The following is a 55956-nucleotide window of genomic DNA, read 5'->3' on the forward strand; positions in this document are numbered from 1 at the left end:
CCATGATGACCGCCGTACCCATCGAGGCGGTCAGCGAGGAGAGCTCGTCGAGGATCTTCTTCTGCACGGTCACGTCGAGGGCCGAGGTGGGCTCGTCGGCGATCAGGAGTTTCGGCCGGCAGGCCAGCCCGATCGCGATCAGCACCCGCTGGCGCATGCCGCCGGAGAGCTCGTGCGGGTACTGGCCGTAGCGGCGTGCGGCGTCGGGAATGCCGACCATGTCGAGCAGTTCGATCGCCCGCCGCTTGGCCTCCTTGCGCCCGGCCACCTGGTGGATCGTGAAGACCTCGCTGATCTGGCGCCCGACGCTCAGCAGCGGGTTCAGGTTCGACATCGGGTCCTGCGGCACCAGGCCGATCTGCCGGCCGCGGATCCCGCTCATCTGCCGCTCCGACAGGGCCAGCAGGTCGGTGCCGTCGAAGGTGACCGACCCCTGGGTGACCCGGCCGTTCCCGGCCAGCAGCCGGTTCAGCGCCGAGGTGAGCGTGGACTTGCCGGAGCCGGACTGACCGACCAGGGCGACGGTGGCCCCGGCGGCGACGCTGAGACTGGCCGAGCGCACCGCCTCCACGTCGCCCCGGGAGGTGCGGAAGACGACGCTCAGGTCGCGGATCTCGAGGAGATGCGTGCTCACGGGGGTCACCGGGTCCTTGTCTTCACGTCGAGCACATCACGCAGGCCGTCGCCGAGGAAGTTCACGGCCAGGACGATCGAGACCATCGCGACGCCCGGGCCGGTGGCGATCCACCACTGGTAGAAGTTCGAGGCGCCCTCGGTGATCATGGCGCCCCACTCCGGGGAGGGCGGCAGGGCGCCCAGGCCGAGGAAACTCAGCGAGGCGATCATGATGATGATCGTGCCCAGGTCGATCGTGGCGCTGACGATGACGGGGGTCAGCGAGTGCGGGACGATGTGCTTGAACAGGGTCTTCCACGGCCCCAGCCCGATGGCCTTCGCCGCGGTGACGTGTTCGCGTTCCTTGAGGGAGAGCACCTGCCCGCGCATCAGGCGGGCGTAGATCGGCCACCAGACGATCACGATGGCGATGAAGGCGTGCCACAGGCCGGGACCGAGCGCGGCGGTGACGGCCATGGCCAGCAGGATCGAGGGGAAGGCCATCACGATGTCGGCCAGGCGCATGACCAGGGCGTCGAGAATGCCGCCGAAGTAGCCGGCGATCGCTCCGACCAGCGAGCCCACGACCACCGAGATGACGAGGGTCAGCACGGCCAGCGGGATCGACTGCCGGGCCCCGTAGAGCACGCGGGAGAACACGTCCCGGCCCAGGGTGTCGGTGCCGAGCCAGTGGGCGCCCGAGGGGGCCTGCAGACGGGGGCCGGAGGCGGCCATCGGGTCGTGCGGTGCCAGGACGCCCGCGAAGACGATGATCAGGAGCCACAGCAGCACGACGACGGAGCCGCCGATGATCTGCGGACGCAGGAACGGCTTGAGTCGGGAGGCCACGGGAGTGCCCGGCGGGGAGGGGTTCACGGGCTGCGCCGGGGCAGTTCCGTCAGCGCCGGCGGCAATGGTGAAGTCGGTGGACATGCGCTCAGAGCCTCACTCGGGGGTCGATGATCGCGTAGGCGATGTCGGTCACCAGGTTCGAGACCAGGAAGATCACTCCGCCGACCAGGCAGACGCCGGTGATGGCGGGGAAGTCCAGCGACCGGGACGCCTCGACCGCGTAGGTGCCGATGCCGTTCCAGGTGAAGATCGTCTCGACCATGACGGCGCCCATGATGAGCATGCCCACCGAGATGCCGACGACGGTGATGACGGGGGTGATCGCGTTCTTCACCACGTGCCGGTTCATCACCTGTGAGGGGGTCATGCCCTTGGCCCGGGCGGTGCGCACGAAGTCGGAGCTCTGTTCCTCCAGCACCTGGGCCCGCACCATCCGGATGATCGTGCCCAGCAACGGCAGGGCCATCACGATGGAGGGCAGGATCAGGTGGCTGAGAGCGTCGGTGAACAGCGGAAGGTTGCCCGCCAGCAGGGAGTCGAGGGTGTACATGCCGGTGACGTACGGCGGCGGGTCGACCCGCGAGGACAGCCGTCCCGGGCCCGCCGCGATGCCGAGCCGGGCGTAGAACACGAACAGCAGGAGCAGGGCCACCCAGAAGACCGGGGTCGAGGAGCCGACCAGGGCCAGGGTCCGCAGGCCGCCGTCCAGCACCCGCCCGTTGTTGCGGGCGGCGACGACGCCGAGCACGATGCCCAGGACGACGGCGATGATCAGGGCGAACAGCGCGAGTTCGAGCGTGGCGGGCAGCCGGCTCGACAGGTCGGAGGCCACCGGCTCCTTGGTGCGGAACGAGGTGCCCAGGTCACCGTGCAGCAGGTTCCCGATGTAGATGAGGTACTGCTGGAGCAGGCTCTTGTCCAGGCCCCAGCGCTGGGTCGCGGCCGCCACCACGTCGGCGTTGCCGAGGTTGCGGGTGCCCACGATCGAGGCGAGCGGGTTGCTGGAGATCGAGTGCGACAGGAAGAACGCGATCGTGACGATTCCCCAGAGCAGGAGCGGCATGATCGCCAGTCGCTTGAGTGTGTATCGGAGCATCGGTACCTGCTGTTCGGGGCGCTGTTCGAATGGGGCGATCAGGGGGGCCGATGAGGGACGCCGGCCACGGCGTCCCTCATCGGTTCAGTTCTGTTCGGGTCGGGTCGGGTCGGGTCGGGTCAGTCGGTGAACTTCAGCTGGCGCAGGTCGATGTTGCGGGTGACGTGGTAGTTGTTCCCGCTCACGTTGCTGCCGCTGGCCAGGATCACCTGCGGGTTGACGACCGGCAGGATGATCGCGTCGTCGATCATGTCCTGGCCGAGTTCGGAGTAGGTGGCCGTGCGGGCGTCACCGGTCTGGGTGAGCGCTTTCGCCACGCCCTTGGTCTCCTTGGTGTTCTCGGTCATCCCCGAGTAACCCAGCCAGGAGGCGTCCTTGGCCAGTGAGAAGTACTGGAAGTACTGCACCGCGTCGGGGTGGTCGGGCGCGAAGTAGACCGCGGTGAGCGGCAGTTCGCCCGCACCGAACTTGGTGCCCCAGGCGGTGTAGTCGAGCGGGTTGAGCGTCAGCTCGATCCCGGCCTTCTTCATGCTCTGCTGGATCGACTGGAACATGGTGCTGAAGTTGACGCCGTAGATGGTGAACGTCGGGTAGGTGGCCTCGAGCTTGAGGTTCGACACCCCGGCCTCGGCCAGCAGCGCCTTGGCGCCCTCGGGGTCGTAGTCGGGCACCTCCAGACCGTCCGAGCCCTCGAAACCGTTGGGGATGGCCGAAGCCTGCTTGGAACCCTTGCCGGCCACGGTCGCGTCGATGACGGTGTCGTAGTCGATGGCCTTGCGCAGGGCCTCACGCACGCGCTGGTCGTCCAGGGCCTTGGGCGCGTCGGCCGCGCCCGGGCTGATCCCCAGGTAGACGTAGTTGTAGGTGGGAACGACCTCGGAGGTGAGACTCTCGTCGCCCTCGACCTGGTCGAGGGTGTCGAAGCTCAGCTGCATGGCCACGTCGATGTCGCCCTGCTGGAGCTGCTGCAGCTGGGTCGAGGCGTCCGGGACATCCTTGATGACGACCTTCTTGAAGTTGGGTTTGTCGTCACCCCAGTAGTTCTCGTTCTCACTGAGGACGAGCTGGGAGCCCTCTTCGTAGGAGGTCAGCACGTACTGGCCGGCCCCGGCGGAGTTCTTCAGGAACCACTGCTCGGCCTTGTCGGTCTTGGCGGCGTCCTTATCGGCCGTGGCACCGTTCTCGATCGCCACGTCCGAGTTGATGATGCCCGTGTAGCCGGCCGTCACGACGTTGAAGAACGCCGAGTTCGGGGCCTGCGTCGTCACCACCACGGTCGCCGCGTCGGGGGCCGCGACCGTCTTCACACCGGCCATGAAGTAGCTCGGGTCACCCTTGAGGTTGGCCAGGCGCTCGAACGACCACTTCACGTCTTTGGCCTCCACCGGCGAGCCGTCGGAGAACACGGCGGCGGGGTCGAGGTGGAAGGTGAACTCGGTGTTGTCGTCGTTCGCCTCCCACGTCTGGGCCAGCAGGGGCTGCAGGTCACCGTCGGCCGTGGTCGCTGCGAGCAGGGTGTCGTACACCGCGGCGTTGTAGATCTGGCAGGAGTCGCACAGCGAGCGCTCCGGGTCGAGTGTCGAGACGTCCATGGAGCGTCCGAGGATGATCTCCCCGGAGTCGCCGCCCGAGGAGGAGGCTGCCGGGGCCGAGCAGGCCGCGAGGGCCGCCAGCGCCAGGGCCGCCGCGGCCGCGCCCAGCGTGCGGCGCCCGCGTCGAGCGAGCGGGCGGGCTAACAGGGTCTTGTGTTGCATGGGCTTCTCCTGGTGGGGGTGGAGTGCTGCGGGACCGGCGGGCAGACCGGCCGCACGACCATGCGCGCCGCACGAGACACCGCTGTCTGCCCCCTCACCAGGGGCGGAACGCAGGGACGCAGACATGGGTGGAGCTCCTCGATCAACCGGGGTGGACGGGCGCTAGTTTTTATTGCGGATGTACGAAATAATTTCCGGGTACGTAACGCCCGTGTAAATCCCTTCTCGGCGAAAGCTGTGAGTTGGGCCTGCGTAGTACGGTTCGACTGCCGGCGCTGTGAGGAGCTCCCTGATGCCCAAGATCGTCGATCATGAAGAGCGCCGCACCGAGGTCCTGAACGCGACCTGGCGGGTCATCGGCCGTTACGGCCTCGAGGGCGCCACCGTGCGCCGGATCGCGGACGAGGCCGGATACTCCAACGGAATCCTGCAGCACTACTTCCAGAACAAGGAAGACATCCTGATCTCCGCCCACCAGCTGGCGTTCTCGCGGGCGGGTGAGCGCATCGCCCGGGTAACGGCCGACTGCACCGGCCTGGAGGCGTTGCGGCGGGCGCTGTTCGAGGCCCTCCCCCTCGACGCCGAGGGCATTCTCGAGGCGCAGGTCGACGTCAGCTTCCTGGGGTACACGGTCGGCAACGCCCGGCTGCGCGAGATCCGGCGGGTCTCGAACGAGGGTTCACGCCGGCAGTGGGCCGGTTTCGTCGAGGCGGCGCAGGCGATCGGTGACATCGACGCGGACGACGACGGGGCCCTGATCGTCGATGATCTGATGGTCATGATCGATTCGCTGTCGGTCGCGGCGATCATCGAGCCCGACCGGATGACCGCCGAGCGCCAGATGCTGCTGGTCGACCGCTACCTGCTCCGGATCGCCACCGGGCCGGAGGTACTGACCCGGCTGATCGCTGACCGTAAACCCTTGGGCCGTAAGATTTCAGGCCCGAAGGCCCTGGCCGGCCGCAGCAGCTGAGAGGCGGTTCACCCGTCAGTTGCAGAGCACTAGTTTTTGGTTGCAGAGATGATCTGGTCTCCAGATCTTGTCTCTGGCAACGAATTGATGCTTCGTCGGCAGTTCGATGAAGCATCAGCGGCGGATGGGTGGAGGTCACGTGTTCGATCCTCGTCGTCCGCTCCGGCGTCCGAGAGCCCGAAGCGCAAGCTTCGGGCTCTCAGCCTTTCCAAGGGCCCCGGAAGTACCCGAGCAGAGCTGCTTGATCAGCGGGAATGTTCTTCGTCCGGGCTGTCTTCCAGCCGGATCAGAGCCAGGTCCCACTGGCCGTTCAGGTCTTCCCACACGGCCACGACCTCACCCAGCGCGTCCTGGCCCAGCCTGACGGGATTGTCCTGTGGCGCCCGGTCGACGTAGTAGTAGTCGTCCGCCTCCTCGATCGCCTTGGTGATCCGCAGCGCGTCCTCCTGCGTGCCGTCAGTGGCGACCCGGATGTACCGCACCCTCCAGGACCCTGGGGCGAGGACGCGGTCGATCAGTGTGCTGCCCAGCACCAGTTCGTCGTCCACCGCGAAGATCGTGTTCGGCCCGTCGACCAGCAGGGGCCCACTCCCGTCGTCCACGATCAGCAGACTGTCACTCACCACATCGCTTTCACCACGCAGAAACTCGGGTGTGACCCATTGCGGATCGATGTTGAGATGGACCTCGGCGAAGAAATTTCCCCAGGCATACATGGCGGCGGACTCTAGCCCTGCCGACGCCGTCGATGTCGGCCGTCGATGTCGGCACCCGCGACCTGCAGGAGAACGCCCACCGATCCGCGGTGGCGGCAAAGGCAGCGCAGACACCCTCATCGCCGGTGCATCGGGCGGGCCGAGCCGACCGGCTGCAACCTTTCGGAATGCCCTATGCAGAGCAGGGTGCCGGGCTACCCGGCGTCGAGTGCTGCCGCCAGGGCGGTCTTCTGCGCGAAACCCTCCGCGCCAACCGGATGGCCGGACGCGAGAAGCTCTGTCACCAGAAGGATATCGCCACCTGCGGCGGCGTCCACGAGGGCCTCGACCGGCGAGGCGGCCCCGGGGGTCATCGAGTGAGGTGCATGCCGATCACCTGTGGTTGATCCAGGGGGGTTATGTCCGAAGAAGAAGGTCAGCACAGGCTACGCCGACCAGTCCCACGTGGTGACCTGGTCGACGATCTTCCGGTCGCCGTCGATCGCCAGGGACTCGATCGGGATCCGGCCGAACAGGAACAGCACCAGGTCACTCGCCGTGCCCCGGATCCGGACCCCGGCCGTGCTCTCGGTGCCGTCGTTCCGCGTGATCCTGGACCCCTCGGCGGACAGGTGCTGGCGCCAGGAACCGCCCTCGGTGGCTTCGTAGTCGATGGTGGCCGGCTCGTGCGGCCAGGCGATCATCGTCGTCGAGCAGCAGGTGAGCAGGAACTCCTCGACCCCGTCGAGCGCGATCGGTGTCGGCAGCGGCTGCGTGCTACCGACCGCGACCTGCGCGTCGTAGGTGTGCATCGAGATCTCGTGGAGCTGGTGCCGGGCCACGGCCCCGGTGGTCAGCGGTGACTGCGAATCGCCCCACCACGTCCAGCATCCGCGGTCCGGGCCGGCCTGCGCCAGCGCGCCCAGCAGTTCCTGGCAGGAGTCGGCCAGCCAGTCCACCAGGGCCTCGCGTTCGCGCGGGGCGGCCGGGACACCGCTGAAGGGAATCCGGCCCGTGCCCGAGGGCCCGGCGGCGACAGTGGCAGCCCAGGAACGACGCCCCTGCCCGATGTGCACGGCCAGATCGAACACCGTCCACCCCGGACAAGTCGGCACCGGCGCATCGAGGTCGGGCGCCGACGCGACGACCGACCGGAAGGCCACGTATCGCTCGTCGAGCAGCCGCAGCAGGTCGGTGAAGTTCAAGGGGGTGGGCACCCCGGAGGTCTACCACCAGGTACCGGCCACCCGACACTCATTTTCCGGGCACCTCCCGGCCTAAGGCTGGAGGATTGCCTGATCACGAAGGAGGAGGTGTTCCTGGAATGCCGTGCAGGGCATCCCGGTTAGGGGTGGCGTGCGCGTCCACGAACGCTCACCTCAGAAGATGGGCGAAGGGGACAAAGTGAGCCTGATCCACTGGCTGTTCGACGCGCAGCTGGTCATCGGCAGTCAGAGCATTCTCTGGCGGGAGATCCTCGGCAACGTCTTCGGGCTGCTGAGCGCCCTGGGCGGGATGCGCCGCAAGGTCTGGGCCTGGCCGGTCGGCATCGTGGGCAACGCCCTCCTGCTCACCGTCTTCCTCGGCGTCGCGTTCGGTACGCCCAACCCGGTCAACCTGCTCGGCCAGGCCGGGCGCCAGATCATGTTCATCCTGGTCTCCGCCTACGGCTGGTGGGCCTGGACCCGCCGCCCCGACGAGGCCGGCACCGTGATCGAGCCGACCTGGGCCTCCTGGCGCACCCGGGCCCTGCTGGTGGCCGGAATGGCCGGCGGCACCCTGGCACTCACCCCGGTCTTCCGGGCCCTGGGTTCCTACGAGCCGGTCTGGAGCGACGCCTGGATCTTCGTCGGCTCCGTCCTCGCGACCTACGGCATGGCCAAGGGCTGGGTGGAGTTCTGGCTCATCTGGGTCGCCGTCGACATCGTCGGTGTGCCCCTGCTCTTCTCCGCCGGCTACTACGCCTCGGGCCTGATGTACGCGTTCTACGGCGTGTTCACGCTGACCGGCTTCTTCATCTGGAAGCGCCGCAACGCGGTGCTGCGGCCGAATGTCGAAACCGTCGGGGCCTGAGCCCTTCACGAGCAACGGGGCGGGGATGGTCCCGGTTTGAAGCCGGCGCAGTGAGGGATCTTCGGGGCGAAGCACCAGATTGGTCAAGCCACCCCTGAACACCTGCTTGCCCTCACGTTACTGGGTGTCAACTGCGTAGCCCATTCGGGTTTTGCCGGGACTGACAATTTCACCTATCCACCGGCGGTGTGTCAGCGTTCGGCGGCATGTGGGGTCGGAGACAAGCGCTGCCGCGGACGATCCCGGGCACCGGCACGAGCTCAGTAGGGAGATTCGCAGCGCTTGCGGCCGCGAGCGCTGCGATTGCCTTGACGGGTGCCTGCAGTGAGGATGCGCCCGGGGGCGCCCCGGCACGGTCCGGAACAGGCGGTGGGGGCGTCGAGTTGGATCGCCCGTACGTCGACGCGGTGTATGCGGACAGCCCGGGCCTGCGTCTGCCCTTACCCGTGACGTTGCCGGACGGCTACCGATTCCTGGGATTTCACGGAGCAACGAGCCGGGATTCCGCCGGTGGGACCGAGATCATTGCTCGCGACGCCTCGTTCGCCGGTCCTTCGGACACGGTCACGATCTGCGCGGAGATCCTCGGTACCGGCAACCAGTCATGTCCTGAGACGAATGTTCATGTCATGAGCGAGCAGCAAGGTGTGCGCCGCACCGTCTTCATTGAACCGGCAGAGGTCGACGCGCGGAATTTTTGGGCAGACGTCCAGTATTCGGATACCCCGGACGACTGGACCTGGCTTCCGTGACGTGGCTGTCCGCCTGGGTCAGCCGTCGCTGCTGATCCGGTTACGGCCCTGCGACTTGGCCGTGTAGAGCTGCTGGTCGGCGCGGGACAGCAGGGTGTTGTACAGGTCGCCGGGCACCCGGGTCGTGACGCCGGCGCTGAAGGTGATCCCCCGCCCGGGCGTGATGCCGCTCCAGTCGTGGTTCTGCACCGCCAGGCGGGCCTGCTCGACGATCCGTACCGCCTGCGCGCGGTCGGCGGTGACCAGGACGAGCAGCAGTTCCTCACCGCCCAGCCGGGCGACGAACGATCCGCTGTCCCCGCCGGGCACGGTCTCCTCCAGCAGCAGGCCGATGGTTTGCAGCACGCGGTCACCGGCCTCGTGCGAGAACTCGTCGTTGACCGACTTGAAGTGGTCCAGGTCTACCAGCGCGACGCTCAGCTCACCCCGAAGACCGGGCTCCTCCAGCAGTTCGCCCAGCCGCTCGTGCACGTAGAGCCGGTTGCGCAGGCCGGTCAGCGGGTCGCGCCGGGCCTCCTCGCGGTAGCGGGCGGCCTCCTCCCGCGCGGTCAGGGTCTCGAAGATCGCCTGCCGGATCCGGGCCTGGGCCTCGCGCCGCCGGGACAGCAGGTCCGCGTCGGCGACCACGAAGTCCCTGAGCATCTCGTAGGCCGCTCGGTGATCGCCGAGTTCGGCCCGGACGTCGGCCTGTTCCCGCAGGATCTGGTTCTTGCACCGGTCGTAACCCTCTTCCGAGCAGGCCTGCCGGGCCCGCGCCAGCGTGGTCCAGGCGGCCGGCAGATCGCCGAGGGCTCGCTGCACCACGGCCAGGGTGAGCAGGTAGTACGGCCCGGCGTCCGCGGTCTGGAAGTCGACCTGGCCGGAGGCGTCCACCGCCTGCTGCGCGATCACGGCGGCCAGCACCGGGTCACCGGCCAACAGGTGGATCCGGGCGATGGTGTCCAGACCGGCGGCCCCCAGGGGATGCCCGTACCGCTCGCTGAGCGACCACAACTGCCGGGCCCCGGCCAGGGCGTCCTCGATCCGTCCGTCTTCCAGGGCGGAGTAGGCCCGGTTGTTGGCGACCAGCAGATGCATCTTCGGGTCGCCGTTGGCCAGTTCCTCGGCCCGACCGTAGTACCGCACCGAGTCTTCCTGGTCGCCCAGGTCGTGCAGGAGGTCGGCGGTCTTGGTCAGCACCCGCACCCGCAGCGGGACGGACACCTCCGGGGTGAAGGCCGCATTCGCGTCCATCGTGCGTTGCAGGGCGGTCGGCTCGTCGCCGAGATCGTTGTAGACGAACGACTTGAGCAGGTAGGCGCGCACCTGGTTGTCGGCGGACAGCGGGGCCCACAGGTCACAGGCCTGGTTGATGAGGGTCACCGCGGCGGCCAGCTCACCGCTGCGCTGGTGCCCCTCGGCCTGGCACAACAGCGCCCCCGCCACGGCCTCCCGCAGGCCCAGGGCCTCGGCGCGCTGTTGCAGGTCCTGGGCCCGACCGATCGCCACGTCCGGCTCGGAAGTAACGAGTCGCTGCAGGTCAGACAGTTCGGCCAGGATCGCGGACGACACATCTTCGACCTGCGCCCGGCGCATCCGGATCATGAAGGTGGCCGGGTCGTGATCGGTGCGCGAGCGCTGCACCTGACCCATGACCTCGTGCCTCCGACGACCGACATCTCTGCATACGAATCTTCTGCAACGTTTGCATAGTGTTGCAGCCTCGCGCCTGCCCTGGAACCCGTCCGGGCTAGCTGGTTAGCCGCCCTCCCCCGGGAGCTGGGCGAGCAGCATGAAGGTGTTCGGCAGACGTCCCTGCCAGGCCGCCGCCGGGGTCTCTTCCGGGCGCCAGAACGGTTCCGGGTGCTCGGACAGATGCACGAGGCGGAGACCGGCGGAGACGACGGCGGTGACGATCTCGCCGAGCGTCCACTGCCATTCCACCGCCCCGTCGGCCGGGAAGCTGTCGTTGACGAAGGAGCGGGCGAAGTAGCTGCGGTCGGCGCGGACACGGGGCTCGTCGGGGTCCCAGCTCCACAACGGCACCGCGGGATGCGACTCGTAGACGAACAGATGGCCACCCGGGCGCAGCAGACGGGCGGCATCGCGGGCCCAGACTTCGATGTCCCGCATCCAGATCAGGGCGCCCTTGCCGGTGTAGACGAGGTCTGCGCACCCGTCGGCCAGGGGAACGCCGGGCACCTCGGCCACCAGATACCGGCAGGCCAAGCGTAACTCGTCGGCCCGGCGCTGCGCGGCTCCGGTCGCCACCCGGCTGAAGTCGACCCCCACCACCGAGCCGGCCCCGGCCCGGAGCAGACCCACGTCTTCCAGGCCGTGGCCGCTCTGCAGGTGCACCACGGCCGGGCCCGGCCGCAGCACCTCCGTCAGCAGGTCCCGCTCCCGGCCGAACAGCGAACCGCCCTGCCGGGCCTGCCGCAGCAGATCGTCGTACTCACGAACGTGCTTGTGCGAGGCCCGTTCCCACACCGCCCGGTTGCGCTGCACCTGAAGGTCCATCACCGGATTGTGCAGTGGGTCAGATCAGGTCGGCCAGTGATTCGGGATAAATGGTCTCCGCGGTGCTGCGCAGCTCCGCCGCCGACCACCAGCGCGCATCGGTCAGGGTGTCGCGCTCCACGGCGGTCCAGCCGGAACGGTCGAGGTCGGCCGGAGCCTGCTCCAGCCGCACCCGGTAGAACACCTCGTGCTGCCGGTACGGCTTGCCCATGAACCGGAAGTCCGCCGTGCGCTCGTGCACGATCGGCCCCAGCTCACCGACGACGAACCCGGTCTCCTCCCGCAGTTCCCGCGCGGCCGCCGCCTGCGTACTCTCCCCCGGATCCACCCCGCCGCCGGGCGTCATCCACCACAGCCCGGCCTCCGGATCGCCGGGGTCACCGCCCTGGAACAACAGCACCCGCCCGTCCGGCCCGACGAGAATGACCCGGGCCCCTTCTCGGTTGATCACGTCGTCCATCGGGCCATGGTCGCACCGCTCAGGCGGTCACCGCGTAGAGGAAACACTGGGGTTTGAGCGTGCGCACGTGCACGGTGGCCACGTCGGGTTCCGCGAGCAGCCGCCCGATCACCGGTTCCAGGTCGGCCTGGTCGAGGATCACGGTGTTGTGCTCGTAGTTCATCGTGTCGTCGGCCCGGTAGGTGCGCAGCACCCCCGGGCCCGTCGACAACTGCACGGGCAACCGGTCGTCCACCGGATATCCCCCGCACCGCTCGGCATGGACGTAGATCGGCCCGACCTCGGTCCACACCGATGCATGGTCGAAGGGCGCATAGGACATCAAGATGATCGGCTCACCCGCCTCGGCGTACCGCAGGCAGCAGCGCAGCGGTTTGCCCTCCCCCTCGGCGGCGAAGACCTCGAGCCGGTTTCCGTGCCCGTCCGTCCCGGCGGCGCGCACGGCGTCCAGACGCGAGGGGTCGACGGCAGCTACGCGCAGGGTTTCTGTGGTGTTCATTCCGGCATCGTCACACTGCGCCGGCACCCCGCGCTGGCAGCAATCCGACGTCGCGTTCGAGCACGGGAGAATGCCCGCAACCCGAGGGAAAGGTCACCCGATCACATGACGACACAGGTCATCGTCCTCAACGGAGGATCCAGCTCGGGGAAGACGGGGATCACCCGCTGCCTCCAGGCCGTTCTCCCGCAGCCCTGGATCCGTCTGGGGGTGGACGACCTCATCAAGGCCCTGCCCGCGCGGCTCCTGCAGTCGGACGCGGGCATCGAGATGGGCCAGGACGGTCAGGTCGAGAAGGTCCACGAGGGCGTTGTTTACGATGTCGAGGTGGACACCGGCCGCACCGAGTCCCTGATCTGCGCACGGATTATCGCCGATCACGTGGGGTGACACGAAACCTCACGGCAATCCCGGCGGGTTAGCCTCGACGGCGCCCGAGTTCAACGGACAGCAAGACCCCCACGGGTCGGGAAAGCGGACACCTCCGGGCACCGATGTCACCGCGCCCGAAGGAGATTTCCGTGAGCACGTTCCAGGTCCCCACCGTCGACATCACCCCCTACGTCGCCGGCGGCACCCCGCACGACCGGGCGGCCGTCGCCCAGCAGATCGATACCGCTTGCCGAGAGATCGGTTTCATCCAGATCACCGGTCACGGCGTCTCCCCCACCGTCGCCGACGGCCTGGCGGGCGCGATCGACGACCTGTTCGGGTTGCCGCTGGAGACCAAGAGGCAGTGGGTGCGCCCGCCGGCCGAGAACCGGGGCTACACGCCGCCGAAGTCCGAGTCGCTCGCCCTGAGCGCGGGGGTGCAGTCCTCGACCCGGATGAAGGATTTCTTCGAGGCCTACAACGTCGGGTCGAGCGTGTCCGACCACCCCGGTGACCACCTGCTCGAGGGCCACTACGCCGAGAACACGTGGCCCGACGTCCACCATTTCCAGCAGCGGGTGGACGCGTGGCGCGCCGAGGCGGGCCGGGTGGCCCGCACGATGACCACGATCTTTGAGGACGCGCTCGGGCTCGCCCCGGGTTTCTTCGAAGGGCTGACCCGGCATCCGATCGAGGTGCTGCGGATGAACAACTACGCGCTGCCCGACGGGATGACGGTGCAGGTCGACGACGACCTGATCGGGATGGGTGAACACACCGACTACGGCATCGTGACGATCCTGTGGGCCGATCGTTCCCCGGGCCTACAGGTTCTGCACGGCGGCCAGTGGCACGACGTCAGCCCGGCCGAGGGTGCGCTCCTGATCAACCTCGGTGACCTGACCACCCGCCTGACCAACGAGCAGTGGCTCTCGACGCTGCACCGGGTCAAGCCCCCGATCGTCGAGGGCACGATCCGCCGGCGCCGCTCGGCCGCCTACTTCTTCGACGGTGACGCCGAGACCGCGATCGGCCCCCTGCCCGCCTTCGTCGACGACCAGCACCCGGCGCTGTACACGCAGGTCACGGTGGACGAGCACATCCAGGCCAAGCTGGCCGGCTCCCGGGCCGGGATCCTCAACCCGGGCGCGGTGCGCGAGGCCGGCCGGGTGCTGCAGTCACAGGAGTAGCCCTCTCTCACGCGATGGCCCGGAACGTTCGCCTCCTTCATGCGTGTTCAGGTAATCCCTCAGGCTTCGGCTACAACAACTGGCCGATCTGCGCCGCCACGCGCCATCGGTCCCGGTGAGCGACTTCGTAGAGGTCGCGCCTGACGCCCTTGACCTGAACGCAAGTTGAGGTACGAGGATGTCACGAGATCAACGGAGGGAGACGGGGATGAGCAAGGTGAGGGGCGGCACCCTCATGAACACCCTCGCGGTCGGCGTGGTTCTGCCCTCGTTGACGACCCAGCGGGATCAGGGCCTCAACCTGTACTCCGCCGCGCGGCACGCGGAATCGGTCGGGTTGGCGAGTGTGTGGCACGGCGACCACCTCGCCATCGGCTCGCCTGTCCTCGACATCACCGTCGGGTTGGCCACTGCCGCAGCAGCCACCCAGACCATCGCTATCGGCGCCGGCGTGTTCATTCCCGCGCTGCGCCCCCTCGCCCGGGCCGCCCAGCAGATCGCCAGCCTGCAACTCGTCAGCGACGGGCGCCTCATCCTCGGGGTCGGGTCTGGTGGCGGCCCGGCGCAGTGGGCAGCAGCCGGCATCCCGTACGCCGAACGCGGGCCGCGCACCGACCGGGCCGTTGATCTGCTGCCCGGTCTGCTGGCCGGGGAGCACATGTGGCTCGACGGGCATCGCATTGCCCTGTCACCCGCGGTGCCGAAGCCCCCGATCTGGATCGGCAACGCCTCGGACGTCGCACTTCGCCGTGCCGCCCGCGCTGGCGACGGGTGGTTCCCGTCGCTGGTCACACCCGCCGCGGTGGCCGCCGGGGTAACACGGCTCCGTGAACTGGCCGATGGACCACGGGTAGTCGCCATCGGTGCCACCGGGGCCATCGGGAAAGGGGTTCGCTCGCAGCAGGAGATCGAGAGGTCCATCAACGCGACCTACGGCTTTTCCGCAGCCGGCGTGCCCATCTCCGGCAGCCCAGCCGAGGTCGCCACCAGACTCGCCGAGTTCCACCAGGCAGGCGCCCACCACCTGGTCCTGGGCTTCAGTGACGGCGACTGGCGCCAGCAATGCGATCTCCTAGCCGCATCACACGCTTTGCTGACCTGACCTAACGTGAACGGCCATTCGTGAAGATTTGCAACCGCGTCGAGAGTCCGGCCGCGGTGACACGGATCGCCATCGGTCGCCCAGCAACATCAGACCCGGTCCGCCCGCCGCACCAGGGTCTCGGCGTGGCGCAGCAGGGGCGCGTCGATCATGCGGCCCTCGAAGGTGAACACCCCGCCCTCGTCCCGCGCGGCCTCCAGTAGGCGGCGGGCCCGGTCCAGGTCGGCCGCCGGCGGCTGATAGCCCTTACGCACGACCGGGATCTGACTGGGGTGGATGCAGACAGTGCCGTCGAACCCGACCGCGGCGGCCTCGACCACCTCGGTGCGTAGCCCGGCCAGGTCTTTGATGTCCAGGTGCACCGCGTCGAGCTTGAACCGCCCGAAGGCCGCGGCGGCGATCAGCACGGCCGAGCGGGCGGCGATCGCGACGTCGCGGTAGCTGCCGTCGGTGCGCCGGCTGCTGGTTCCGCCCAGGGCCGCCACCAGGTCTTCCGCGCCCCACATCAGGCCCACGGTGTTCCCCGCCGCCGCGATGGCCGCCACCTCCACGACTCCACGAGGGGTCTCGATCAGGGCCACCACGTCCAGCAGGGCCAGGGCGGTGACCTCGTCGGCGGACGAGGTCTTGGCCAGCATCACCGTGGTGTAGCGGGTGTGCCCCAGGGCCGCCAGGTCGAGGGCGTGCTCCGGGGAGGACGCCGGGTTCAGCCGCACCACCGTGGTCGCCGGGTCGAGCGGATGGTCGATGAGCGCCTGCCGGGCGAAGACCTTCTCGGCCGGCGCCACCGCGTCTTCCAGGTCCAGCACCACCACGTCGGCCGCCGCGGCCGCCTTCTCGTACCGCTCCGGCCGGTCGGCCGGACAGAACAACCACGCCGGACCGTAACTCACAGCTGCCTCCGCACCAGGGTCGCCCGGGTGGCCTTCGCGACCACCACGTCGTGCTGATTGCGCCCCACGTGCTGCAGGCTCACGATACCGTCCCCCGGCCGGGAGACCGAAGCCCGTTTGGAGAGCACGATGGTGGACGCGTAGAGCGTGTCACCGATGAACATCGGCTCGGGAAAAGAAATCTCGCTGAACCCCAGGTTGGCCACGAGCGTGCCCTCGGTCAGCTGGGCCACCGACAGACCCACGATCGTCGACAGCGTGAACATCGAGTTGACCAGCCGCTGCCGGTACGGCTCCTGCGTCGCGGCGAAAGCGGCGTCCAGGTGCAGCGACTGGGTATTCATGGTCAGGGTTGTGAACAGCACATTGTCGGCCTCGGTGATGGTGCGGCCGGGCCGGTGCCGGTATCGGGTGCCGACCTCGAACTCCTCGAAGTACAGCCCCCGCTGCTCGATCTCACGCGTCACGGCGCATTCCCAGGGCTCGTTGGCGCCCTCGGCGCCAGGTGCGGAGGTGGTCGGGTGGGTCATGGGGGACGTTGTTGAGCCTAGGCACAAGAGCCGTCACCAGGGCGGCGATCTCGGTGGGCGAGGCCGTTCCCCGCACTTCGAGCGTCATACCGGCCTCACCCCGTGGTGCTTCTCCACCCGGCGCCGTACCTTGCCCGCGAGCATGCCCAGGCGCCGGGCCAGCTCCGAACGCAGGACGCCCGGCTCGACGACGGCGTCGATGACCAGCTCCGAGGCCAGGCGCAGCAGGTCGACGTCGGCCTCGTACTCCTGTTTGCGGGCGGCGACGAACGCGGCCCGCTCGTCCTCGTCGTCGATCTCGGCGATCCGGTGGGCGTAGACCGCCTGCACCGCCGGGTCGGGGCCCATCACGGCGATCCGCGCCGTGGGCAGGGCCAGGCAGGCATCGGGCTCGAAGCCCGGCCCGTTCATCGCGTAGAGCCCGGCGCCGTAAGCCTTGCGCACGATCACCGAGATCTGCGGCACGGTCGCCTCGGCCACCGCCGTGATCATCTTCGCGCCGTGCCGGATGATGCCCTGCCGCTCGACCTCCTTGCCGATCATGAACCCGGGCACGTCGGCCAGGTACACCAGCGGCAGGTTGAACGCGTCGCACAGCTCGATGAAACGCGCGCTCTTGTCAGCCGAGTCCACGAACAGCACCCCGCCGCGCACGGCCGAGTTGCTGGCCACCACCCCGATCGGCATGCCCTCGATCCGGCCGAACCCGGTGACGATCTCGGCCGCGAACGACGGCTTGATCTCGAAGAAGCTCCCGTCGTCGACGATGCCGTCGATCACGGTGTGGATATCGAAGGGCACCTGCTCGGCCGCGGGCACCGTCGTGTCGTCGAGCTCCCGGGCCGGGGCCACGGGCTCGGTCTCCGGTGCGGGCTCGCGCCAGCAGGTGGGCAGGTAGGAGAAGAAGTCCCGGGCCTGCTCGATGGCGTCCGCGTCGTCACCGGCCAGAAGATCACCGCAGCCGGAGATCTCGGTGTGCATGCGGGCACCGCCCATCTCCTCCAGCGTGACGCTCTCGCCGACGGTCACCTCGGCCATCCGGGGCGAGCCCAGGTACATGCTGGCGTTGCCGTCGACCATGACAACCACGTCGCAGAACGCGGGGATATAGGCCCCGCCCGCAGCCGACGGGCCGAACAGGCAGCAGATCTGCGGCACCTTGCCCGAGAGCTTCACCTGATTGTGGAAGATCCGCCCGGCCCCCCGGCGTCCGGGGAAAAGCGCCACCTGGTCGGTGATCCGGGCACCGGCCGAGTCGACCAGCCAGAAGATCGGCAGCTCCTCGACCAGAGCCCGCTCGGTGATCCGCACGATCTTCTCCACCGTGCGCGCACCCCACGACCCCGCCTTCACCCCGGTGTCGTTGGCCACCACCAAGGCCGGGCGTCCGTCCACCAGACAGGCGCCGGTGACCACCCCGTCCGCCGGCAGACCCGACGCCAGCGCGTTCGCGAGCTGACCGTCCTCGACGAACGTATCCGCATCCGCCAGCAGGGCAATGCGTTCGCGGACATAGAGTTTCCCCGACCGGGCGAGCTTGGCCGCCCCCGCCGGGGTGGGTGCGAGGGTGGCGGAGCGGGCATCCTTCAACGAGGTGTGTGCTTGCCCGGTGAAGTCATCAGCCATCGGTGCCCCTCTTCTGTGCCTCTTCTGGGCCGGTGTCACCTGGTGCGATGGACGCGAAGTCCGGCCGGCTCCCGGAGGGACCGGCGCCCGGAGCGGAAGGCCGCTGTTGTGTACACCTGGTACATCCGGTACCGGATGTACCAGGTGTACACAACGCTCGAGGGTCTCTGCCGCAAAAGCTCTCTGGGAAGGGGCGCAAACCGGCAGTGAACGTCACCGCATCGCTGAACCCGGGCGGCCTTGGCACTACTCGACGTTCAGTCCGAGCCCACGGCTGATCACCAGCCGCTGCACCTCCGACGTGCCCTCCCCGATCTCGAGAATCTTCGCGTCGCGGTAGAAGCGCGCGACCGGGTACTCCTCCATGAAGCCGTACCCGCCGAAAACCTGGGTGGCCGCGCGGGTCGCGTCGACAGCGGCCTCACTGCTGAACAGCTTTGCCATCGCCGCGGCCTGTTTCACCACCTTGGCCGGGGCTTCCTCGTCCTTCAGCGACGCGGCCCGGTAGGTCAGCAGCCGGGCGGCCTCGATCGAGGTGGCCAGATCGGCCAGGCTGAACGCGACCGCCTGACGGCTGCCGATGGGCCGACCGAAGGTCTCGCGTTCACCGGCGTACTTCAGCGCGGCCTCCAGACAGGCCCGGGCCAGCCCGAGGGCCAGGGCCGCGATGGCGATGCGGCCGTCGTCGAGAATGGCCAGGAACTGGTGAAAGCCACGCCCCTGCACACCGAGCAGGTTATCCGCGGGCACGCGCACCCCGTCGAGAGTGAGGGGGTGGGTGTCCGAGATCCGCCAGCCGAGCTTGTCATAGGCCGGGCCGGCCTCGAAACCCGCTGTGCCGGAGGGCACCAGAAAGGTCGAGATGGAGCCGTCCTCGTGCCGCGCGGTCACCGAGACCACCGACGTGATCGAACTGCCCGAGTTGGTGATGAACTGTTTGGACCCGTTGATCACCCACTCGTCCCCGTCGCGGCGCACCCGGGTGCGGGTGCCGCCGGCGTCGGAACCCGCCCCCGGTTCGGTCAGCCCGAATGCCGCCAGCGACCGGCCGGCCACCAGATCAGGTAGCCAGCGTTCCTTCTGGGCATCGTCACCGAAGGTCAGCAGGGGGTTGATACCCAATCCGACGCCCGCCGAAAGAGTGATTCCCACCGACTGATCGACGCGTCCCAACTCTTCGATGGCGACGCACAGACTGGTGAAGTCACCCCCCGCGCCGCCGTACTTCTCCGGGGCGACCAGCCCGAAGAGCCCCAGATCGCCCATCTTGTGCACCAGGTCGACCGGGAAGTGATGGGTGCGATCCCATTCGGCGACGTGAGGGGCGACCTCCCGTTCGGCGAACGCCCGCACACTACGACGGAAGTTCTCGTGATCGGCCGAGAGCTCGAAGCGGCCAGCTCGTTCTGGGTCCACGAAGTCAAGGTACCCAGATCACGTTGCCGCGGGCTACATTGTCCGTGATCCACCTCACCCACGGTGGATCACGGACTCATCCGCGGGTCTCGAGGCGGCCACCCATCGTCCCGGGAACCAGCACCTGACCTGGTGGAGGATGCAATGGAGCATCACGAGCACATCGGCGACCCGTCGGGAACCGGGGAGCCCATCAGTCTTCTGGCGCCGGACGGCACCCTGCAGACGTCCCCCGAGGCGTCCTGGGATGCGTCCGGTGAGGTCACGGCCGAACTGGTCCGCGACCTGTACCGCTGGATGCGCCTGACCCGCCGCCTCGACTCCGAGGCCTTCTCCCTGCAGCGCCACGGCGAGCTCGGCCTCTGGGCCCCGAGCCTGGGCCAGGAGGCCGCGCAGGTCGGGTCGATCATGGCGCTGAGAGCCACCGACTACGTCTTCCCAAGCTACCGCGAGCACGCCACCGCCCTGGTCCGCGGGGTCACACCGGCGCAGATGCTCGAGCAGTGGCGCGGCATTTCCGGCTGCGGCTGGGACCCGGCCGCCCTTCACCTGCACGCCTACACCGTGGTGCTGGCCGCCCATCTGCCGCACGCCACCGGGTACGCCATGGGCGTGCAGCGCGACGGGACCGACGAGGTCGTCACCGCCTATCTCGGCGACGGCGCCACCAGCCAGGGCGACGCGAACGAGGCGTTCAACTGGGCAGCCGCCTGCCACGCGCCGGTGTTGTTCTTCGTGCAGAACAACCAGTACGCGATCTCCACCCCCACCCGGCTACAGATGCGTACCCCGATTCACCAGCGGGCCCGGGGTTTCGGCCTGGATGCGTATTTCGTCGACGGCAACGACGTGCTGGCCGTGCACGCCGCCACGCGCCGGGCGGTCGCGCAGATCCGGGCCGGCGGCGGGCCCGCGCTGATCGAGGCGGTGACCTACCGGGCCGGCCCGCACACCAGTTCCGACGACCCCACGCGCTACCGGGATCAGGCCGAGGCCGACGTGTGGGCCTCGCGCGATCCGCTGGCCCGGGTGGAGAAGCTTCTGGACGCGCGGGACTGGTGGACGCCGCAGTGGCGCCTCGGCCTGGATGCCGAGTGCGATCGGCTGGGTGCCGATCTGCGCTCGGCGGTGCAGAGTTTCGGCCCGGTCGAGCTGGACGGGTTGTTCGACACGGTGCTCGGTGCGCGCTCCGCGCTGCTGTCAGAGCAGAAAGCCGGCTACGCCGACTACGTCGCGGCGTACGAGGAGGTGCCGTCATGACGCGCCTGAGTCTGTCCGCGGCGCTGAACTCCGGGCTGCGACACGTGCTGGAAGAAGATCCGAAGGCGATCGTGATGGGCGAGGACGTCGGCCCGCTGGGTGGCGTCTTCCGGGTGACCGACGGCCTGAGCAAGGATTTCGGTTCCGAGCGGGTCATCGACACGCCCCTGGCCGAGTCGTCGATCGTCGGCACGGCCATCGGTCTGGCCATGCGCGGCTACCACCCGATCTGTGAGATCCAGTTCGACGGGTTCGTCTACCCGGCGTTCAACCAGATCGTGTCGCAGCTGGCCAAGATGCGCGCCCGCACGGCCGGTCACGTGCCGATGCCGGTCGTGGTGCGGATCCCGTGCGGTGGTGGCATCGGCGCGGTCGAGCACCACAGCGAGAGCAACGAGGCGTACTTCGCCCACACCTCCGGGCTGCGCGTGATGATCTGCTCCGACCCGCAGAGCGGGCACTTCATGCTGCGGCAGGCGATGGCCTGCGGTGACCCGGTGATCTTCTACGAACCCAAGCGCCGGTACTGGGAGAAGGGCGAGGTGTCCGACGACCTCACCCTGGCCCCCGCCTTCGACCGGGCCGTGATCGCGCGGGAGGGTTCCGACGCCACGGTGGTCTGTTACGGCGGCATGGTCGCGACCTGTCTCGAGGCGGCCGGCTACGCGCAGGAAGAGGGCCGCTCGCTCGAGGTGATCGACCTGAGGTCGCTGTCGCCGCTGGACCTGGACACGGTGTGCGCCTCGGTGCGCAAGACCGGGCGCTGCCTGGTGGTGCACGAGGCCCCGGGCTTCGCCGGGCTCGGCGCGGAGGTGGTCAGCGGGGTCACCGAACGCTGTTTCTACCACCTGGAGGCGCCGGTGCTGCGGGTCACCGGTTTCGACCTGCCCTACCCGCCGGCGAAGTACGAGAACCAGTACCTGCCCGATGCCGACCGGGTGCTGGCCGCGATCGACAAACTCCTGGAGTTCTGATGGGATCGGTTGCTGCCCAGCGGTTCCGGTTGCCCGACGTGGGCGAGGGCCTGACCGAGGCCGAGATCGTCACCTGGCGGGTGGCCGTGGGTGACCAGGTGGCCGTCAACGATCCCCTGGTCGAGATCGAGACCGCCAAGTCCCTGGTCGAGCTGCCGTCCCCGTACGCCGGGGTGGTCGGTGAGCTGCTCGTGGCGGCCGGTGAGCTGGTCCCCGTCGGAACGCCGATCATCACGATCACCGAGGATGGGCCGATGGACGAACCCATCGGCGTGCCCGACGACGAGAAACCCCCGTCCACGCTGGTCGGGTACGGCCCCAGCCACAGCCGGGGGCGAGCCCGCCGGCGTCCACCCTTGAACGGACGCAACCCGGCGCGACCGACCGAGGACACCACCCCGACACCCGCACCGACAGAAGCGGCCGACCCGACCGCCGGCGTCCCCCCGCGTCCTCTGGCGAAGCCACCCGTGCGCAAACTGGCCAAGGACCTCGGCATCGATCTCGCGTCGGTCGCGGGCACCGGTCGCGACGGTGTAGTGACGCGTGAGGACGTGGTGGCAGCGTCGGTGCCCCCGGCACCCACCATCGCGGCGGCTCAGACAACAGTGGTGGACGGGGACGAGCACATCCCGGTGCGCGGGGTGCGCGCGGCCACGGCCGCCGCGATGACCGCCAGTGCGTTCACCGCTCCGCACGTGACGGTGTTCCACACGGTGGACGTCACGAAGTCGGTGAAACTGGTCGGGAAACTCCGGGCGGACAAGGCTTTCGAGGGTGTGCGGGTCACCGTGATGCTGCTCGCGGCGCGGGCCCTGTGCCTGACCGCGCGCGAGTTCCCGGATCTGAACGCGACGTTCGGCGATCAGGAGATCCTGCGGCACCCGCGCATTCATCTGGGGGTGGCGACGGCCGCCGCCCGGGGCCTGCTGGTGCCGACCATCGAGGACGCGGGTGGTCTCGGGCTGCCCGCCCTGGCCCGGGAGGTCACCCGGATGACGGAGCTGGCCCGTTCCGGCGCGGCGAGTCCGGCCCAGTTGTCGGGCAGCACGATCACGCTGACGAACATCGGTGTGTTCGGCGTCGATTCGGGCACCCCGATCCTGAATCCGGGCCAGAGCGCGATCCTGTGCCTGGGCTCGGTGCGGCAGACACCGGCCGAGCACCGGGGCCGGATCGCGTTGCGGTGGACGACGCAGCTGGCGATGTCGTTCGATCACCGGATCATCGACGGTCAGCAGGGTGCGCAGGCACTGGCCCGGATCGGGGCGATCCTGCGGAACCCGAAGCGGGAGTTGCTGCTGGTGTAGCAGGTAGGCCCGGGCCGCAGCGGTGTCGGGGCCTTCCCTGCTCACGACGATGTTGTTCAGGTAGTGCCGGCGCCGGTCGGTCTGCGTGGTCCACGACTCACGCACGAAGCCGAGGACCGCCTCACGCCCGCTGACCGGGCCGAGGTCGCCCTGGCCGGCCAGGGTGAAGGTCCAGGTGACGTCGTCGGTGAGAACACTTTCCAGCGCTGCCAGGTCGTGATCGTCCAGCGCGAGGGCGTAGCGGGCTAGCGTCTCCTGAACGTCCAGGCGCTGGGACGCTTCCAGGGCACTCATGCGACCGTCAGCACGATCTTGCCCCGAATGTGTCCCTGGGCCGCCCGTTCATGGGCCGCGGCCGCATCTTCCAGGGCGTAGGTGCTGTCGATACCGACGCGCAGCACGCCCTTCTCGAGCAGGTCGGCGAGCTGTGCCATCTGCTCGCCGCTCGAGCGCACCTGGGTGCTCGAGACCGAGACGCCCAGCCGGGCGGTCTCTTCGGGATCGACCTGGGCGAAGAACACCGGGAACAGCGCTCCGCCCCGGCGGAGAAGAGGCAGGAACCGGCTGCTCGCCGGGCCACCGACCGTGTCGAGCACGAGATCGACGTCGTGGACGACGTCCTCCATCTGGGTCTTGGTGTAGTCGACGAACTCGTCGGCACCCAGGTCGCGCAGGAACTGCTCGTGCGCGCCCGAGGCGACCGCGATGGCGCGGGCGCCCTTCCACTTGGCCAGCTGCAGACCGAAGTGCCCCACTCCCCCGGCAGCACCGTTGACCAGCACGGTCGAGCCCGGGCCGAAGGGCACCGGGCGGTGCGGCTGCGGCTGGAACGGTGAGGGGGCATCGTGCCCGAGCTCGATCAGGAACTGCCAGGCGGTGAGCGCCGCCATCGGGGCACCCGCGGCGTGCACGTGATCGATACCGGCCGGCTTGATCGCCAGGTCGGAGGCCGGGGCGGCAACGTACTCGGCGTAGGCGCGGCCGTCGATGCCGGGGAAGCGCAGCATGCCGAAGACCTCGTCGCCGACGGAGAAGCCCTCCACGTCCGGGCCGACCGCCTCGATCACGCCCGAGACGTCGGTTCCCGGGATCACCGGCAGGTCGAACTTCGGCATGATCTCCGGGGGTAGTTCGGCGGCCATGCCCGTGCGCAGGTACCAGTCCGGCGGATTGACGCCGACGGCGTGGACGCGTACGAGCACCTCACCCGATTGCGGGGTGGGCACCGGGACCTCCTCGTACCGCAAGACCTCGGGGCCACCGTACTCGTGCAGGCGAATCGCCTTCATTGCCTTCTTCTTTCCTCGTCGCAACCGGTGCCACGAGTGAAACCCCCGGGCCACCGGCCCGTCCAAGACCTGTCCGGCACCCCGCCATACCGAAAGCGCATGGGCGTACCGTGGGCCGGGTGAACGATCTGGGCGAGGACCTCGAGCTGCGGCTGGTGCGCTACTTCACGGTGGTGGCCGAGCACCTGAACTTCGGCCGGGCGGCCGCGCAGCTGCACCTGGCCCAGCCGTCCCTGAGCCGCCAGATCCAGCGCCTGGAAGATCGCCTCGGGGTGCGGCTGCTGGAACGCACGCCGCAGGGCAATCTACTCACCGAAGCGGGCAAAGCCTTCCTGCCCGAGGCCCAGGCCCTGCTGCAGGCGTCCCGGCAGGCGATCCGCACCGCCCGCGCCTACGCCCCGGGCGAGCGGATCACCATCGGCTACGCCGAAGACCTGGTGATCACCCCGGCCGTGCGGGAGTTGCGCCGTCTGCACCCGCAGGCCGAGATCGTCACCCGTCACCTGGACTGCCAGAAGCTGCAGGCCTTCCCCGAGGGCACGGTCGACGTCCTGGTCGCCCGCATCCCCCTGCCGTTCCCAGCCGACGACCTGCGCACCACCCCGCTCTACGAAGAACCCCGGATGCTCGTCGTGCCCGAGGGCCACCGGCTGGCCGGGCGCACGTCGGTGACGCCCGACGACCTGGCCGGCGAGCGCCCGTTCCCCTGCCCCGTCACCACCTCGATGTGGAGCGCGTACCGACTGCTGGGCGATCCGCCCCCTGGCCCTCCGGTCGAAAGTTACGAGGACAAGCTGGAACTGGTGGCCAGCGGGCAGGCGATCGGGGTGCTGCCGGTCGGCGACCGGCGCAGCACGCTGCGCCCCGGCCTGGTCACGGTGCCGCTCGAGGGCGCCCCCACCAGCAAGGTCGTGCTGGTCAGCCGAGTCGGCGAGCCGAACGCCCTGGTCCGGGAGTTCCAGTCGGTGGCCCGGTCCCATCTGGTCGGAAGTTCCTAGAGCAGTTCCAGGATGGTGGCGTTCGCGGTGCCACCGCCTTCGCACATGGTCTGCAGGCCGTAGCGGATGCCGCCCTCGCGCATATGGTGGACGAGCGTGGTCAGCAGGCGGGCACCGGAGGCACCCAGCGGGTGGCCCAGGGCGATGGCGCCGCCGTTGGGGTTGAGAAGTTTCGGGTCGGCGCCGAACTCGGCCAGCCAGGCCAGGGGCACCGGGGCGAAGGCTTCGTTGACCTCGTAGGCGCCGATCTCGTCCAGGCGCAGGCCTGAGCGCTGCAGGACCTTCTGGGTGGCGGGGATGGGGGCCGTCAGCATGATCACCGGGTCGGCCCCGGCGAGTGCGGTGGTGTGGACGCGGGCCACGGGGGTCAGTCCCAGCTCGCGGGCCTTGTCGGTGGTGGTCATGAGCAGTGCGGCCGCGCCGTCGGAGATCTGCGAGGCGTTGCCGGCGGAGATCACTCCGTCGGGGCGGAACGGGGTCTTGAGCCCGGCCAGGGACTCCAGGGTGCCGCCGCGGCGGATGCCCTCGTCGGCGCTGACGTCGCCGACCGGGGTGATCTGGGCCTCGAACAGGCCGGCGTCGTGCGCGGCCGCAGCGCGCTCGTGCGAGGTCAGCGCGAACTCGTCGAGCTGGGTGCGGCCCAGGTGCCAGCGTTCGGCAATCATCTCGGCGCCGATGCCCTGGTTCGGGCCGCCCTCGCCGTAGCGCTGGTGGTAGCGCGGGCCCAGGGGGTCGTGGCCGGCGGCGGAGGAGAACATCGGCACGCGGCTCATCGATTCCACGCCGCCGGCCACGACCACGTCGTAGTGGCCGGCGATCAGCCCGGCAGCCGCGAAATGCAGGCTCTGCTGGGATGATCCGCACTGCCGGTCGACGGTGGTGGCGGGTACCGTCTCGGGCCAGCCGGCGGCCAGGACGCCGGTGCGGGCGATGTTGCCGGTCTGCTCCCCGGACTGGGAGACACAGCCCCAGATGACGTCGTCGACGACGGCCGGGTCGAGCCCGGTGCGGTCGGCGAGCGCGGTGAGGACGTGGGCGGTCAGGTCGGCGGGGTGCACACCGGCCAGTCCCCCGCCGCGCTTGCCGACCGGTGTGCGCACGGCCTCGACGATGACGGCGTCTCGCGACACGGTTGCCTCCCGTTTCCCCGGTGAATCAGATGGCGTTTCGTCCTGCTCGCACCGGCATCCCGGGCGCGCTGCCCATCCAGGATATGTTCTCCTCCTCATGTCCAGGCCGTTCACGCTCTTGCAGCTGCGCTACTTCGTGACTACCGCGCGCCTGGGCAACATGACGGTCGCGGCCCGCGAGCTGCACATGACCCAGTCGGCGCTGTCGTCGGCGATGAGCCAGCTCGAGAGTTCCATGGGTTCTGCCCTGTTCCGGCGCATCCCGCGGCGCGGCCTGGAGCTGACCGACGCCGGGCTGCGTCTGCTGGACCAGTGTCTGCCGCTGATCGAGGAGGTCGACCAGCTGCCCGCGGCGGTGCGTGGCGACGAGGCCAGCATGACCGGCAGCCTGGTGGTCGGGGTGTATGAACCGCTTGCCTCGCAAGACCTTCCGCGACTGTTGCGGGATTTCTCGCAACGTCATCCGGCGGTCGACGTGCACCTGCTGGAGGGCGATCAGGAGTCGACCCGGCTGGCCCTGGTGGAGGGTCTGTGCGAGCTGGCCCTGATGTACGACATGTCGATCGGCGGTGATCTCACCTACGAGACGCTGGAGACCCTGCCCGCGCACGTCATCGTGGCCTCGGACCATCCGCTGGCCACGCGCGGCGTGCGGCGTGTCAGTCTGCACGAGGTGGCCGACGAGCCGCTGATCCTGCTCGATCTGCCGTCCACCCGCGACTACATCCAGGACGTGTTCGCCGCGGCCGGTGTCAGCCCGAAGGTTCGCCATCGGTTCCGCGGCTACGAGACCGTCCGGGCCTTCGTCGGTGACGGTCACGGCTACGCCGTGCTGAACCGGAGGCTGGCCCACGGCTACACGCACAACGGCAGCTCGGTGACCACGCTGGACATCGTCGAGACCGTACCCGCCGTGCAGGTGGTGCTGGCCTCCCGTACCGGCTCCCGCCTCACCCAGCGGGCACGGGAGTTCCGGGCCCTGTGTTACGAATACTTCGCCGAGCACCCGGCCGGAACGACTGCCGGAACAGCTGAATAGGCCCCAGCTGAAGAGGCCTCAGCTGAAGAGGCCTCAGCCGCGGCTTCTGAGCCCCAGCAACCGGCGGGCCGCGACCAGCATCTGCTGCCGCAGCTCCTCGTCCTCCACCGCCGCGAGCTTGGGGTTCTTGCCCGTCATCATCAGGGCCGACCCGAGCATGGCCACGCTGATCAGCCGGCCCGGCTCCGGGTCGGGGCCGAGCAGCAGCTGCCCGATGCGTTCCGACAGCACGCCGCTGTCCGACTGCGAGGCGTGCAGGGCCTGCACCGCCGGATCGGCCTGCATCAGCGCACTGACCTCGCGGTGCCGCACCGCCAGGTCGATGACCCCGGTGAGCACCGACTCGACCTGGGCGGTGCGGGTGCGCTCGCGCTCGGCCCGCTCGACCACGTCCCGCATGTCGTTCACGAGCGGCTCGAGCAGGGCCAGGAGAATCGCGTCCTTGCTGCGGAACTGGTGGTAGACGGCGGCCTTCGTCACCCCGAGCCGGTCGGCGATCATCTGTAGCGACGTGCCGTTGACCCCGTGCCGGGAGTACAGCGCCAGAGCGGCCGCCAGCAGTCTCGACCGTGGGGTGTCACCGGGTGAGGTAGCCCGCACTGTGGCATCCACGCGCCCACCACTCCCCGGCCTCAACGGCCTCAACTCGGTCCCCATGATGTCCAGGCGAGTATTCTACCCAGACGAAACCTAGCCGATCGGCTAGCCTGCAGATAGCCGATCGGATAGGTTGCTCGAGCCGACACGCTTCCCCGGACCCGTCCGCCCGCACCGCATCGGGCAGCGCCGGACCGGGCCTCAGAAAGGGCATCATGACCGTCACCGCCATCCGCGAGCACGCCGCCCTGATCGTCGTGGACCTGCAGCAGGGCACCCTGGCGCAGAACCTCACCACGCCCGCCGAGCAGATCCTCACCCACGCCGCCACGCTCGTCGACGCCTTCCGTGCCGGGGGCCGGCCCGTCGTCCTGGTGACCGCGCACTCGATGCCCGCAGGCCTCAACGAGTACGGCGGAGGCCCGCGCCAGATGCCCGAGGGCTGGGACACCCCGGCTCCGCAGATCGCGCAGCAGCCGGGCGACATCGTCATCAGCAAGAGCGCGTGGAGCGCCTTCACCGGCACCGATCTACACCGCCGGCTGACCGATCTCGGCGTCACCCAGACCGTGATCATCGGCCTGGCCACCAGTTTCGGCGTCGAGTCGACGGCCCGCACGGCCTACGACCTGGGCTACGACGTGGTCATCGCATCCGACGCGGTAGCCGACCTCTCCCAGGAGGCACACCACTCCAGCCTCACCCGCGTCTTCCCCGTCCTGGCCCAGATCGGCACCACCCGTGAGATCACCGGCCTGATCCAGGCCTGAATCAGGCCTGCATCAGGCCGATCCGACCCTCGACCCGTGGGTAGGCGCCGTCAGTTCTGACTCGAGCGCCTCGGCACGACGAAGACCACGTACACCGCAGCACCGACCGCCAGCACACCCAGCACCACCAGCAGGATCACCAGCGGAGCGGACGAGCCACCGGAGTCCTCGGCGGTCGCGGCACCGGCCTGGGTGACAGCGGTGGCGGAGGCCGTGGGAGACGGCGCAGCAGCCGAGGACGTCACCGGCGCCGTCGTCGTCTCCACCGCCGCAGGCTCATTGCCCTGCTGGGCGGTGAAGGCGAACTTCCCCGAGATCGGATGCCCGTCGGACGACGTCACCCGCCAGGTCACCGTGTAGTCACCCGCCGGCGAGCCGGGTGCGACAGCCTGGGACAGCGTGTTGCCCTTCAACGTGGCCTTGCCCTCGGTGACATCACCCTCCGGGCTGTCCACCCGCACCCGCGCACCCAGTTCCAGGATGTCGGCCGAGAACTCGAGCTTCACGACGTCGGGCAGCGTCTTCACGCTCGACCCGTCGGCCGGATTGCTGCTGCCCAGTTCGTCATGCGCCAGGGCGGGACCGGCCCCCAGAACCACAACGGCGCCGGCCAGCGCCAGAACAGCCCCGAGTCGGCGAGACAGCCGGTACGACAACGACATGATGTGCTCTCGTCTTTCAGTTCAGATGACGGACGAAGGGGTGGCCCGCCCGGCGGGCGGCGCCTCCGGAGCGTGCACCACCACCGCGACGACCCCGTGGGCCGGTTTCACGTCGGCAACCCTAGCGGCATTCCAATATTCCAATGAGTGTTAGTTTATTGAGGTGAGCCACGACGCCTGCGATCTTCTCTGTCTCGACCTCCCCCACGCCGAGACCGTGCGCAGGTCCCTGCCTCCCCTGGACGCCGCCCAGCTCGCCGCCGACCGGGCCAAGGCCCTGGCCGACCCCAACCGGCTGCGTGTCGCGGCGGCCCTGGCCACCGGCGACGAACTCTGTGTCTGTGACCTGGCCTGGGTCTGCGGGCTGGCCCAGAACCTCGTCTCCCACCACGTCCGCAACCTGCGTCAGGCCGGCGTCGCCGCCTCCCGGCGCGACGGGCGCATGGTGATGTACCGCCTCACCCCGGCCGGCCGCTCACTGCTGGAGGCCCTCCTGCCCGGCACGCCGCTCGCTGTCATCCCCGCTGCCACGGGCAACAGCGCTTCCTGACCGAGAAGGAACACGATCATGGACGCATGCTGCGGTCCGGCCGCGCCGAAACCGTCCGGGCGCCGGCGTGCCGTCGCGCCGGTGCCCGCGCCGGGTCGTTCGTGCGGTGACGCCGGCGACGGCTGTGCCCCCTCCGAGCGCCCCACCGCTACCGACACCACCGGCCCCGGTGCGGCTGCCGCCCACCGGGCCGCCTCGTCCATCATCGGTCGTGGGCCCCTGACCCTCACCTCGCGCCCACCCGGCGCCCAGCTCCTGATCACCCCCACCCAGACCGGGCCAACCGGGCCAACCGGGCAGTCCAGGCAGTGCGGTTGTGGTGGGGCCGCTGGCTGCACCTGCCCGCCCGGGCCCGGCGACCTCGCCGCGCACCCGATCGGCCGTTCGGGGAAAGTGCCGCAGCCGGCACTGGACGACTGCTGCAGCTTCGACGGCGAGTTCGACACCGATGCCGAACCCGAACGCCTGCGCGACATCCCGGCCGTCCGGTTCGCCCTGGCATCGGGTCTGCTGCTGGCCTGCGGGCTGGTCGTGAGCCGCTGGGTGCACGGGCCCACGGGTACCGCTCTGGAGGTCGGTGCGCTGCTGGCCGGTGGCTGGACGTTCGTCCCCGACACCCTGCACGGCCTGATCCGCAAGCGCCTGGGGGTCGGCACCCTCATGACCATCGCCGCGGTCGGGGCGGTGGCCCTGGGCGAGATCGGCGAGGCCGCGGCCCTGGCGTTCCTGTTCTCGATCGCCGAGGGTCTCGAGGGCTACGCGATCACCCGAACCCGCCGCGGCCTGCGGGCGCTGCTCGACCTGGTACCCGAGGAGGCCCTGGTGCTGCGGGGCGGGGAAACCGTTTCCGTCGCACCCGAGACCCTGCGCACCGGAGACCGCCTGGTGGTCCGCCCCGGCGCCCGCATCGCCACGGACGGTGTGGTGAGCTCGGGCCGGTCGGCCGTCGACACCTCGGCCGTCACCGGCGAGTCGATCCCGGTGGAGACCGGGCCCGGCGACGACGTCTTCGCCGGCACCATCAACGGCACCGGGGTCCTCGAGGTGCAGGTCACGGCCACCACGGCCGACAACTCCCTGGCCCGGGTCGTGCACATCGTCGAACAGGCCCAGGAACGCAAGGGCACCGCCCAGCGTCTGGCCGACCGCACGGCCCGGCCGCTGGTACCCGGAGTGATTGTCCTGGCCACCGGCATTGCCTTTCTGGGAAGTCTTTTCGGGGATCCATCGACCTGGCTGGAACGCGCACTGGTGGTGCTGGTCGCGGCCGCTCCGTGCGCCCTGGCCATCTCCGTGCCGGTGGCCGTCGTCACCGCGATCGGCTCGGCCGCCCGCTTCGGGGTGCTGATCAAGGGCGGCGCCGCACTCGAGGCCATGGGCCGCGTCCGCGTCGTCGCCCTGGACAAGACCGGCACCCTCACCCGGGGCCGGCCGGTCGTGATCGACGTCGTCACGGCCGGCGGCAGCTCCCGCGAGCAGGTGCTCGGGGTAGCCGCCACACTGGAGAAACACAGCGAACACCCTCTGGCCCGAGCCATTCTCGAATCCGTCGGGCCTGCCGGGCCTGCCGAACAGGCCGTGGACGTCCGGGCGATCGCCGGGTCCGGCCTGGAGGGAACCATCGACGGACGACCCGCGCGCCTCGGGCGTCCCGGTGACGTCGAGGCCGGCCTCCTGGAGGACGACGTCCGTCGCCTCCAGGAGGCCGGCGCCACGGCGGTGGTGGTGGAGCACGACGAACAGGTCCTGGGCATCATCGGGGTGCGCGACGAACTGCGCCCCGAGGCCCGCGAGACCGTGTCCGAGCTGCGACGCCTCGGCCTGCGGGTGATCATGCTGACCGGCGACAATGAGCGTACGGCCAAAGCGCTCGCGGCCCAGGCCGGTATCGACGAGGTGCACGCCGGCCTCCGTCCGCAGGACAAGGCCCGGATCGTCGCCGAACTGCCCGGCAGCGTGGCCATGGCCGGCGACGGCATCAACGACGCCCCGGCCCTGGCCACCGCCGACGTCGGTATCGCGATGGGCGCCATGGGTGCCGACGTGGCCATCGAGACGGCCGACGTGGCCCTCATGGGCGAAGATCTGCGTCATCTGCCGCAGGCCCTGGCCCACGCCCGCCGGGCCCGGCGGGTCATGCTGCAGAGCCTCGTGCTGTCCATGCTCATTCTCCTCGTGCTGGTGCCGCTCTCGGCCCTCGGCGTACTCGGGCTCGCGGTCGTGGTGGCCACCCACGAACTGGCCGAGGTGCTGGTGATCGGCAACGGCGTGCGGGCAGCACGCCGCCGCCCGACCGCAGTGACTCGTCGGTGAGTGTCAGCATCACCGTGGGTCGCTGTGCGGCACCCCGCCCTCGCCATGGACAAGCCATCTCGCTGATGCCCCCGATCACAGAAGCGGGACACTGGACGGTGAAGTACTGTCGGCTCCCTACAGGTGTCCACGACGCAGATGCCGATTCCCGGACAGGACGACGTCTCCCGGGAACGAACGGGTGCGGCGCCGGGCGACGAGGCCGGGTTCACCGGGGAGGGGACACCCCGGTCTGACCAACTACCGGGACGATCTCACGGACTGACTATTTCTGGAGCCGGATGACGTCAAGGTCGTTCCCGACCACGACCTCTCCGGAAAATCCCTTCTGAGCCTTGGACTTCCAAGCGCTGTCGGGTAGGGCCTTGCTTCCGGGGGCGAGATGGGACAGCACGAGCGTCTTGACGTTCGCCGGCTGAGCCACCTCACCGCCGATACGGGTCACATCGGAGTGACTGTTCTCGTGGTGCTGGATCTGCTCGGGCGTCAGATTGCCCGCATCCTCGACGGCCTGCATGTCGATGGCCTCGTGCACCAGGATGTCCGCGTCCTGGGCAATCGTCACGGTGTTATCGGTGATCGTCGTGTCCCCACTGAAGGCGACCGACCCATAAGCGGTGTCGAACCGGAACGCGAAGGACGGGAAAACCGGCGGATGCTGGACGAGAATCGCGGTCACCGTGACCCGATCGTCCGAGAAGACCGTGAACGGCTTCATGGCCGGCGCCATTTCGCCGGTGGGACTGGCCCCGACCTCAGGAACGGTGATTTCCTCGACCTGGACCAGGGCGCGCGGATCGGGCCAGCCCTCGTCCCGCATCCGGATGTTGATGTCGTAGGCCGTGGCGGTGATCGAGGACGTGATGAAGTCGTTCAGCCCCGGAGCCGGGTTCTCGGGTGAGACCGTAGCCACGGCCTCACCCGACGCGGACGCCGGCAGTGCACCGGCCGGTCCCGGTCCGTGCATGGTCACCTTGTGGGTCAGCGGGTTGATCCCACCGAACCGCAGCCACAGCAGGTTGTAGAGATCGGCCAGGTGGTCGGAGTGCAGGTGGGTGACGAAGACGTGGTCGAGATCGGCGATGTCGAGACCGGACAGCTCGAACTGGTCGAAGGTGCCGTGCCCCATGTCGATCAGGTAGATCCGCCCGTCCACCACGAGGGCGCTGGAGATTCCCTTCCGTCCTCGCATCGGGACGGGTCCGGCGGCGGTACCCAGGAGCACGACCGCAGCGCCCTTGGTGGGAATGGCTGTGGTGGTGGTCGGGGTCGGGGTCGGTGATGCGAACGCTGACTTGGCCCCCAGGGTTCCGGCGGCGGCGACCGCGGTCGCCGTGGCCGCCTTGATGACCTGTCGTCGGTTGGTGTTCATACCGTGTACCTACTTTTCGGATCAGATGAGCGGTCAGGAATTTTCCGTGACGGCGACCAGGAGGTCACCGACGATGTCGCCGAACCGGGACCACAGCGACAGATGCCCGTCCTGCGATTCGACGTGCAGCGCGGCGCCCGGGACGTTGTCCGCGAGCCAAAGAGCGTGTGCGAGGGGAACCATCCGGTCCTGGACTCCCTGCCACACACTCACCGGCACGCGGATGTCCTCCAGCGCGAATCCCCAGTCGTTGGCGAAGGCCAGATCGTCTTCCCGCCAGCCGGCGATCCCGGAGGAGACGGCGTAGTGCATCGTCTCGACCATGTGCTCAAGGGCGTCACCGGTCAGGGCGGCCTGGTCGGCCGGCCCCACCAGGCCGCCGAGCGCCGCGACGACGTCCTCGGGCCGGACGGTAGCCAGGCCCTGCGCCTCGGCCGACAGGTAGGCGTCCAGTTCGCTGGTTCCCTTGACAGCAGCGCCGAACTCAGCCAGATTCTCCGGAGCCATGCCCTCGAGGAAGTCCAGGCCCGGCGCGGCGAAGGGCCCGACTCCGGCGACGATCGCAGCGCCGAGACACCGCTGCGGCAGGAGCGCGGCGCAGGCCAGCGCGTGCGGGCCGCCGCCCGAATGACCCATGGTGAGGAACTTTTCCGTGCCGAGGGCATCCAACAGCTCGGTCACATCCGCGGCTACGTCGGCGATGCTACGACCAGGGTGAGGAGTGGAGGTGCCGTAACCGGGGCGGCTGAAAGTGATCAGTCGGAGCCCGTGCTTGTAGGCGGCTTCGGTCAGGGGTCTGAGCCGGACCGCGCCGCCGGGTGATCCGTGATGGAACACCAGGGGCAGCGCGTCGGAGGATCCGATGCTGTCGTAGGCAAGACTGCGTCCGTCGGGAAGATTCACGTGTTGCACGGCAGGAGGCCTTTCCCTGATGGATCAAGGAGCTGGTGTGGTGTGAGCTTCGAGGTGCGGCAGGATCCGGTCGACCCAGCGGGGGATCCACCAGTTGCCGCCGCCCAGAAGGAACATGGTGGCCGGGACGACGATCAAGCGGATGATCGTGGCGTCGATCAGCACGCTGGCCGCCAGTCCGAGGGCGAGCATCTTGACCACGATCACGTCGGACAGCACGAATGCTGCGAAGACGCTGGTCATGATCAGCGCCGCGCAGCTGATCACCCGCGCCGTCACCGACAGCCCTTCGCCCACGCTCAACCGGTTGTCGTGCGTGCGCAGCCAGGCGTCGCGGACCCGCGAGAGCAGGAACACCTCGTAGTCCATGGACAGCCCGAACACGATCGCGAACATCATCATGGGTACGTAGGACTCGATGGGCACGGTCTCCCTGACCCCGAAGAGTGATGCGCCCCAGCCCCATTGGAACACCGCCACCACCACGCCGTAGGCCGCGGCGATGGACAGCAGGTTCAGCACCGCCGCCTTGATGGCCACCAGCACGCTGCGGAAGGTGATCAGGAGCAACAGCATCGCCGCCGCAAGCACCACAGCGATGATCACCGGCAGCCGGGAGACGATCTTGTCGCGGAAGTCGAGCTGGAAGGCGGTCGCCCCGGTCACGTATCCGTGGGCGTCATGGGCCTCCACTATCTTGGGCAGGGTGTCGTCGCGCAAGGTGCGCAGCACCTCCTCGGTCGAGGAGTCCTGCGGTCCGGTCGTCGGGATCACCGTGGCCACGAGCACGTCCCCGTCCTTGGTGGCCTGCACCTTCGAGACCGAGGCCACGCCTCGGACGCCCTGCAGAGCCTTCTGCAGATCGGCTGACACGTCCGTGTCGGCGTGCGAGACGTCCACCACGATGGTCAGCGGTCCGTTGGCACCGGGGCCGAACGCGTCGGAGATCGCGTCGTAGGCCTGCCGACTGGTGAAGTCGGCCGGATCGGAACCGGCGTCCACGTGTCCCAGCTGCATCGACAACGTCGGCAGGGCGATCACGGCCAGCAGCGCCACCCCGCCGGCCAGATACAGCCAGGGACGGCGTCCGATCCGGGCCGCGTGCCGGTGCCACACGTCGCTCTCGCCGCTACCGGCCTCGGCGACGGCCGAGCGGACGCGCAGCCGGTCGATCCGCTTGCCGGCCAGGCCGAGCAGCGACGGCACCAGCGTGACGGCGGCCGCCGCGGCGACCGCGACGGTCAGCGCCGCCGCCAGACCGAGCTTGCCGATGAAGGAGACCCCGGACGCATAGAGCCCCAGCATCGCGATGACCACGGTCATTGCGGCGATCAGGACCGATCGCCCGCTGCCTTCCACGGTCCGCCCGGCCGCCTCGGCCGGTTCGCCGCCCTCCATCAGGTCTTGGCGGAAGCGGGTGGCCAGGAAGAGCGCGTAGTCGATACCGACGCCGAGTCCCATCATGATCGCCAGCGTGGGCGAGACCGTGGCGAACGTGGTGGCGGCGGCCAGCATGCCGAGCAGCCCCATCCCGGCCAGCACCCCGATCGCTGCGGAGAGGATCGGTAGGCCGGCCGCGGCGACGCTGCCGAAACCCAGGAGCAGCACTACGACCGCGGTGCCGATGCCGATCAGTTCCGAGACCGCGTCGCCGGTCTTCGGCCGGGCAGCCTGACCGAGCTCACCGCCGTACTCCACGTTGACGCCCGCCCGACGGGCCGACTCGGTGGCATCGTCGATCTGGGTGACGAAGGCGTCACCCAGCGCGCTCGGATTCTTGTCGAAACCGGCAGTGACGTAGGCGGTCCGGCCGTCCTGAGAGTCTATGGGGTCGGTTACGGACTGCACATGGCCAAGACGGCGGATGGCGTCGACCGAACTGTCGATCGCCGCCTTCTGTTGAGCCAGCGTTCCCTCGCGCACGGTGAAGACGACCTGACCGCTCTGCGCACCGCTACTGGACTGATGCATCTGCAGGAGATCAGCACCCCGCTGAGCAGGGGCATTGGGCAGCTCAAAGTCGTCGGAGTACTGCCCGCCCAGGGCTTGGTGGCCGAGCGTGACGCCGACGAGCAGGACCAGCCAGAGCAGGACGACCGGCCCGGGGTGGCGGGCGCAGAAACGTCCCAGCCGGTAGAGGCCACCGGGCCGCGCACTCAAAAAATCTGTCACGACTGACAGTTTTAGGCAAAAGTGTCAGGGCTGACAAGTTTGCCCAGACAATGCGACGAGTGACTTTAGGTAGTCGGGGGCTGATCGTGAAATGCTTTGCCTGTGACGTCTACCGGTGGAAAGCGCGAGGCCAACAAACTGGCCACCCGCACGGCCTTGCAGGCCGCCGCCGACCGGCTGTTCGAGCAGCAGGGCTTTGAGAACACCACCGTCCGGGACATCGCCGATGCCGCTGGCGTCACCGAACGCACCTTCTTCCGGTACTTCGCCGCGAAGGAGGAACTGATCCTGGACGACGCCCTGTCCTGGCTTCCGGACCTGACCGAGGCCATCCGGACCCGGCCGGCCGCGGAGGGACCGCTGACAGCCGTCCAGATGGGCCTGGCCACCGTGGCGTGGAAGATCGCCCAGGGAAACCGGCCCTCACCCCTGTGGATGTTCCACGAGGGCCCGCCCGGCCCGAAGCTCCGCCGCGCCCCGAACGCGGTCGGTTTCCGGGTGGAGGAGGCGATAGCGATCCCCCTGCGCGCGCGCCTGATCGCGGCCTCAACCCCCAATTCCGATGATCCGGAGCCGCAATTCGTGGCCGATATCCTCGCCCGGGCCTCGCTCGCCGCCCTGCGCAGCGGCCTGATCCGGGACTGGGAGTTGCGCGACCGCGACGCCGAAAACCGGCCTCCTCTGTCCCAGCTGATCCAGCAGGCCTTCGCCACGATCATCGCCGTGCACGACTGATCGCACCGCACATGCGAAACAACTTGCTCTTGAATTATTTCCGGAAGAAGCGACTCACCGTCACCGGTCGCTGCCTGGAGCGGACATTCCGCGACTGCTTGCCGAACTGGCGATGACCGGTCGCCGAACACCGCCCTTTCCCGGGATGATCACGGTCGATAGTCACGAGGTGTTCGCCGACCAACGACGCCCAAGAATTCTCGATCCGTTCCGGCCCAGGTGCAGGACGTCGGTGCGGGCGATCGAGGCGATGTCGTTCCGGTCGCCAGCCGCGGGTAACCGGCCGTGCCGCTGCACCGCAGCGCCGAACACCTCCAGCAGCTCCAGCTCGCGCGCGGCTTGCCAGAACCTTCTCCCACAACTGGATGACGTCCACCCTAGCCGCCAGCACGACGTCCGAAGAGTCGGTGAGATTGCCCTGACGGGAACGGGAATCGCAGCAGAGATACAGGCGGGCCCGGATCAGGGCCGGGTGCGGGGATCGGGGCATGCGCCGAAGTGTCGCATTGGGCGGGGTATGGTGATGCCAGCACGGGAGCCCACCGAGGGCTGAGAGGGCGAACATCTCGCCGACCGTTGAACCTGCTCCGGGTCATGCCGGCGAAGGGAGCTCGAACATGGTAATTGGCACGCCTGTTCCGGCCACCGATGTGGTCGTCCTGGGCGGCGGTGTCGTCGGCACGGCCTGTGCCTGGCGGCTGGCCCAGCGCGGGCTGCAGGTGATCCTCGTCGACCCTGCGCCCGGATCGGGGGCCTCCGGCGTGGCGGCCGGGATGCTCGCCCCCGTCAGCGAGGTGCAGCCCGGCGAAGAACCGTTGCTGCGTCTGGGGTGTCACGCGGCGCAGGGATACCCGGACTTCGTCCGCGAACTCGAGCTGGTCAGCGGCCTGGTCACCGGGTACCGCCGGTGCGGCACCCTGGCCGTGGCCCTGACCGCCGACGACCGAGCCCGCCTGGCCGAGACCCGGCGCCTGCAGGCCGGTCTCGGGTTGACGGTCGAGGCCCTCACCGGTCGGCGCTGCCGCGCACTGGAACCGACGCTGGATCCGGGGGTCAGCGCGGGCACACTGATCCCCGACGACCACCAGATCGACCCGCGCCGGCTGCTGGAGGCTCTGCGGATCGCGGCCACGACCGCCGGGGTGGTCACCGTTCAGGATTCAGGCACCCCCGAACGGGTGGACGAGGTGCTCGCCGGCGTCCGTCTGGCCTCCGGGGCACTGGTGCGGGCCCTCCGGGTGGTGCTGGCCACCGGCGCGTGGGCCCGGTCGGTCGTGCCGTCGGTACGGCCGGTCAAGGGGCAGATCCTGCGGCTGCGGATGCCCGCGGGTGATCACATCCTGCGGCGCACCGTCCGCGCGGTGGTGCACGGCCGGGACGTGTACCTGGTGCCGCGCGAGAACGGTGAACTGGTGGTCGGGGCGACCAGCGAGGACGTCGGCCTGGACCAGCGGGTCACCGCCGGCGCCGTGCACGATCTCCTGCAGGACGCCCGGGCCCTGGTGCCCGGGGTATCGGAACTGGAGTTCACCGAAACCGCGGCGCGATGCCGTCCGGGCACTCCCGACAACCTGCCCCTGATCGGGCCTTCCGCGGTCCCGGGCCTGATCCTGGCGACCGGCCACCACCGCAACGGTGTGCTGCTGTGCGGGGTCACTGCCGACGCTGTGACTGCTGCCCTGGCCGACGGGGACGTGCCCGCCGGCCCGGTGCGGGTGTGCGATCCCCGGCGGCTCGAACAGCCCGGTACATCGACGACAGGCCGTGACACCACCACGGTGGCCACGGCCGGACGGAGGTAGAACACGATGCTCGAGGTGATCGTCAATGGCGAACCCGTGCAGGTGCCCGGTGAGGCCACCGTGGCGGACCTACTGCGACAACTCGCCGGGCCCGAAGTCGCTGGAAGCCAGGGCGGCCCACCCACCGGAGTGGCCGTGGCCCTGGGCGACGACGTGGTCCCGGCCGGGCAGTGGACGACGACACGGCTGTGTCCCGGCGACCGGCTCGAGATTCTCGGGGCGGTGGCGGGCGGATGACGAGCACGCCTGAGGTCAGCACCCCGATGCTGGAACAGGCCGGGCAGCCCGGGCAGTCCGGCCTGTCGGACGAGCCGCTGCGGATCGCCGGCCAGGCCTTCACGTCCCGGCTGGTGATGGGAACCGGTGGCGCCGGCAACCTGAGCATCCTGGAGAGCGCGCTGCGGGCCTCCGGCACACAGCTGACGACCGTGGCGATGCGCCGGATCGACCCCACGGCCGATGGAGGGCTGCTCGACATCCTGACCCGGGTGGGTGTGCAGGTCCTGCCCAACACCGCCGGATGCCGCACCGCCCGTGAGGCCCTGCTGACGGCCCGGCTGGCCCGCGAGCTGCTCGGCACGTCGTGGGTCAAGCTGGAGGTGGTGGCCGACGAGGACACCCTGCTCCCGGACGCCGGTGAACTGCTCGACGCGGCGGGTCAATTGGTCGACGAGGGCTTCACCGTGCTGGCCTACACCAATGACGACCCGGTGCTGGCACAGCGACTGGAACACGCCGGCTGCGCTGCGGTGATGCCGCTGGGCGCGCCGATCGGCACCGGCCTGGGTGTGCTGAACCCGCACAACATCGCTCTCATCGCCCAGCGGGCCGGCGTTCCCGTCCTTCTCGATGCCGGGATCGGCACCGCCTCCGACGCAGCCCTGGCGATGGAGCTGGGGTGTGACGGTGTGCTTCTGGCTACCGCGGTGACCCGGGCGCACGACCCCGAGCGGATGGCGGTCGCGATGCGGCTGGCGGTCCAGGCCGGGCGCGCGGCCCGGCTCGCTGGGCGTATCCCGAAACGTGAACGGGCGCTGGCCTCCTCGACGCCGGTGGGCCTGGCCGAGTTCGGGGACCGCGCGTGACCGGTGACGTACGTCCGCCCTTGGTGGCCCCGGGAGGCCCCCTGACCGAGGCCGAACACCGGCGCTATGCGCGCCATCTGGTGCTGCCGGAGGTGGGCGGGACCGGTCAGCGACGGCTGAAGGCCGCCCGCGTGCTGCTGGTGGGGGCCGGAGGCCTCGGTTCACCCTCCCTGCAGTACCTGGCCGCGGCCGGCGTGGGCACGATCGGGCTGGTGGACGACGACGTGGTCGAGGAGTCCAATCTGCAGCGACAGGTGATCCACACCGGTGCGGACGTCGGGCGGTCCAAGGTCGACAGCGCCGCCGACGCGGTGCGGCGGGCCAACCCGCTGGTGCGCGTCGAACGACATCGCGAACGGCTGCACACCGGCAACGCCGTCGGGCTGGTCGAGCAGTACGACCTGGTACTCGACGGCTCGGACAACTTCCCCACCCGCTACCTGGTGAACGACGCCTGTGTGCTGACCGGCATCCCGTGGGTCTGGGCCGCCGTGCTGCGGTCCCAGGGCCAGGCCAGCACCTTCTGGGGCGGACACGGCCCGCAGTACCGCGATCTGTTCCCTGAGCCACCCGCCCCCGGCTCCGTGCCCGACTGCAACGACGCGGGCGTCCTGGGGGCTGTCTGTGGCCTGTTCGGCTCGATCATGGCCGCCGAGGCGGTCAAACTCATCACCGGCACGGGTCAGAGCCTGCTCGGGCGGGTGCTGACCCTGGACGTACAGACCTGGTCGTGGCGCACGTTCCGCCTCATCCCCGACGCCACCCGGGCACCGATCACCCGCCTGGCACCGCCCACGCTCCCCATGATCACCGCGGGAGACCTGGCCGGACGCCTGCGGGCCCGCGCCGCCGGGGACGACGACTTCCTGCTCATCGACGTGCGCGAACCGGCCGAGCACGACCGGTTCGCCATCCCCGGAGCCCTGCTGGTCCCGCTCGCCGACCTGGAACGGGCCGATCTACCCCGGGACGTACCGCTGATCCTGTACTGCGCGGCCGGTCAGCGATCGGCCCGGGCGATCCAGGTGCTGCGCCGCCAGAAATACAGCCTTCTGCATCACCTCGACGGAGGTATCCGGGCCTGGACGGCGAGCGTGGCCTCTGCCGACGGGGTGGAACGATGACGAAAATGTCGAGCGCGTAAGTACTATCGATGCTGACAATGTGAGCGGGAGGGTGCGCGATCCCTCGACGGTGGGCGTCTGCATCGGCGTCGTCCCGATGCGCGGGCCGACCCCGAACGTGAACAGGGCCGGCCCGTTGCCGGACCGGCCCTGTTATCCGTCGGTGTGAATCAGCCTTCGGTGATCTCGATCCGGCGCGGCTGCGTCTCACCGGACTTGGGCACGGACACCCGCAGTACGCCGTCGGCCAGGGAGGCGCTGACCTGGTCGGCCGCCACACCCTTGGGCAGCAGGGTGCTGTACTGGAACCGGCCGGCCCGGCGCGCGTGGCGCTGTTCCCCGTCTTCGGACAGGGCGTACTCGCCGCCCACCGTGAGGGTGTCCCCCTCGACGCTCAGCTCGATCTCGTTCTTCCGGAAGCCGGGAACCTCGAGGCTGATGACGTAACCAGAGTCGGACTCGGTGACGTCTGCCAACGGACGCCAGGTACGGCGGGCTGCGGCCTGGTCACGCTCGACCGGGCCGAACACCGACTGCACGACCTGGTCGAACTGACGCTGGATGTCGCCGAACTCGCGGAAAGGATCCCAGCGGACGACCGCGTCACCCGAACGCACAGGAAGAGCCATCTCAGCTCACACTCCTTCGTCAATCTCGTCTTTCGGCGGCCCCTCATCCGGCCGCAGGAAAACGATAAACCGACGGGCGAACGTGCGCAAGGCTAGTTGAGCCACTTCCACTCAACTTCTTGGACGATCAGCCAGGCAACAACAAACACGCAGGTCAGAGGCGCGGCCCGAGGCATGACGCAGCATCGGAGCCGTTCGGTCCGGCTCGGCCGGCCATCACTTGGAGCCGTCGGCCCCGTACCAGTCAGGCGCTCTGGGCCGGAGGGGTGGGGTTGTTCCGCGGCCGGGGACCGGAACCCGACCGGGTGCCGGCGTGCAGGTGGGTGACCGGGCGGGGCCGGTGCCGGCCCACCATGAACCGGCCCAGCAGCGCAGCGAGCGCGGTGCGCTCACTCGTCGAGAGCCCGTAGGTGAGGGCGTCGATCCGGGCGCAGGTCTCGTCGTAGAACTCCTGGGCGATGGACGCACCGATGGAGGTCAGGGTCAGGACGACGGGGTAGGTGCCGGCCGGGTCGGGGCCGCGGGTGACGTGGCGGCTGGTCTCGGCCGCCTGGACCAGGCCGGTCAGGGTCGGCTCGGCCACCCGCAGCACGGCACCCAGCCGGGACAACTCCACCGGTCCGGGCGTCAGCACGCACAGCAGCACCCCCTGCTGCGGGGGAATCCCCAGGTCACGGGCCGAGTCCGCGTACACCCGCTCGAGCAGGAACGACCCGCGGACCGGGGCCGGGGCCCTACCTGTGTCACTCCCGGGCCACTCATCCATCCCTTGAGACTACGCAGTGACCCGGAGCTCACCGGGGAACGGCCCGCCATGGTTGTTCAGCGACGGGCCGGCAGTCGCCGATGCGGGTCACCGGTCCGGGGCGGCTGCGCTCCGCCGGGTAAGGGTGTGGGCGCCTGTCGAGGTGGGATATGCCCGTTTCGCGCGGCTAGGCTGACGGCGTGCTGCTACCCCGCGCGGAAGGCCCGACGTCATGACGACTCCCGACTGGGCACCTCCCGGTATCGACCTCACTGTTCCATCGCCGGCCCGGGTGTACGACTACCTGCTGGGCGGGGCTCACAACTTCGCCGTGGACCGGGAGTTCGCCGAGAAGGTGCTCGCCGTGATCCCGACGATCGCGACCGCGGCGCAGACGAACCGGGCCTTCGTGCAGCGGGCCGTGACCTTCATGGCGCAGCAGGGCATCGACCAGTTCCTCGACCTCGGCTCGGGCATACCCACCATGAGCAACGTGCACGAGATCGTCCAGCCCGTGCTGCCCGGGGCCCGGGTGCTCTACGTCGATCACGACCCGATCGCGGTGGCCCACAGCGAGCTGATCCTGCGCGACAACCCCTCGACCGCCATCCTGATGGGCGATCTGCGGCGGCCCCACGACATTCTCACCTCACCGCAGTTGCTGGACCTGCTCGACCTGTCCCGCCCGATCGGGCTGCTGCTGGCCTCGGTGCTGCCGTTCGTGCCGGACGCCGACGATCCCTACCAGGCCGTGGCCGCACTGCGGAACGCGGCCGCACCGGGGAGTTTCGTCGCGATCACCCATGTCATCGACGAGGGGCGAACCGCCGACACCCGCAAGGCGGCCGGGCTCTACCGCAACGCTGCCGACTCCATGCAGGTGCGCACCCGCGAGCAGGTCACCTCCTTCTTCGGCGACTGGGACCTCGTCGAGCCCGGCCTGGTCTGGACCCCCCAGTGGCGTCCGGCGTGGCCGGACGAGGCCGCACGCGACCAGAACAACATCGCTGTGGCCGGGGTGGCCCGGCGCTGACCTCTCGCTCGCCAGGAAACCTAGGTTGCGTGCATCTCCACCCACCCAGGAGAACCACGGCGATCACCGCCCTGACGGTGGCCGCCGCGCTGTTCACGGCCACCGCACCCGGTGCCCAAGACCCCGGACGGAAACAACTGCGGGTTAGGGTCCTGAGAAGAGTTCCGGACGAGTATCTCGACCTCACAACAGATGTCGGGGCAGGGCGGTAGCACGTGCGCGATCTGATCGACGAGTTGAGCGCCTGGTGGGAAACCGGGGAGAACGTCGCTGTAGCCACCGTGGTGGCCACCTGGAACTCCGCCCCCCGGCAACCCGGCTCGGCCCTGGTCGTCGGCCCGGAAGACAGTGTGGTCGGCAGCGTTTCCGGCGGTTGCGTGGAGGGGGACGTCTACTCCCGGGCGATCGCGGTCCGCGATGGCGGTGTGCCGGTCCTGCAACGCTACGGCGTCAGCGACGACGACGCCTTCTCGGTCGGCCTGACGTGCGGTGGCACCATCGAGATCTTCGTCGAACAGGTCGGGCGGGAAACGTTCCCCGAACTGGGGGAGGTCCTGGCCGATGTCCGGTGCGGGCGTCCGGTCGCCGTCGCGACCGTCATTGCCGCTGAGAGCCACCGACCGGGGCGGCGATTGATCGTGCGACCGGAGAGCGTGACCGGATCCCTCGGCGATGCCGATCTCGATGCGGCCGTGCTCCACGAGGCGCGCGGCCTCCTGGCCCAGGGATCCAGCGGCGTGCACCGCCATGCGGGCGACGGCGGGACCACCGTCTTCATCAGTTCCTACGCGCCGCGCCCGCGCCTGATCATTTTTGGTGCCCAGGACTTCGCCGCCGCGTTGTCACGCGTCGGTCGCGAGCTGGACTACCACGTCACCGTGTGCGACGCCCGGGCGACGTTCGCCACGGCGAAGCGTTTCCCGGCCGCCGACGAGGTCGTCGTGGAGTGGCCGCACCGCTACCTGGCGCGGACCTCTGTGGACGAGCGCACGGCACTGTGCGTGCTGACCCATGATGCGAAGTTCGATGTCCCCCTCCTGGACCTGGCCCTGCGACTGCCCGTCGGGTATGTGGGGGCCCTGGGCTCACGGCAGACCGTCGCCGACCGGCTCGAGCAGCTGAGGACACGCGGGGTACCGGCAGCTGCACTGGCCGGGTTACGCGCACCGATCGGCCTCGACCTGGGGGCCAGAACCCCCTCCGAGACCGCCATCTCGATCGTGGCGGAGATCGTGGCCGCGGGCCGGGGTGGTAGTGGCCGGCCGTTGTCGGTCCTGACCGGGCCGATCCACCGGCCGGTGGGGGTGTCGCAGCGCTGAAGGGCGCTGCGGGGCGGGGACGATGAGGGCGGTCAAACGTCTGCCATCGTCACCGGCAGGCGGCGCGCCCGGTACCCCGTCGCGTGAAAAACGGCATTGGTCACGGCCGCCGCCACCCCGACCATGGCCACCTCGCCCAGGCCTTTCACCCCGGACGCGTTCAGGAGAGGGTCCGGACGGTCCACGAAGTCCACGTCGATGTGCCCGATGTCGGCGTTCACCGAGATCGGGTACTCCTCCAGGGTGGCATTCAGGAACCCGCCCAGCCGGGGGTCGACCACCAGATGCTCGCGCAGCGCGGCACCCAGCCCCCAGACCACTCCTCCGCGCACCTGCCCGGCGGCCGTCACCCGGTTGGCCACCCGGCCGCAGTCGGCCACGCTGAGCACCCGGGGCACCCGGATCCGGCCGGTGTGGCGTTCCACCCTCACCTCGACGAAGTGGGCGATGAAACTGAACGCGGCGAAGTCACCGTAGACCGGACCCGCGGCCGCGACCAGGCCCTGGGCGGCGCGGTCGGCCAGCGCCGCCGGAAGACCGTTGTCCGCCTCGGCGCTCAGGCCCTCGGCCGATGCCAGGTCCCGTCCACCGAGCACGCGGCGCAGTTCTGTCAGGGCCGCCTCCACCGCCGGAAGGGTGGACGCGGTCCCCCAGGAGCCGGCGGTCAGCGGCTGCGCACCGACCCGTGTGTCCCCCAGTTCCACCCGAATCCTCGAGGCCGGGATGCTCAGCTGCGAGGACACCAGGGCGGCCACCGCCGAGCTCATGCCCTGCCCCATCTCGTGCCCGTCGGTTCGCACCACCACTGAGCCGCCGCCGGCCACGGTGATCCGGGCCCGGGCCGGCGTGACGTTGGCCGGGTAGGCACCCACCGCGACACCCCAGCCGATCCGGTGGCCGTCGGCGTCCGTCCAGGTTCCGGGATCCAGGGGCCGCCGCTCCCAGCCGAATCGCTCGGCGCCCCGGCGCAGGCACTCCCCCAGGTGGCGGGACGAGAACGGCAGGCCACTGACCGGGTCATGGGTGGTGTCGTTGGCCAGCCGCAGTGCCAGGGGATCCAGGCGCAGCTCCGTGGCGAGTTCGTCCACCGCTGATTCGAAAGCCCATACGCCCGGCTGCTCGAACGGTGCCCGCATGTACCCGGGTGTCTGGACGTCGTTGCGCACCAGCCGCTGTCGGCTGCGGAAGGCCGGGATGCCGTAGAGCCGCGACGTCACCTTGGCATAGCCGGCGGGGAACAGATCGTGTCGTGAGGTCTGCTGGTCCACCTCGTGCACGGCAGCGGTCATCCGGCCGGATGCGTCGGCCCCCAGTATCACCCGGTGCCGGGTCTGTGGTCGAAAGCTGGCCTGGTGAAAAGTCTGTGTCCGGGTCAGCACCAGTTTCACCGGTCGCCCGGCGCGTCGGGCGGCCAGGGCCAGCGGTGCCAGATACGGCTGCTGGGCATTGCGCTGGCCGAACCCCCCGCCCAGGTAGGGCGAGCGGACTTCGACCTGAGCCGGGTCCAGACCCAGCTGGCGGGCCAGACCGTGCCGGAGGGCACCGGCGTTCTGGGTGCCCTCGTGGACCACGAGCCGGTCGCCGTGCCATTGCACCACGGCCGAGAGCAGTTCGAGCGGTGTCGCGTTCTGGGACGGGTGCTCGTAGACCGCGTCGACCCTCACCGCGGACGAGGCCAGGGCGTCGTCGGCGTCGCCGACCACCACGTCGTCGGCGAACGGGATCGGGATGGCCTCGCGCTGCAGGAGGGTCTGCGCGCCCGGTGCGTCCACGTCGCACGCGAAGGGCTCCTCCTCGTAGGTGGCGGTGATCAGTTCCGCAGCGTGGGCCGCCGCCACCGGGGTCTCGGCCAGCACGAGCGCGATCGGCTGTCCACGGTGGGCGATCCGGTCGTGGCTCAGCGGCTGCAGTCCCTGAGTCCCGTAGCCGCCGCCCATCACGAACGACGCCGGGCCCAGTTCGTCCTCGCCGAAACGGGTCACGGCGAACAGGACGCCGGGTACGGCCTCGGCCCCGGAGACATCGATCGTGACGATCCGGCCGCGGGCGATGGTCGCTGTGGCGAAGGCCGCGTGCACCAGACCGGGCGGCACCCGGTCGGCCCCGTAAAGAGCTGCGCCGGTCACCTTCTCACGAGCATCCAGCCGGACCTGAGCACCACCGGTATCAGTCACGACGCCCCCAGGCGGTCAACAGCGCATCCGTCACCGCGCGGGCGCCGAGTTCGATCCGGAATCCGTTGTGCCGCCCCGGGCGGGCGTCTTGCAGAGCCATCTCCCCGGCCCGACGCGCTGTGGCGGCCGGCAGAGGACGTCCGTGCAGCCAGTCCTCGACGGCCCGGGCCCGCCAGGGCCGGGTGGCGAGGCCGCCCAGGACGATACGGCACATACCGACGCGGTCGGTCCCGGGCTGGGCCTGCAGGGCCACGGCCGCCGAGGCCCAGGCGAAAGCGTAGCTCTCGCGCGGACGCAGCTTGGTGTAGGTGGATGCCCGGGCGACCGGCAGCACCGGCACGCGAACGGCCGTGATCAGTTCTGCGGGGTGGAGAGTGGTCTCCTGATCGGGCGTCTGGCCCGGTAGCCGGTGCAGCCCGGCGACGGGCAGGCGGCGCGCGCCCTCCGGGCCGATCACGTCGATCTGGGCCTCGAGCGCGACCAGGGCCACGGCCAGGTCTCCGGGGTAGACCGCCGTGCAGTGCTCGCTGCCGCCCAGCACGGCTTGCCCCTCGTCGATCCCCTCCCGCGCGCCGCAGCCGGAGCCTGGAACTTTCTTGTTGCAGGGCTGCTGGCCCCGGAAATACGTGCACCGGGTGCGTTGCAAGAGGTTTCCGCCGATCGAGGCCATGTTGCGGATCTGCGGGGTCGCGCCCTGCCGCAGAGCCTCGGCGATGACCGGGAACTTCTCCCGGACGACGGGTTCCGCCGCGAGAGCGGACATCCGGACGCCGGAACCGATGATCAGCTCGTCATCGGTCACGGTGAGGTGCATCAGCTCGGGGATCCGGTTCACGTCGACCACACAGCGGGGTGTCTCGGCACCGAGCTTCATCAGGTCGTAGAGCGTGGTGCCGCCGGCCAGGAACCTGACCGGTCCCTCGCCCCGCAGCTCCGAGGCCAGGAGCACGGCCTGGTCCACCGAGCCGGCCCGGTGGTACTCGAAGGGGAACATCAGTTCGCACCCGCCCCGGGCTCGGCCGCACAGGCGAGAACGGCGGCCGTTATCCCTGTGTAAGCACCGCACCGGCAGAGGTTTCCGCTCATGAACTCGCGTACCTCGTCCTCGGTGCGGGCGTTTCCCTCGGCCATGCAGGCCAGCCCGGACATGATCTGCCCCGGCGTGCAGTAACCGCACTGCAAGGCGTCGTGGTCGACGAACGCCTGCTGCAACGGGTGCAGCGCACCGTCCTCACCGTGGATCCCTTCGATCGTGGTGACCGCCGCGTCGTCCACCTGGACCGCCGGGGTCAGGCACGACAGAACGCGACGACCGTCCACATGGACCGTGCAGGCTCCGCAGTGCCCCGCGTCGCAGCCCTTCTTGGTACCGGTCAGCACCAGCCGTTCGCGGATCACGTCCAGCAGACTTTCGCGCGGGTCCACGTCCAGGCGGGTGCTCTCGCCGTTGACCGTCATCGTGACCGGCACCGTCACAGCCAGCCCTCGACCGTGGCGAGGAACTCCGGCATGTCCGACTGGAAGAGCCCGTGATTGCTGCCCTTCTGGGTGCGCACCTCATAGCCTCCGACCCGAAGGGCCTCGGCCATCACCGGGGGTACCAGCACGCTGGGGTCGGCCAGGACCACCAGGGAACGTGTCGCGGCCGGGATCGCGGGCATCGTGGTGCGACGTAGCTGGAGCAGGGGGTCGTGGAAGAGTCTCCAGTCCATCGCGAGGTAGCGGGCCAGGGTCTCCTGCCTGGCCGCCTCGGACAGGCCCGGGTACAGGACCTTCAGGTCGTCCCGGTTCATCGGTGACCCGTCCGGCTTGGTCAGGGCCTGGGCGTACGGGTCGACCTCGCGGGCGGTCCAGGCCGGATCCAGGTACAGGGCGCGCTCCACCTTCAGGTCGCGCACGGCCCCGGGGAGCACCTTGCCACCGAGTGAGTGACCGATCGCGAGCTCGACCGGCTCACCGATCGTTTCCACCACATCGTCGGCGAGAGCCTGCAGTGCGTAGTGATCGCCCCGGGGGCTGTCACCGTGCCCCCGCAGGTCGGGTGCCAGCACCCGGTAGCCGCGGTCCACCAGGACCTCGGCCAACGGCGTCATCCATTCCTTGGTGGAGGTGGCCCCGTGGATCAGCAGGGCCCGGCGCGAGCCGGAGCCCCATTCCTTCACAGCCAGTTTCATCGTGTGCTACACCAGTTCCGGGTCGTGTTCGATGCGCCCGGACGAGCTCAGGGCGTCCCGCAGGCCATCGCCCGTCAGGTTGAAGGCCAGCACGATCCACAGCAGCACCACGCCCGGGCTCACCACGGCCCACCAGGCCAGTCGCAGCTGGGTCGTGGCGTCGCCGAGCATCGTGCCCAGCGAGAACGAGGGCGGCTGGGCCCCCAGACCGAGCAGGCTCAGGGAGCTCTCGACCAGGATCATCACGCCGGCCGAGGTCGTCCACAGCACCACCACCGGGCCGAGCACGTTGGGGGCCACGTGCCGCAACAACAGCCGGACGGCACCCGTGCCGTGGGTGCGCGCCGCGGTGATGTAGTCCATCCGGCAGACCTGGGCCACCGAGGAAACAATCGTGCGGGCGTACACGGTCCATCCCCAGATGGACAGGACCACAGCCAGTTTGAGGATGCCGGGGCCCATCACCGCCGTCAGCGCCAGACCCACCACGACGAACGGCAGCGCGAACTGGATGTCAGCCACCCGCAGCAGGATCGGCCCGGCGAAACGCTGCTCGTAACCGGCGAGCAGGCCCAGGCCCAGACCCAGCACGGCGCTGGCGGTGGCCACCCCCAGACCGAACATCAGACTCAGGCGCAGCCCGTGTACGGCCCGGCTGAGCACGTCCCGCCCGAGGGAGTCCGTGCCCAGCAGGCCACCGCCGCCCCCGAGCCAGGACGGCGGCTCGTTGGTCGCCATCAGGTTCTGGTGCGTGGGACTGGTTCCCACCAGGAACGGGCCGAAGACCGCCAGCAGTACGGTGACCGCGAGCATGATCAGCCCGACCCGGCCGGTCGGCGAGCCCCAGGTCGCACCGATCACCTGCCGGGTCCGTGAGCTCCGGGCCGGGGGCACCGCCGCCGGGTCCGGCAGGCCGTCGACGACGGCCGAAGGGATCGCGCTCATGCCGTTCCTTTCCGAAGACGAGGGTCGATACCGCGCACCGCCAGGTCGAGGGCGATGTTGACCGCGGTGATCAGCACGGCGAAGACCACGATGCACGCCTGCACGACCGGGAAGTCCCGGCTGTTGACGCTGCGCACCAGCAGGTTGCCGATGCCTCCGAAGTTCATGATCGGCTCGAGCACCAGCAGGGCACTGAACAGGAACGAGAACTGGATGCCCAGCCAGGCCAGGAGCGGTGGTACGGCGATCGGCAGGGCGTGACGGAACAACACGACCGCCGGCGACAGACCGAGTGAACGAGCGGTCAGCACGGGGCCCTGGGCCAGGGCGTCGAGCATCTGCCCCCGCACCAGCCGGGAGGTGGCCGAGACCGCCGAGACGGTCAGGACGGTCACCGGGATGGCCAGGGCCGCGTAACCGACGTTGCCGGTGGCGGGCAGCCAGCCCAGCTGGAGGGCGAACACCAGGATCAGGACGAAGGCGAGCAGGAAGTAGGGCACGCCATCGGTCAGGAAGGCCGCCCCCATCACCAGCCGGCCGCCGGGCCGGGTCGGGTGCAGCGCCGCGTACAGGCCGATCACCAGCGAGATCAGCGGCCCGATCACCAGGGCCGGGACGATGATCCACAGGCTGGTCGCCAGACGGGACCACAGCAGCGAGTTCACGGGGGCGTCCATCGCGAACGACTGTCCGAAGTCGAAGGTGAAGGTGCTGACCAGCGTGTGCACGTACTGAAGCCACAGGGGGTCGTCCAGGCCGAGCCGGGTGCGCGTGGCCTCCAGTACCTCGGGGCCGGCATCGGGCGGGGACAGCAGGGCGGCCGGGTCGCCCGAGAGCCGGGTGAGCACGAAAAGAACCGTGGACACCCCGAACACCACCAGCAGGAGGAGACCGAGGCGGCGGACGAGAAGGGCGATCACGGCGTCCCCAGTTCCACGCGGCCGGCACCGGCATCCAGCAGACGCCGGACGAAGCCCGCCCGTTCCCGGTCCAGCAGCTCGGCCAGGGTGCTGCCGGGCTGATACCTGTCCAGGTCACCGGCGCTGAGGGTGCCGCGCTCGGCGAGAAGGGCCTCGAGCACGGCGAACCGGTCGCGCATCACCCAGACCTCGGAAGCTACCTCCAGCAGCATCCGCATCATCCCGTCCATGTCCTCAGGGGCCTTCAGATGGATCAGATGATTCAGGTCGCTCATCGGGCGGCCTCCAGCGCAATCGGGGGTGGCGGGGCGATGACGGTCTCCAGCCCGCCCCGTAGTTCGAGATCGCCCGGGAAGTGACAGGCCACTTCGTGGCGTGAGGCACCGGGACCGGTCGATGCGGGCAGGAGGGTCAGCTCCGGCGCCGTCGTCGCGCAGAGCGGACGGGCCACCGGGCACCGCGGGTGGAAGGAACAGCCCGGCGGCGGGTTCAGCAGGGAGGGCGGATCCCCGCCCGCGGTGATCTGCTCACCGGCCGGGCGTCGCATGGAGCTGAGCACCACCGTGTAGGGGTGCTTGGGCCGGTCGAACACCTCGTCGGCGGGGCCGATCTCGACCACGCGCCCCAGGTACATGACCGCGATCCGGTGGCTGAGATGCGAAACCAGCGCCAGGTCGTGGCTGATGAACAGATAGGCCAGGCCGAGCTCACGCTGCAGGTCCTGGAACAGGTTCACGACCTGGGCCTGGACCGACACGTCCAGGGAGGCGGTCGGCTCGTCCGCGACCACCAGTCCGGGGTTGAGCATCAGCGCGCGGGCGACACCGACGCGCTGACGCTGACCGCCGGAGAGTTCCTGCGGGTAGCGCTCGGCGGTGGTGCGGTCCAGACCGACCCGCTCGAGCATCTCGTAGGCCTGCTGACGCCGCTGCGCCCGGGAGCCCACCTTGTGCACGGCCAACGGCTCGATCAGCGCGTCCACCAGCTTGAGGAAGGGATTCAGCGAGGTCGAGGGATTCTGGAACACCATCGCCGCCCGTCGCCGGAGAGTGCGGCGAAGCTCGGAGGTCCCGGCGTGGGTGATGTCCTGTCCTTCGAAGAACAGTTGCCCACCGGTCGGTTCGCTCAGCCGCAGGGCTGCTCGTCCGAGGGTGGTCTTGCCGCTGCCGGACTCCCCGACCAGTCCCAGTGTCTGGCCGGCCTCGACGGTGATCGAGACACCGTTGACCGCGCGGACCTGGCGGCCACCCGCACCGGGGAAGAACTGCTGAAGATCCTGGGTCTGAAGGATGACGCTCATCGGTGCTCTCCCTTCATCTTCTGCTGCACCGGCAGGCAGGCCGAGCGGTGACCGGTGGCCACCAGCTCCAGCCCGGGCTGTGCGGTGGTGCAGTCGTCCCGGGCTGCCGGGCACCGGGGGGCGAAGGCACAGCCGGGTAGGTTCTCGTCGGAGCGCGGCGGACGCCCCTCGATGGGACGAAGACGCGACTCGTGCTGGTGGGCCGGAGCGGCCTGCAGCAGCGACCAGGTGTAGAGATGCTGAGGTGCCGACAGCACCTGCTGGGCGGGCCCGTCCTCGACGACCCGACCGGCATACATCACCACCAGGCGGTCGGCGATGCCGGAGATCACGTCCAGGTCGTGCGTGGCGATCAGGACCGTGATGCCCTCGCTGCGGTTCAGGTCCCGCAGCAGGTCGAGGATCTGGGCCTGGGTCGTGACGTCCAGGGCCGTGGTCGGCTCGTCGCACAACAGCACCGAGGGTCTGGCGACCAGCGCCATCGCGATCATCACCCGCTGGAGCTGGCCGCCCGAGATCTGGTGCGGATAGGCGTCCATCCGCGCTTCCGGGTCGGGAATTCCCACCCGGTGCAGGGTTTCCATGGCCAACGCGCGGGCCGTCACCTTGGGCAGTGAGGGGTCGGCGCTGCGGGCCGACTCGACCAGCTGCTGGCCGACCGAGCGCATCGGGTGCAGCGAGGACCACGGGTCCTGGAAGATCACCCGCGCGGTGCGGGCCCGGAACTGACGCAGCTGCCGGGAGGACAGAGCCCGCACGTCCTGCCCGTCGCACTCGATCGTCCCGGTCACCCCGGCCCCCCAGGGCAGCAGGCGCACCGCGGCGAGCATGGCGGTGGACTTACCCGATCCGGACTCCCCCGCCAGCGCGACGATCTGCCCGCGGGGAACCTCGAAACTCACCCCCCGCAGGATCTGCGCCCGCCCGGAACTGCCCGACAGTTCCACCCGCACGTCGTCCAGCCGCAGCGCCGGAGGTGGTGCGGTCTCAGTCGGCGGAGGGTTGACCTCGGTCGCCGTCATGAGTTCTCCCTCGATGGTTTCCGCGCGGTGAGCACCCAGGGGTACGCATTCGGCCCGAGGCCACGCTGCTGGATCTCGATGAAACCGGCCTCGGCGGCGAGAGCGGCCAGATCGAGCGTGGCGGCGGTGCGCCACCACGGCTCATTGCCCTGCTCGGCGTCCCAGTCGTCGGCCCAGGCCTGCTGCGGCGTCCGCTGCGCGTACGGGGTGACGTCGGAGAAGTGCACGTCCCCACCGGGTTCCAGCAGGCGGAAGGCCTCCGCCAGGATCCGCCGGGTCACTGCCGGTGGCACCTCGTGCAGCAGGATGAACGAGGTGACCAGGTCGAAGCTCCCGGCCTCCAGCCCGGTGTCCTCCGCCGCGCCCCGCACCATCCGCCAGGCGAACCCCCGTTCCTCGCCCCGCCGTAGCGCGTAGAGCAGCTCCGAGCGCGACAGGTCCACCCCGGTGATGCCGGCGCGGGGATAGGCCTCGGCCAGCTTCACCGTGTATTGCCCCGTGCCACAGCCCAGATCGACGATGTTGCGGTAACCGGCGCGGGGCGCGGCCTCGGCCACCTTCTGGCGCTGGTCGAAGATGCCGGCACCGTAGGCGGCGATCAGCATGTACCGGTAGACCAGCTCGTGGTGCACGAAACCCATCTGCTCGTGCCCGTCCCAGCCGCCGGTCGTGGTGTGGAAGTCGTAGGACCAGTAGGCCGGCGGCTTACGCCGTCCGAGCCGGTCCTCGAACCGGTCCAGGCCGATCGGCAGAGCCAGCGGCTCCAGTTGCGGCCGGCGCCGCTCGTAGGCGGCCACCGCCCGGGGTGTGGTCTGCTCGCGCGCCCACCGCAGCACCGCGCCGGTCAGCCGGAAGCCCGGGTCTTCCCGCAGCACCGGATCGGTGCGCTCACGCAGCTTCTCGATGGTGGTGAAATCGCCCTCGAAGGCACCGGAGCGCTCCAGCTTCTCCAGTGCGGCCGTACGCAGCGGGGCCAGCCCGCCCCGCAGGCTGCGCAGGAAGCCGAGCTCGGCCCGGCCACGCTGGTCCAGGTCCACCCGGTCGAGGGTGGGCGCGCTGCCGGTCACGCCTTCTTCACCAGGCCCTCCAGCGGGATCACCAGACCCTGGTTGAAGTCGGTACCGGACACCTGAGTGGTGGCGGCACTGATCGAGGGGTTGGCGTAGCTCCACAGGATGTAGGCCTGGTCGTTGAGGTACTGGCTGGCCGCGGCGATCTTCTCCAGGCGGGCCGCGGGGTCGGTCTCGGCCCGGGTCGCGGCGAACAGCGTGTCCCACTTCGCGTCCTTGACCGCCGGCTTCTTACCGAACGACACCATGGAGAAGGCCCGGTCCACGTCGAACACGCCGGTGTAGGCGACACCGCGGTAGAAGATGTCCGCGTCCGAGCCACCGGTGAACTGCTCGACCCACTCAGAGATCTCCAGTGCCTTGATGGTCGGCTTGAACCCGGCCGCGGTCAGCTGCTCGCCGATGGCTTCCAGCAGCTGGCGGTACAGGGTCATCCCGGTGATGGTGATCTCGGCACCGGTCGCGCCGGCCTCGGCCAGCAGCGACTTGGCCTTCTCCAGGTCGTAGGCCGGCCGGGTGATGGAGTCGGTGTACCCGTTGACCTCCTTCAGCGGCAGCTGACCGTCCTCGATCTCGGCCAGACCGTGGGTCAGTCCCTCGACCAGGGCGGCGGCATCGATCGCGGCGATCGCGGCCTGGCGTACCTTGAGGTCCTTGAACGGGCCGCTCGTGGTCTTCAGCTGCAGCATGTTCTGCGTGCCGCCGAACTTCGCGCTCAGGGCCAGGTTCTTGTCACCGTCGAGCGTGGGGTACTGCGCCGTGGTCAGCTGATGGGCCACGTCGACCTCGCCGGACTGCAGGGCCAGCGCCAGCGCCGAGGCATCACTGAAGAACTTCAGGTCGACCGTGGCGGTGGCCGGTGCACCGTCCCAGAAGTCTTCGAAAGCAGTCAGTTTGGCGCCGGTGTCGGCCGAGTACGACTCCACCTTGAACGGTCCGGAACCGATCGGGTCCTGGGCGAATTTCGTCCCGCCGCCGGTCTTCTCCCAGTGCGCCTTCGGCACGACGAACAGCGCCGACAGACGGCTCATCAGGAGCGGGTCCGGTCCGCTGGTCACCACCTCGACCGTCGAGTCGTCGAGCGCCTTGACCGAGGTGATGCTCATCAGGGTGATGGCATTGGCGTACTGCTCG

The 55956-nt window shown here is 69.6% G+C and carries 55 protein-coding genes, 1 pseudogene and 1 riboswitch (2 of these 57 running past the window's edge); of the genes and pseudogenes, 21 read left to right on the forward strand and 35 right to left on the reverse strand.

The genetic code is table 11. The features are described 5' to 3' along the window. From QSK05_RS14455 to QSK05_RS14470, 4 genes are all read right to left on the reverse strand, one after another. Nucleotides 1-634 carry the 5' portion of an ABC transporter ATP-binding protein gene (locus tag QSK05_RS14455; protein ID WP_285597694.1) on the reverse strand. Its footprint begins 980 nt before the window's first position, so only the first 634 of its 1614 coding nucleotides appear in the window; it begins with the start codon at nt 632-634; its stop codon lies beyond the left edge, outside the window. 5 nt (nt 635-639) lie between these two features. After that, nucleotides 640-1548 (reverse strand): ABC transporter permease, encoded by a 909-nt coding sequence (locus QSK05_RS14460; protein ID WP_285597695.1) that lies wholly within the window; start codon nt 1546-1548, stop codon nt 640-642. A gap of 4 nt (nt 1549-1552) precedes the next feature. Continuing rightward, nucleotides 1553-2563, reverse strand: a complete 1011-nt coding sequence (locus QSK05_RS14465) for an ABC transporter permease (protein ID WP_285597696.1) — start codon at nt 2561-2563, stop codon at nt 1553-1555. Nucleotides 2564-2682: 119 nt separating this feature from the next. Beyond that, nucleotides 2683-4317, reverse strand: coding sequence for an ABC transporter substrate-binding protein (locus tag QSK05_RS14470; RefSeq protein ID WP_285597697.1), 1635 nt, complete (start codon nt 4315-4317; stop codon nt 2683-2685). A gap of 292 nt (nt 4318-4609) precedes the next feature. Here QSK05_RS14470 and QSK05_RS14475 point away from each other — a divergent pair, with 292 nt between their 5' ends. After that, nucleotides 4610-5290 carry a TetR/AcrR family transcriptional regulator gene (locus QSK05_RS14475; protein ID WP_285597698.1) on the forward strand — a complete coding sequence of 227 codons (681 nt, stop codon included), beginning with the start codon at nt 4610-4612 and terminating at the stop codon, nt 5288-5290. Nucleotides 5291-5535: 245 nt separating this feature from the next. On the opposite strand, the gene QSK05_RS14480 is transcribed toward QSK05_RS14475, so the two are convergent. Together QSK05_RS14480 and QSK05_RS14485 are read right to left on the reverse strand one after the other, a co-directional pair. Continuing rightward, nucleotides 5536-6006 carry a hypothetical protein gene (locus QSK05_RS14480; protein ID WP_285597699.1) on the reverse strand — a complete coding sequence of 157 codons (471 nt, stop codon included), beginning with the start codon at nt 6004-6006 and terminating at the stop codon, nt 5536-5538. Between the two features lie 425 nt (nt 6007-6431). Next, on the reverse strand, nt 6432-7202 hold the full coding sequence (locus tag QSK05_RS14485) for a maleylpyruvate isomerase N-terminal domain-containing protein (RefSeq protein WP_285597700.1): 771 nt from the start codon (nt 7200-7202) through the stop codon (nt 6432-6434). Nucleotides 7203-7389: 187 nt separating this feature from the next. Here QSK05_RS14485 and pnuC point away from each other — a divergent pair, with 187 nt between their 5' ends. Beyond that, nucleotides 7390-8058: a nicotinamide riboside transporter PnuC gene (gene pnuC / locus QSK05_RS14490; RefSeq protein ID WP_285597701.1), complete on the forward strand. Its 669-nt coding sequence runs from the start codon at nt 7390-7392 to the stop codon at nt 8056-8058. Between the two features lie 383 nt (nt 8059-8441). Further along, nucleotides 8442-8810 carry a hypothetical protein gene (locus QSK05_RS14495; protein ID WP_285597702.1) on the forward strand — a complete coding sequence of 123 codons (369 nt, stop codon included), beginning with the start codon at nt 8442-8444 and terminating at the stop codon, nt 8808-8810. An 18-nt stretch (nt 8811-8828) separates the two neighbouring features. Here QSK05_RS14495 and QSK05_RS14500 read toward each other — a convergent pair whose 3' ends face one another. The 4 genes from QSK05_RS14500 to QSK05_RS14515 form a co-directional block, all read right to left on the reverse strand. Continuing rightward, on the reverse strand, nt 8829-10442 hold the full coding sequence (locus QSK05_RS14500) for a tetratricopeptide repeat-containing diguanylate cyclase (protein WP_285597703.1): 1614 nt from the start codon (nt 10440-10442) through the stop codon (nt 8829-8831). A 105-nt stretch (nt 10443-10547) separates the two neighbouring features. After that, nucleotides 10548-11309, reverse strand: coding sequence for a class I SAM-dependent methyltransferase (locus tag QSK05_RS14505; protein ID WP_285597704.1), 762 nt, complete (start codon nt 11307-11309; stop codon nt 10548-10550). A 19-nt stretch (nt 11310-11328) separates the two neighbouring features. Continuing rightward, complete coding sequence (locus QSK05_RS14510) at nt 11329-11769, reverse strand: NUDIX hydrolase (RefSeq protein WP_285597705.1); 441 nt, start codon at nt 11767-11769, stop codon at nt 11329-11331. 19 nt (nt 11770-11788) lie between these two features. Next, a complete protein-coding gene (locus QSK05_RS14515) occupies nt 11789-12268 on the reverse strand; it encodes a DUF1203 domain-containing protein (RefSeq protein ID WP_285597706.1) in 480 nt (159 codons plus the stop codon). Nucleotides 12269-12373: 105 nt separating this feature from the next. On the opposite strand from QSK05_RS14515, the gene QSK05_RS14520 reads away from it, so the two are divergent. The 3 genes from QSK05_RS14520 (at nt 12374) to QSK05_RS14530 (ending at nt 14932) form a co-directional block, all read left to right on the forward strand. Continuing rightward, on the forward strand, nt 12374-12658 hold the full coding sequence (locus QSK05_RS14520; RefSeq protein WP_285597707.1) for a phosphotransferase-like protein: 285 nt from the start codon (nt 12374-12376) through the stop codon (nt 12656-12658). A 131-nt stretch (nt 12659-12789) separates the two neighbouring features. Further along, nucleotides 12790-13830, forward strand: coding sequence for an isopenicillin N synthase family dioxygenase (locus QSK05_RS14525; protein WP_285597708.1), 1041 nt, complete (start codon nt 12790-12792; stop codon nt 13828-13830). 235 nt (nt 13831-14065) lie between these two features. After that, on the forward strand, nt 14066-14932 hold the full coding sequence (locus tag QSK05_RS14530; RefSeq protein WP_285597709.1) for an LLM class flavin-dependent oxidoreductase: 867 nt from the start codon (nt 14066-14068) through the stop codon (nt 14930-14932). Between the two features lie 89 nt (nt 14933-15021). Here QSK05_RS14530 and QSK05_RS14535 read toward each other — a convergent pair whose 3' ends face one another. The 4 genes from QSK05_RS14535 to QSK05_RS14550 all read right to left on the reverse strand — a co-directional run bounded on the left by QSK05_RS14535 (nt 15022) and on the right by QSK05_RS14550 (nt 19397). Then, nucleotides 15022-15825: an HpcH/HpaI aldolase/citrate lyase family protein gene (locus QSK05_RS14535; protein ID WP_285597710.1), complete on the reverse strand. Its 804-nt coding sequence runs from the start codon at nt 15823-15825 to the stop codon at nt 15022-15024. After that, nucleotides 15822-16355 (reverse strand): MaoC family dehydratase, encoded by a 534-nt coding sequence (locus QSK05_RS14540; protein ID WP_285597711.1) that lies wholly within the window; start codon nt 16353-16355, stop codon nt 15822-15824. The genes QSK05_RS14535 and QSK05_RS14540 overlap by 4 nt, the downstream gene beginning before the upstream one ends. An 84-nt stretch (nt 16356-16439) precedes the next feature. Continuing rightward, entirely contained in the window at nt 16440-17981 is a 1542-nt protein-coding gene (locus QSK05_RS14545) for an acyl-CoA carboxylase subunit beta (RefSeq protein WP_285597712.1), read from the reverse strand. Between the two features lie 246 nt (nt 17982-18227). Beyond that, on the reverse strand, nt 18228-19397 hold the full coding sequence (locus tag QSK05_RS14550; protein ID WP_285597713.1) for an acyl-CoA dehydrogenase family protein: 1170 nt from the start codon (nt 19395-19397) through the stop codon (nt 18228-18230). A 144-nt stretch (nt 19398-19541) separates the two neighbouring features. Here QSK05_RS14550 and QSK05_RS14555 point away from each other — a divergent pair, with 144 nt between their 5' ends. From QSK05_RS14555 to QSK05_RS14565, 3 genes are read left to right on the forward strand one after another with little or no spacing between them, the layout of a single operon-like run. Next, complete coding sequence (locus QSK05_RS14555) at nt 19542-20657, forward strand: thiamine pyrophosphate-dependent enzyme (RefSeq protein WP_285597714.1); 1116 nt, start codon at nt 19542-19544, stop codon at nt 20655-20657. Beyond that, nucleotides 20654-21631, forward strand: a complete 978-nt coding sequence (locus tag QSK05_RS14560; protein WP_285597715.1) for an alpha-ketoacid dehydrogenase subunit beta — start codon at nt 20654-20656, stop codon at nt 21629-21631. The genes QSK05_RS14555 and QSK05_RS14560 overlap by 4 nt, the downstream gene beginning before the upstream one ends. Then, the gene (locus QSK05_RS14565) at nt 21631-22941 is read left to right on the forward strand and encodes a dihydrolipoamide acetyltransferase family protein (RefSeq protein ID WP_285597716.1); all 1311 of its coding nucleotides are present in this window, start codon (nt 21631-21633) and stop codon (nt 22939-22941) included. The genes QSK05_RS14560 and QSK05_RS14565 overlap by 1 nt, the downstream gene beginning before the upstream one ends. A 39-nt stretch (nt 22942-22980) precedes the next feature. Here QSK05_RS14565 and QSK05_RS36360 read toward each other — a convergent pair. Both QSK05_RS36360 and QSK05_RS14575 read right to left on the reverse strand, forming a co-directional pair. After that, nucleotides 22981-23235, reverse strand: a pseudogene (locus QSK05_RS36360) (nuclear transport factor 2 family protein); the annotation flags it as partial. Next, nucleotides 23232-24230, reverse strand: coding sequence for an NADP-dependent oxidoreductase (locus tag QSK05_RS14575; protein ID WP_285597718.1), 999 nt, complete (start codon nt 24228-24230; stop codon nt 23232-23234). The gene QSK05_RS14575 and the pseudogene QSK05_RS36360, both read right to left, overlap by 4 nt. A 119-nt stretch (nt 24231-24349) precedes the next feature. On the opposite strand from QSK05_RS14575, the gene QSK05_RS14580 reads away from it, so the two are divergent. Beyond that, nucleotides 24350-25228: a LysR family transcriptional regulator gene (locus QSK05_RS14580; protein WP_285597719.1), complete on the forward strand. Its 879-nt coding sequence runs from the start codon at nt 24350-24352 to the stop codon at nt 25226-25228. Here the strand turns inward: QSK05_RS14580 and QSK05_RS14585 are convergent. Beyond that, nucleotides 25225-26358, reverse strand: a complete 1134-nt coding sequence (locus tag QSK05_RS14585; RefSeq protein ID WP_285597720.1) for a thiolase family protein — start codon at nt 26356-26358, stop codon at nt 25225-25227. The two genes, QSK05_RS14580 and QSK05_RS14585, sit on opposite strands and share 4 nt — an antisense overlap. Before the next feature lie 97 nt (nt 26359-26455). Here QSK05_RS14585 and QSK05_RS14590 point away from each other — a divergent pair, with 97 nt between their 5' ends. Then, nucleotides 26456-27397, forward strand: coding sequence for a LysR substrate-binding domain-containing protein (locus tag QSK05_RS14590; RefSeq protein WP_285597721.1), 942 nt, complete (start codon nt 26456-26458; stop codon nt 27395-27397). Between the two features lie 33 nt (nt 27398-27430). Here the strand turns inward: QSK05_RS14590 and QSK05_RS14595 are convergent, their stop codons facing one another. Continuing rightward, the gene (locus QSK05_RS14595; protein WP_285597722.1) at nt 27431-28009 is read right to left on the reverse strand and encodes a TetR/AcrR family transcriptional regulator; all 579 of its coding nucleotides are present in this window, start codon (nt 28007-28009) and stop codon (nt 27431-27433) included. A gap of 200 nt (nt 28010-28209) precedes the next feature. Here QSK05_RS14595 and QSK05_RS14600 point away from each other — a divergent pair, with 200 nt between their 5' ends. Further along, entirely contained in the window at nt 28210-28764 is a 555-nt protein-coding gene (locus QSK05_RS14600) for a cysteine hydrolase family protein (RefSeq protein ID WP_285597723.1), read from the forward strand. 50 nt (nt 28765-28814) lie between these two features. Here the strand turns inward: QSK05_RS14600 and QSK05_RS14605 are convergent, their stop codons facing one another. Further along, nucleotides 28815-29426 carry a copper resistance CopC family protein gene (locus QSK05_RS14605; protein WP_285597724.1) on the reverse strand — a complete coding sequence of 204 codons (612 nt, stop codon included), beginning with the start codon at nt 29424-29426 and terminating at the stop codon, nt 28815-28817. 163 nt (nt 29427-29589) lie between these two features. On the opposite strand from QSK05_RS14605, the gene QSK05_RS14610 reads away from it, so the two are divergent. After that, a complete protein-coding gene (locus QSK05_RS14610; protein ID WP_285597725.1) occupies nt 29590-29976 on the forward strand; it encodes an ArsR/SmtB family transcription factor in 387 nt (128 codons plus the stop codon). A 408-nt stretch (nt 29977-30384) separates the two neighbouring features. Then, nucleotides 30385-32289: a heavy metal translocating P-type ATPase gene (locus tag QSK05_RS14615; RefSeq protein ID WP_502879762.1), complete on the forward strand. Its 1905-nt coding sequence runs from the start codon at nt 30385-30387 to the stop codon at nt 32287-32289. A gap of 265 nt (nt 32290-32554) precedes the next feature. Here the strand turns inward: QSK05_RS14615 and QSK05_RS14620 are convergent, their stop codons facing one another. The 3 genes from QSK05_RS14620 to QSK05_RS14630 are packed head-to-tail and all read right to left on the reverse strand — an operon-like array spanning nt 32555 to nt 36745. Next, a complete protein-coding gene (locus QSK05_RS14620) occupies nt 32555-33661 on the reverse strand; it encodes an MBL fold metallo-hydrolase (RefSeq protein WP_285597727.1) in 1107 nt (368 codons plus the stop codon). Nucleotides 33662-33694: 33 nt separating this feature from the next. Then, nucleotides 33695-34564: an alpha/beta fold hydrolase gene (locus tag QSK05_RS14625; protein WP_285597728.1), complete on the reverse strand. Its 870-nt coding sequence runs from the start codon at nt 34562-34564 to the stop codon at nt 33695-33697. 33 nt (nt 34565-34597) lie between these two features. Beyond that, nucleotides 34598-36745: an MMPL family transporter gene (locus QSK05_RS14630; protein ID WP_285597729.1), complete on the reverse strand. Its 2148-nt coding sequence runs from the start codon at nt 36743-36745 to the stop codon at nt 34598-34600. Nucleotides 36746-36847: 102 nt separating this feature from the next. Between QSK05_RS14630 and QSK05_RS14635 the strand changes: the two genes are divergently transcribed. The 5 genes from QSK05_RS14635 to QSK05_RS14655 all read left to right on the forward strand — a co-directional run bounded on the left by QSK05_RS14635 (nt 36848) and on the right by QSK05_RS14655 (nt 41491). Beyond that, nucleotides 36848-37480 carry a TetR/AcrR family transcriptional regulator gene (locus QSK05_RS14635; protein ID WP_285597730.1) on the forward strand — a complete coding sequence of 211 codons (633 nt, stop codon included), beginning with the start codon at nt 36848-36850 and terminating at the stop codon, nt 37478-37480. 521 nt (nt 37481-38001) lie between these two features. Continuing rightward, nucleotides 38002-38106: riboswitch (TPP riboswitch) on the forward strand. After that, a complete protein-coding gene (gene thiO, locus QSK05_RS14640; RefSeq protein ID WP_285597731.1) occupies nt 38098-39282 on the forward strand; it encodes a glycine oxidase ThiO in 1185 nt (394 codons plus the stop codon). It overlaps the preceding riboswitch by 9 nt. A 6-nt stretch (nt 39283-39288) precedes the next feature. Beyond that, nucleotides 39289-39519, forward strand: coding sequence for a sulfur carrier protein ThiS (thiS, locus tag QSK05_RS14645; RefSeq protein ID WP_285597732.1), 231 nt, complete (start codon nt 39289-39291; stop codon nt 39517-39519). A 26-nt stretch (nt 39520-39545) separates the two neighbouring features. Continuing rightward, a complete protein-coding gene (locus QSK05_RS14650; protein WP_352301402.1) occupies nt 39546-40367 on the forward strand; it encodes a thiazole synthase in 822 nt (273 codons plus the stop codon). Beyond that, nucleotides 40364-41491, forward strand: coding sequence for a ThiF family adenylyltransferase (locus QSK05_RS14655; RefSeq protein ID WP_285597734.1), 1128 nt, complete (start codon nt 40364-40366; stop codon nt 41489-41491). Before QSK05_RS14650 ends, QSK05_RS14655 begins: the two co-directional genes overlap by 4 nt. 170 nt (nt 41492-41661) lie before the next feature. Here the strand turns inward: QSK05_RS14655 and QSK05_RS14660 are convergent, their stop codons facing one another. Beyond that, nucleotides 41662-42120 carry an Hsp20/alpha crystallin family protein gene (locus tag QSK05_RS14660; RefSeq protein WP_285597735.1) on the reverse strand — a complete coding sequence of 153 codons (459 nt, stop codon included), beginning with the start codon at nt 42118-42120 and terminating at the stop codon, nt 41662-41664. 244 nt (nt 42121-42364) lie between these two features. Continuing rightward, nucleotides 42365-42886, reverse strand: a complete 522-nt coding sequence (locus tag QSK05_RS14665) for a MarR family winged helix-turn-helix transcriptional regulator (RefSeq protein WP_285597736.1) — start codon at nt 42884-42886, stop codon at nt 42365-42367. Nucleotides 42887-43097: 211 nt separating this feature from the next. Between QSK05_RS14665 and QSK05_RS14670 the strand changes: the two genes are divergently transcribed. After that, the gene (locus QSK05_RS14670; RefSeq protein WP_285597737.1) at nt 43098-43898 is read left to right on the forward strand and encodes an SAM-dependent methyltransferase; all 801 of its coding nucleotides are present in this window, start codon (nt 43098-43100) and stop codon (nt 43896-43898) included. A 215-nt stretch (nt 43899-44113) separates the two neighbouring features. After that, the gene (locus QSK05_RS14675) at nt 44114-45217 is read left to right on the forward strand and encodes an XdhC family protein (protein ID WP_285597738.1); all 1104 of its coding nucleotides are present in this window, start codon (nt 44114-44116) and stop codon (nt 45215-45217) included. Nucleotides 45218-45249: 32 nt separating this feature from the next. Here QSK05_RS14675 and QSK05_RS14680 read toward each other — a convergent pair whose 3' ends face one another. The 11 genes in view from QSK05_RS14680 to QSK05_RS14730 are tightly spaced (at most 6 nt apart) and all read right to left on the reverse strand, a layout consistent with a single transcriptional unit that may run on beyond the window. Continuing rightward, on the reverse strand, nt 45250-47391 hold the full coding sequence (locus QSK05_RS14680; RefSeq protein ID WP_285597739.1) for a xanthine dehydrogenase family protein molybdopterin-binding subunit: 2142 nt from the start codon (nt 47389-47391) through the stop codon (nt 45250-45252). Continuing rightward, entirely contained in the window at nt 47384-48385 is a 1002-nt protein-coding gene (locus QSK05_RS14685) for an FAD binding domain-containing protein (RefSeq protein ID WP_285597740.1), read from the reverse strand. Before QSK05_RS14685 ends, QSK05_RS14680 begins: the two co-directional genes overlap by 8 nt. Continuing rightward, the gene (locus QSK05_RS14690; protein WP_285597741.1) at nt 48385-48867 is read right to left on the reverse strand and encodes a (2Fe-2S)-binding protein; all 483 of its coding nucleotides are present in this window, start codon (nt 48865-48867) and stop codon (nt 48385-48387) included. The genes QSK05_RS14685 and QSK05_RS14690 overlap by 1 nt, the downstream gene beginning before the upstream one ends. Then, entirely contained in the window at nt 48864-49565 is a 702-nt protein-coding gene (locus tag QSK05_RS14695; RefSeq protein ID WP_285597742.1) for an alpha/beta fold hydrolase, read from the reverse strand. The genes QSK05_RS14690 and QSK05_RS14695 overlap by 4 nt, the downstream gene beginning before the upstream one ends. Nucleotides 49566-49571: 6 nt before the next feature. Next, the gene (locus QSK05_RS14700) at nt 49572-50510 is read right to left on the reverse strand and encodes an ABC transporter permease (RefSeq protein WP_285597743.1); all 939 of its coding nucleotides are present in this window, start codon (nt 50508-50510) and stop codon (nt 49572-49574) included. After that, a complete protein-coding gene (locus QSK05_RS14705) occupies nt 50507-51430 on the reverse strand; it encodes an ABC transporter permease (RefSeq protein ID WP_285597744.1) in 924 nt (307 codons plus the stop codon). The genes QSK05_RS14700 and QSK05_RS14705 overlap by 4 nt, the downstream gene beginning before the upstream one ends. Beyond that, complete coding sequence (locus tag QSK05_RS14710) at nt 51427-51705, reverse strand: hypothetical protein (protein WP_285597745.1); 279 nt, start codon at nt 51703-51705, stop codon at nt 51427-51429. Before QSK05_RS14710 ends, QSK05_RS14705 begins: the two co-directional genes overlap by 4 nt. After that, on the reverse strand, nt 51702-52730 hold the full coding sequence (locus tag QSK05_RS14715; RefSeq protein ID WP_285597746.1) for an ABC transporter ATP-binding protein: 1029 nt from the start codon (nt 52728-52730) through the stop codon (nt 51702-51704). The genes QSK05_RS14710 and QSK05_RS14715 overlap by 4 nt, the downstream gene beginning before the upstream one ends. Beyond that, entirely contained in the window at nt 52727-53752 is a 1026-nt protein-coding gene (locus QSK05_RS14720; protein ID WP_285597747.1) for an ABC transporter ATP-binding protein, read from the reverse strand. Before QSK05_RS14720 ends, QSK05_RS14715 begins: the two co-directional genes overlap by 4 nt. Continuing rightward, the gene (locus QSK05_RS14725) at nt 53749-54819 is read right to left on the reverse strand and encodes a class I SAM-dependent methyltransferase (protein ID WP_285597748.1); all 1071 of its coding nucleotides are present in this window, start codon (nt 54817-54819) and stop codon (nt 53749-53751) included. Before QSK05_RS14725 ends, QSK05_RS14720 begins: the two co-directional genes overlap by 4 nt. After that, nucleotides 54816-55956, reverse strand: the 3' portion of a protein-coding gene (locus tag QSK05_RS14730) for an ABC transporter substrate-binding protein (protein ID WP_285597749.1). 413 nt of this gene lie beyond the right edge of the window; 1141 of the gene's 1554 nt are visible here — the last part of the coding sequence; its start codon lies off the right edge, out of view — the gene reads right to left on this strand; it ends in the stop codon at nt 54816-54818. The genes QSK05_RS14725 and QSK05_RS14730 overlap by 4 nt, the downstream gene beginning before the upstream one ends.

Origin of the sequence: Kineosporia sp. NBRC 101731 (genome assembly GCF_030269305.1) — a bacterium.
Taxonomy (GTDB): domain Bacteria; phylum Actinomycetota; class Actinomycetes; order Actinomycetales; family Kineosporiaceae; genus Kineosporia.

What these genes read in the sequence shown, in the direction of transcription:
- QSK05_RS14670 (WP_285597737.1), top strand. Translation starts at nt 43,098, where the DNA reads ATGACGACTCCCGACTGGGCACCTCCCGGTATCGACCTCACTGTTCCA.
- QSK05_RS14515 (WP_285597706.1), bottom strand. Translation starts at nt 12,268, where the DNA reads ATGAACACCACAGAAACCCTGCGCGTAGCTGCCGTCGACCCCTCGCGT.
- QSK05_RS14540 (WP_285597711.1), bottom strand. Translation starts at nt 16,355, where the DNA reads ATGACCCACCCGACCACCTCCGCACCTGGCGCCGAGGGCGCCAACGAG.
- QSK05_RS14565 (WP_285597716.1), top strand. Translation starts at nt 21,631, where the DNA reads ATGGGATCGGTTGCTGCCCAGCGGTTCCGGTTGCCCGACGTGGGCGAG.
- QSK05_RS14500 (WP_285597703.1), bottom strand. Translation starts at nt 10,442, where the DNA reads ATGGGTCAGGTGCAGCGCTCGCGCACCGATCACGACCCGGCCACCTTC.
- QSK05_RS14715 (WP_285597746.1), bottom strand. Translation starts at nt 52,730, where the DNA reads ATGAGCGTCATCCTTCAGACCCAGGATCTTCAGCAGTTCTTCCCCGGT.
- QSK05_RS14460 (WP_285597695.1), bottom strand. Translation starts at nt 1,548, where the DNA reads ATGTCCACCGACTTCACCATTGCCGCCGGCGCTGACGGAACTGCCCCG.
- QSK05_RS14470 (WP_285597697.1), bottom strand. Translation starts at nt 4,317, where the DNA reads ATGCAACACAAGACCCTGTTAGCCCGCCCGCTCGCTCGACGCGGGCGC.
- QSK05_RS14480 (WP_285597699.1), bottom strand. Translation starts at nt 6,006, where the DNA reads ATGTATGCCTGGGGAAATTTCTTCGCCGAGGTCCATCTCAACATCGAT.
- QSK05_RS14700 (WP_285597743.1), bottom strand. Translation starts at nt 50,510, where the DNA reads ATGAGCGCGATCCCTTCGGCCGTCGTCGACGGCCTGCCGGACCCGGCG.
- QSK05_RS14575 (WP_285597718.1), bottom strand. Translation starts at nt 24,230, where the DNA reads ATGAAGGCGATTCGCCTGCACGAGTACGGTGGCCCCGAGGTCTTGCGG.
- QSK05_RS14620 (WP_285597727.1), bottom strand. Translation starts at nt 33,661, where the DNA reads ATGAACACCAACCGACGACAGGTCATCAAGGCGGCCACGGCGACCGCG.
- QSK05_RS14505 (WP_285597704.1), bottom strand. Translation starts at nt 11,309, where the DNA reads ATGGACCTTCAGGTGCAGCGCAACCGGGCGGTGTGGGAACGGGCCTCG.
- QSK05_RS14650 (WP_352301402.1), top strand. Translation starts at nt 39,546, where the DNA reads ATGCTGGAACAGGCCGGGCAGCCCGGGCAGTCCGGCCTGTCGGACGAG.
- QSK05_RS14660 (WP_285597735.1), bottom strand. Translation starts at nt 42,120, where the DNA reads ATGGCTCTTCCTGTGCGTTCGGGTGACGCGGTCGTCCGCTGGGATCCT.
- QSK05_RS14545 (WP_285597712.1), bottom strand. Translation starts at nt 17,981, where the DNA reads ATGGCTGATGACTTCACCGGGCAAGCACACACCTCGTTGAAGGATGCC.
- QSK05_RS14555 (WP_285597714.1), top strand. Translation starts at nt 19,542, where the DNA reads ATGGAGCATCACGAGCACATCGGCGACCCGTCGGGAACCGGGGAGCCC.
- QSK05_RS14720 (WP_285597747.1), bottom strand. Translation starts at nt 53,752, where the DNA reads ATGACGGCGACCGAGGTCAACCCTCCGCCGACTGAGACCGCACCACCT.
- QSK05_RS14685 (WP_285597740.1), bottom strand. Translation starts at nt 48,385, where the DNA reads ATGTTCCCCTTCGAGTACCACCGGGCCGGCTCGGTGGACCAGGCCGTG.
- QSK05_RS14530 (WP_285597709.1), top strand. Translation starts at nt 14,066, where the DNA reads ATGAACACCCTCGCGGTCGGCGTGGTTCTGCCCTCGTTGACGACCCAG.
- QSK05_RS14695 (WP_285597742.1), bottom strand. Translation starts at nt 49,565, where the DNA reads ATGAAACTGGCTGTGAAGGAATGGGGCTCCGGCTCGCGCCGGGCCCTG.
- QSK05_RS14710 (WP_285597745.1), bottom strand. Translation starts at nt 51,705, where the DNA reads ATGAGCGACCTGAATCATCTGATCCATCTGAAGGCCCCTGAGGACATG.
- thiO (WP_285597731.1), top strand. Translation starts at nt 38,098, where the DNA reads ATGGTAATTGGCACGCCTGTTCCGGCCACCGATGTGGTCGTCCTGGGC.
- QSK05_RS14510 (WP_285597705.1), bottom strand. Translation starts at nt 11,769, where the DNA reads ATGGACGACGTGATCAACCGAGAAGGGGCCCGGGTCATTCTCGTCGGG.
- QSK05_RS14520 (WP_285597707.1), top strand. Translation starts at nt 12,374, where the DNA reads ATGACGACACAGGTCATCGTCCTCAACGGAGGATCCAGCTCGGGGAAG.
- QSK05_RS14465 (WP_285597696.1), bottom strand. Translation starts at nt 2,563, where the DNA reads ATGCTCCGATACACACTCAAGCGACTGGCGATCATGCCGCTCCTGCTC.
- QSK05_RS14590 (WP_285597721.1), top strand. Translation starts at nt 26,456, where the DNA reads ATGTCCAGGCCGTTCACGCTCTTGCAGCTGCGCTACTTCGTGACTACC.
- QSK05_RS14560 (WP_285597715.1), top strand. Translation starts at nt 20,654, where the DNA reads ATGACGCGCCTGAGTCTGTCCGCGGCGCTGAACTCCGGGCTGCGACAC.
- QSK05_RS14605 (WP_285597724.1), bottom strand. Translation starts at nt 29,426, where the DNA reads ATGTCGTTGTCGTACCGGCTGTCTCGCCGACTCGGGGCTGTTCTGGCG.
- QSK05_RS14600 (WP_285597723.1), top strand. Translation starts at nt 28,210, where the DNA reads ATGACCGTCACCGCCATCCGCGAGCACGCCGCCCTGATCGTCGTGGAC.
- thiS (WP_285597732.1), top strand. Translation starts at nt 39,289, where the DNA reads ATGCTCGAGGTGATCGTCAATGGCGAACCCGTGCAGGTGCCCGGTGAG.
- QSK05_RS14475 (WP_285597698.1), top strand. Translation starts at nt 4,610, where the DNA reads ATGCCCAAGATCGTCGATCATGAAGAGCGCCGCACCGAGGTCCTGAAC.
- QSK05_RS14665 (WP_285597736.1), bottom strand. Translation starts at nt 42,886, where the DNA reads ATGGATGAGTGGCCCGGGAGTGACACAGGTAGGGCCCCGGCCCCGGTC.